Below are 57,671 nucleotides of genomic sequence, written 5' to 3' on the forward strand. Positions count from 1 at the left end.
GTCGTCGGTCCTCTTTTCGGCGAAGCACCATGGCCGACAATCGAGTGGGGGCTGATCAATCCTGACTTCGGCACCTTGTGGAGTGAATACACGGTTTTCGGGGTAGGCTTTCCATCCTTGATGCTTTTCCTTCAAGCCGTCCCTACTGTATTAGCTGCTTACATCGTGCTGTTTGGTGACGTCCTGCAGAGCAAAGCTTTGATTGCTGAAGCTGATGATGTCCGCCAAGATGAGAAAATCGACTATAACGAAAACCGTGCCCACTTAATCTTTGGTGGACGTAATTCCATCATGAGTATCCTCGGTCCTGACGTTACCATGGCCGGTCCCTTATGGGCAGCCATGCAGGTCGTTGTCATCGAGCGTTTCAAAGAAGGCAAAAAAGCCATGCACTCCCTCTTCGGGGGATCCGGATCCTTCCGCTGGGGAACGAATACCGGTTTAATCTTGATGCCGATCGTCACCCTGGTCCAACCGATCCTAGGCATTGCCCTTGCGCTGACTTTGCTGATACAAGGATACGTCAGTGTAAGGGTAGGGATATTAGAATCGCGCAGCCACAGGGACCTTGGAATCGCTGGGATCATCGGAGCTGTATTGGCAACCAAAGGCGCGACTTGGGCCTTCGCCGTTGGTGTCCTGCTTACATTATTAGTCTATGGCAAACAATTCTTCACTGGAGAAAACGATCAGATCTTCACGAAGGATTTAGAAAAACAAGATAGAAAAATCTCATAATCAACGAGGAGGACAAAGATGCAAACGTATTATATGAAAATAAACGGACAAGACTCCGGGCACGACCTTCCAACACTGGAAGTCAATAATCCGGCAAACATGGAAGTCATAGCGACTGTTCCAAAAGGCGGAAAAACAGAAGCCAAACAGGCCGTCGATGCAGCCTCTGACGCCTTCAAAAACTGGTCGCAATTCTCTGCCTATGAACGCAGCGAAGTCATCCGAACATGGTTTAACCTGATCCATGAACATAGAGAAGAACTCGCACAGACCATGACACTGGAACAAGGAAAACCTTTGAAAGAATCCCTTGGAGAAATGAATTATGCGAACGGATTCATCTCCTGGTATGCCGAGGAAGCCAAGCGTGTCTATGGCGAACAAATACCAGCAACCCAGCGCGACAAACGCTTGTTTGTCCATAAGCAACCGGTCGGAGTCGTAGCGGTCATCACTCCATGGAACTTCCCTGCAGCCATGATTACACGAAAGGTAGCCCCTGCATTGGCCTCCGGATGTACGGTTGTGATCAAACCAGCCGAACAAACACCGATCACCGCGATTAAATTGGCGGCTCTTGCTGAAGAAGCAGGTGTTCCAAAGGGCGTTATTAACGTGGTAACAGGAGACCCCAAAGCGATCGGTGAAGCATGGTTAGAAGATGATCGCGTTAGGAAACTGACGTTCACAGGATCAACAGAAGTCGGGAAGCTTTTAATGAAAGGATCCGCAGACACCGTCAAAAAAATATCTCTGGAGCTTGGCGGTCACGCTCCCGTCATCGTCATGGATGACGCCGACCTTGAGAAAGCGGTAGCGGGTGTCATCGATGCTAAATTCAGGAATGCAGGTCAGACTTGCGTATGTTCCAATCGTATTTACGTTCACGAATCGATTGTAGAATCATTTACGGACAGGCTCGTAGAAGAAGTGAAAAAACTAAAAGTCGGAGACGGTCTCACCGAAGGCACAGACCTCGGCCCGCTCATTGATGAAAAAGCTGTAGCCAAAGTACAAAGACACGTCGATGATGCAGCAGAGAAAGGAGGACAAATCGTCTACCAAGGCTCACAACAAGAAGGGCTCTTCTATGAACCCGTTGTGATCACGAACACGAACGATGAGATGATATGCATGAAAGAGGAAACCTTTGGTCCCGTTGTTCCTATTGCAACATTCAAGACAGAAGAAAAAGCCATTGAAAGAGCCAATGACTCGATTTATGGGCTAGCTGCTTACTGTTTCACAGAAAATCTAACCCGAGGCATTAAAATCATTGAGCAATTAGAATACGGAATTGTCGGGTTAAATGATGGACTCCCCTCCACCCCTCAAGCTCCTTTTGGTGGATTCAAACAAAGTGGGTTAGGACGTGAAGGTGGTCATCACGGAATGGATGAATATTTGGAGACGAAATATGTATCTGTTAGGCTATAGAAAATGCAAAGAAGGTCGATTTATTCGGCCTTCTTTTTGTCCTTCTTGTATGGAAGAAGAGTCCCCGGGAAATATAGGAGCAGTTCAAAACAATAACTATTTCTTTTTTATTATTTGTAATTCCTGAATTCAATAAACCGGTTTCTAATCAAAGAAGCTTACAAACGGGTTGGAGTGCTACTGTTACGGCACCCTTTAATACTGTAACTATGGGAGTAAAAAGCAACAAAGTGAGAGAGGGAGTTTAGGCTTCTTCTGTATTCTCCAACGAGGGATTCAAAACTTGTCCATTAGTAAATATCTCACTGCCCCCAGCACCCTTCAAGTACAGTTCGAACCTCTTGGGGTTCAGCGTCAACTCTTCTCTAAGAAAGTGTACCTTTCCTAAGACCTCCACCACTTCTAAAAGCAGCTCCGCGTTCGATTTCATCTCCGTCCTTAAACCCGCAATGCTATAAAACAGAAGGAAGTCCGCTCTATTCTTAGGTTTTTCGATTATTTTTCTGATTTGCAGCAATTCAGGACGTTGAAACGGTGCACCTAAATATCCTAAATCACTGAACCTTTTAAGGACATTGAAGTTATTGGATGAACAGTAATCAAACAACACTTGATCCTGGTGGATAATGCGCTCGACGGGAGTCCATGAGTTTCCAAAATTCATAGACTTCCTGTAATAGCAGAAAACATTTTTCATCATTTGCCCACATCCTATTAAGCATAATCGTTTTAAAATGAAAGACAAAAAAGCATATGCATCCAATCATCTGGATTCATATGCTAGTATGGCCTCATTCACCGATCACCTATTCACTACAAAATAGGTTCATGGGGCTTAGAAAAAGATTCTGGTCAGGCTTCCACTTCACCTAAGGAAGCCATTGTATGATATGTTTAACGGCATCCGTTAAGTCTTTTTGAGACCAGCTCGGAAGTTTCCCGTGCTGAACCGCCAAATCATGTGAAGCTGGAATATGGACAAAACCTGATGGAACTTCTAGATTGTTCTCATGAAAATGATAGAGCGCTTGATACATCACATGGTTACATAGGTAAGTCCCAGCCGTGTTGGACACCTCAGCCGGATACCCTCTCGCTTGTAAGTCTTCAACAAATCTCCTTATTGGCAGAGTAGAAAACAATCCATCCGGTCCCTCTTTCTGGATCCGATCCCCCTCAGGTGTATTCCCTTCGTTATCCTTTTCATTGCTTTCATTACAATTGATGGCAATACGCTCTGGTGTCATTTTGTAACGGCCGGCAGCAAGACCGAGCGAGATGACAGCATCTGGTTCGACATCTTGGATATGTTCTAAAATTTCTTGCCCTGACTTGTTGTAATCTACGGGAAGGATCCTTCCTTCTATCTGATATCCATTCATCTCTTTGCCTTTCAATTCCTCCACGATGTGGGTTGTTGGGTTGATCGGGAAGTCGAGGAATGGCTCAAAGCCTGTGAGTAAGAGTTTCTTCATTGATGTTTCTCCTTTCCATTATGTTTTCTCTTTCTATGGTTTATATTGTCATAATGCTTTACTGCTTAGTATTCACTATTACCGAATATAAGCATCGCCCTTTATTTACTTCAAACGGGTTTCATTGAGATCGATGATCTTCCTAAGACCCACCCTCGTATCAACCCGTTATTTCCTATATAGAACTCATAACATATAATGATATTCCAACTAAGTTTTTCCTAAAGTTAATACCGTGAAATTCTTATTTAACCATAGAAGCCTTTGTCGTAAGCATGAGGGGATCCCCACCCTTAGTATTCTTGATGTTTTATATATAACAAAGCGACCGTAAACGATGCTGTAATAATTTTTATTGTGTTCTTACTGATATGAACAACAAATTGCAAATGAATGTTAAACTTCTAAAAGACTAGTAGAAGAGGTGGAAAAATGAAAAAAATTATATTAGGTACCGTTTTAGTTATAGCTTTACTAGGTTTGTCATCCATTTTCTTCTTCAATGAAGGTGAGAGAGAAGGAAAATAGGAGGGAGTAGATCAGAAGTGGTTAGCGCCTGAAGGATTTAGCGGATGCGCGGTTATCCGCTATAATGTTGAGGGAGCGGAACCTCTCACGATTAACGAAAACAACGAATTCGTATATGAAGTTCCTAGAGATCGAGTTATTGAGATATCCTCACCTCAGGATTACGGATGGGTCAACGAAGACCACGCGGGACCCTTCCAAGTGTCTGCCTATTATGTGGATGAGGATGGCAAAATCATCGAGGAAATCCCAAAGGAAGACATCGGGCCAGGTTCCAACGGTACGTTTGTAGATTCCGAAGGGACTGAATATCACCATGCCACCCAATATTTTAATAATGATCAAGCTCTATGCACAAAGTGCCCAAAGATTGCACAGTAGAATGTAGCTATGTTAAATAAGCAGAGGTGATCACCTCTGCTTATTTAAATTATATACCCGATATCAATTTTTCAGCCAAATTAATAGAGTATAAAAAAAGCTCTTTTACTCTTCAATTGCTCAATATGTTCTACGTTCTCTAAGATGACTATAAGCCCGCTGCTTGATATGTTATGAAGGGCTGTTTCAAGAATAGGTTATTTTGACTTACTCGTTTTGTTCATAGCTTCAGTAAACCCGTCAACAACTTACTAAACGTAGACAAATGCTCCTGTACACGATCAGGATATTCGTCTTCAATAAAGGCAAGTGTATCCTAGAATTTTTGGTCCAACATGCCCCTTTTTGCTTTTTAACGAACTATATGTATTCCAATAAAGAACACTTCCTAATACGATTAGCTCTTTTTACATTAATTCCTGCAATCTTCTCAAGAATTATATTTTATGGATAGTTATGGGGTAAGTTATTTTGTCTAAAAAAGTAGAAAAAATAACCCAACATGTGTACGTACCTAATTTGATGAATTTATAAAAAAGTCCAGCATTCAAATACGAGGCTACGCTCCCCTATGATCATAAATCTTTATTTCAGATTCCACTTTATCCAAAATACTTCACCATATAATAATGAATTCTATGGTGAAGTATTTGCTTCTTTCTAGACTGACATTTATCCTCTGCTAATTCCTTTGCCCATAGTAACTCACAAAAATTGTGGTATCAATAGAAAATCTTTAATACCACGCCCCCCCAAAATCATGAACATATCAAATAGAGGGATCAATGCAAATGTAATTACTTTAGTAACTGTAATACTGCTTGAGGTTTACTATTGGCTTGAGCTAGCATTGCTTGTGATGCTTGACTCATAATTGAATGTTTCAATTGATTCATTATTTCTTTCGCCATATTTGCATCACGAATTTGTGATTCAGCATCAGTTAATTGAATCAAAGCATTCGAAACATTCTTCCCGGTGTGTTCCAATGCATTCTGATACGCGCCAAATTTGCTCCGATGTCCGGAAGCTAATTCAAGAGCGGAATCTACCTTTTGCAATGCCTTCATTGCTTCTTCGAAAGGATCAACTTTAACATCACTCAACCCAAGGTTTTCAGTTCTCGCATCAAACAGATTGATAGTAAAAATATCCTCGGTGTTTGCACCCACTTGTAAATGGATAGGTAGTACTTCATCCTCTTCAATTACTTCAGCATCCTCGACGACCGTATCCGCATAGGTGGACAGCTGTTCGGAAAATTCACCCCGTATATTAAAGTAGCTACCTCCTGTTGAATCCGATAACCTTCTTAACTGATCTTCTGCTTCTCCACTTGTAGTACCTACCACAGTCAGTTTTATATCCTTCTCAAATAACTCATTTGCTACCGAGTCTATATCATAGGATGACAACCCATCGCCACCATCCCCATCTGCATCATCATGAACGGGGGCATCTGTTACTAATACAAACTGCTTTGAGGAACTGTCTCTAAAGGGAAAGCTGAGTCCACCTTTAGTGGGATCACTTATTCCTTCTAATCCTGACTCAAAGTAGTCTCCTCCTCCCATCATATCACTGCGGAGTTGAACCAAATTATCTTTAAAATTCGATCCACTTTCAGTAAAGTCCCATTTTAATAACGGTTCTCCGTCGTTAACATCACTATAACCCACAAGTCCTAGATTATAGTCCAAATCATTGTCGTCCAACTTATTAACAAAATCATCAATGTTATCTCTTACGTTATCAATAGTGGTCCCCATACTTCCAGACACATCAACAATAAAAACTATGTCTGCCTTACCACTTGTAATTGTAGGTGGCTTCTCTACTAGTGGAGGCCTTAATACTTTAGTGGTGTTGAACTCTGTATTATTAGCAATATTATTAATGGAGTGAAGGACTTCATCCATTTCTCTTTGAATAACTTCTCGATCATGTACAGTTAACGTATCATTAGCGGCTTGTATGGATAATTCCCTCATTCTTTGTAAATTAGGATTAATGATTTCACCAAGGGCACCTTCGGCGGTTTGGAGTAAAGATATGCCATCTTGGATATTTCTTTGAGATTGTTCCAACCCCCGAATTTGAGCTCTCATTTTTTCAGAAATGCCTAAACCAGCAGCATCATCAGAAGCATTGTTAATCCTCAGCCCTGAAGTTAACTTTTCCATCGAACTATCTACTGCTTTGTTTCTCTCATTTAACTTGTTTAAACTATTTAATGAAGCGATATTATGTGCAACTCTCATATGAATAACATCCTTATCGATAAATTATGTGATTGAATTGAGTAGGATAGAACTTATATGTAAATGATTTAGTTTAAATCATAATAACCAATTCACGAACTATATATCGGTAGAAAAAGGAAAAATTTAAAGTGATAAATAACAAAATATGCAAATAATCATCAAAATTAAGTTTAGTAGTTAAAATCGAAAAGGCATAGCATCAATCTTCTTTTTTAGAACGCGCTTCCTTCAAAGCCCACATAGCCATACTATAATTGTACTCGACTTCTGATCCTGACTTTGCGGTCTGCATATTATTCACTTGGAACTTTAGGATGGCCTCGTCAAATTATTTATTTCCTGTCCTCTGAAAAGGAATCAAATCTTCCATATTGGCTTACCTTCTACAATACAAATGATTATGGAAACCATGTAAATGTAAGCAATTACTTACACTACTCCTGAAACTCCTACTAGTAACGATTTCCTTAATCACACTTTTCATTCACTAGCAGTTCAAGACAAAAAAATTGAAGAAGGTCAGTCCTAAATGATAGGGCTGACCTTCTTATAGTAAGAACGGGCATAAAAAAATCAGTACGATGCCCTTCACTTAAAAACTGAAGACCTAATGGTATTCCCTCGCATAGCGAGCTTCTTATAATGTTCCAACGACATAACAGGAGCACCAATATTTATTGAAAATGTGATATAAATCAAGCTTATGATACGTTCGAACTAAACCCATATAAATACGCGACCAACTTATTAAATTCTTCATCAGAGGAACACTCAATTTGTAGATCGATAAAGGTCATGACAATCTCTTCATCCTCAAACGGAAAATGGCTGTTATCTACATTCGTTAAAATCTCTCTTTTGGATAACCCCTTGTGTAATAATGCATCTACGGCCTGCTTCATTGAAGATACTTCTGCCATTTGTATGCCCCCTCAACTTATTAGTCTTTTGTAAATTCATCTAACAAAGCCTTCCAATCATTGAAACAGTGAAGACCTTAGGAAACCAAGAATTACATATTCTTGTATATACTATTTACTACGTCTTTCTCCCAAATTCCTGCTTCTCATGCCGAAAATCGAACGCTCTGGAGAGCATTAACAGAGATGATCCTAACTCATTATGCGACTCTTTAAATCTATGAAACGCATAAACCAACAAGTCGATATTTGTCATAAAAAATAGATAGCTTTACCTTGAGGACTGGTTTATAATCCTTTTAGTGAACTCGAATGGAGTGTGATGAACCCGTTAGAATCAGCGGTTGCACTGTTGCTAAAGTCCTAAGGAAGTTATAAGTAAAGGGGAAAATGAAACGAGTGAAAAAATTTGTCGGTTTTACAGTTGCTGCTCTATTAACGTCTACTTTATTCACCACTCCTGCTCTTGCCACAAGCGAAACACCTTTTAAGAGCTTGGAAGATTTCAAAAAACAAAAGCAGGTTCCTAATGCCCAGGAAGTTAAACTCCTCGGCTATAATGAATGGGGAGAATTTGAAGAGGAAGAGCCGAATAACACAATAGCTCAAGCCAATCAGATTACAACTGAGGATTACGCCATTGGCAAATTTACGAAGGATGATAAGGATTATTACAAGATTGAAATCAATGGAGATGAGGAAGTGGATCTGTCTGTATCCCTCTTCTCTATGGATGAAGATGATACAAACATGCAGTTGAATGTAAATGTTTATGACTCCACCGGTAAAGAAATGGATAGCTATTATGAAGATAGCGACGAGTATGGATATGGGGGCGGATTTTATTTGGACCCGGGTGTCTATTATTTTGAAGCTTCTGATTTAGCTAACTTGAATAATGGGGAAACGTATATGTTGAGTCCTCTTGTTCTCGATGATGAACCTTTCATTGACCGCATAGCCGGAGAAGACCGCTATCATACAGCAGCAGCGATCGCTGTACGTCGAAGTGGTGGGTATCCAAGTGATCACGTCATCCTGGCAACAGGAGCAGATTTTCCTGATGCGCTTGCAGGGGCACCACTCGCTTTCTACTATGATGCTCCCATTCTTTTGACGAGGAAAAACGCTCTTCCGCAGATTACGAAATCAACGATTGATGTGTTAGATGCGAAGTCTGTCACAATCCTTGGTGGCACGGGTGCTATTTCCAAAGACGTAGAAAACGCCCTTGTGAAATCAGGATTAGATGTTGAAAGAATTTCAGGATCTGACCGATACGAAACCGCAACGGCCATTGCTGAAGTGCTTCCACCTAGTGATGGAGCTGTAGTCGCATACGGAAGAAACTTCCCTGACGCCCTTTCCATCGCACCCATAGCGGCAAGCAACATGATGCCGATCCTTTTGACAGAAAAAAGTAAACTTCCGGAATCCACAAAACAGGCCGTCAACGATTACGACTTCACGTATGTCGTAGGTGGTGAAGGAGTTGTCGGTCAAAAGGTTTTCTCTCAACTTCCAGATCCCGAACGGATTTCAGGGAAAAACAGATACAGCACATCGGTTGCTATCGCTGAGCATTTTGAACTGGAACCAACGTTTGTGAATATAGCAACTGGAGCGGATTTTGCAGACGCCCTTGCTGGAGCAGCTTATACGTATGGCGAACCGCTATTGTTGACTCCTTCTGATTACCTTTCCGCTGAGGCGAAGGATTATTTCGTGAAGAATGAAACCTTCTACTTCACTATTTTTGGTGGCAAGGCAGCGGTCAGTGAAAATGTTGAGGATGAGATTCTCGAGTTATTTGAATAGATAACCCCTCCTCTACCGCAATAGTATCTTAAAAATGATTAGCCAAAAGGGCTCGTTGACTAAACCATACACCTTCAAGTAGTAAATCACACGTTTACATTTGGAGGTGTTTTTCTATGGGGAAATCCCTCTAATCCCGTACATTAATCAACACTTCTGCATCATTCAAATAAAATTAATTTTCAAACTTTTCACTAAAATGCATTGACACCTCCCCTTTCCCTTGCTAACATGGCACTTAACCAAATAACGAAAGAACATCTTATCCAGAGAGGTGGAGGGACTGGCCCTGTGAAACCCGGCAACCGCTATATTCATAGCATGGTGCCAAATCCTACTGAGTGAACGCTCAGGAAGATAAGAGATTACATAATCTCTAACCTCTCTATCATTGATAGAGAGGTTTTATATTTTCCAATTGAATACTTATTTCTTATCCAGAGAGGCAGAGGGACTGGCCCGTTGACGCCCGGCAACCATCAAGCAATCGCTTGAAAAGGTGCTAATTCCTGCAGGAGATGATCCTGGAAGATAAGAAGAGCTAAGAGCCCTCTTCTTATTTTCGTGAAGAGGGCTCTTTCTATTTTACAAAAAGGAGTGGCTACATAGATGAGTACCGTACTTTTAGATGGCATCCGTACACCGTTCGGCAAGTGGAAAGGAGCTTTGAAAAAGAAATCCGCAGCAGAACTTGGGGCCCACGCGCTACACGCTTTACTTGAGAGAAATCCGATAGCTAAACAGGCAGATGGTGTGCTGCTTGCCCAAGTGATTCAGGCTGGGGGCGGCCAAAACCCTGCCCGGCAAGTCGCTTATAAGGCGGGGGTGGATATCAGCACACCCGGCATAACATTGAACAATGTTTGTTTGGGTGGAATCGCTACGATCGCGGATGCTTCCCGAAGGCTGCAATTGAACGAGGGAGAATTATACATCGTCGGTGGATTCGACTCGATGACGAACGCTCCTCATACCGCTCCTGTACGGGCTTCTTCAGGACTCGGTCATAGTATTCTCCAAGACACGTTACTGAACGATGGTTTGTGGTGCGCTTTAACGGATGTATCGATGGGAGCTCTTACCGATGAGAAAAACCGCTCCTTCGAAATCAGTCGAGAAGAGCAGGATGAGTATGCTTCCCTTTCCCAGCAACGAGCAGCTCTGGCTCAAGAAAAAGGATGGTTGCAGACAGAGATCGCTCCCTTTTCAGATTTGCTTGAAGAAGATGAAGGCATCCGCAAAGGAACGACAGTCGAAAAGTTATCCAGCCTCTCCCCCGCCTTTTCCAACGAAGGCACGATTACGGCAGGCAATGCATCCCAGATGACGGACGGGGCGAGCGTTGGGATCGTTACCACGAAAGAGAAAGCTGAATCACTCGGTCAGAATCCCCTGGCGGATATCATCGATTGGTCAGAGATTGCCGGACCCGATCCGAGCTTACAAACGAAACCATCGCAAGCGATCCAAGAACTATTAGACAGACACCAGTTGACGACAGATGATATCGACCTATTTGAAATCAATGAAGCGTTTGCCAGTGTCGTGATTGCGAGCTGCCGCGACCTTGGCATCGATTATGACCGGGTCAATGTGAATGGAGGCGCGATTGCTCTTGGTCACCCTCTCGGTGGCACAGGCTTCCGACTCGTTTTGACCCTTGCCCACGAACTGAAAAGGCGTGGCGGTGGGAAAGGCATCGCTTCCCTTTGCGGCGGTGGCGGACAGGGAATGGCCCTGTTGATTGAAGTTCCACATTCATAACCAGAAAGGAGACAAATCTAATGAATACAACGATCACACCTCAGCGTTCCCCATATCTTTGGGATCCATCGAGCGAACGAATAGAACAATCGCACATCAAAGCTTTTGCTGAATATACCGGCCAGCCGCTTTTTCCATATGAACGGTTCCATCGCTGGTCCATTTCCCACATTTCAGAGTTTTGGTCAGCCGTATGGGATTATGCAGGAATTATCGGAGAAAAGGGAGACCGTGTGTTTATCCCTGGATCTTCGATGCCGGATAGTACATGGTTTCCGGAAGCACGATTGAATTTCGCCGAAAACCTGCTGCGCGGTTCTCTTGATCGAACCGTTGCCTATGAAGCGAATGAGACAGGGGTTCATCGAAGCTTCACTTTAGAAGAATTGAGACAATCCGTAGCTAAAGCCCAGGAAGGGTTGAAAAAGTTAGGTGTACAAAAAGGTGATTGTGTTGCCGGTGTCACCACGAACGATATCCAAGGGTTGGTCGCCTTGCTTGCTACCACATCATTAGGGGCAACATGGACATCATGCTCTCCTGACTTCGGCACGAAAGGAATCGTCGATCGCATCGGTCAGGTGAAACCGAAAGTATTAATCGCTACTCTCTCCTATCAATATAAGCAAAAACCATTCCAGATTGAAGATAAAATCAAGCAAACGACGGAACATCTGGAAGGACTATCTGCTCTTGTGACGTTCGGAGATGAAACAGATATTAAAGGGCTACAATCTCTTTCCTGGGACGAGCTTTGCAACAATAAAGCAGAGGAGCCTACGTTCCACCCTGTTCCTTTTAATCATCCTTTATACATTTTATATACGTCCGGAACAACAGGACTGCCAAAAGCGATCGTTCATTCGGTCGGCGGTACCCTCCTGCAACATGTGAAAGAGCACCAGCTCCATTGCGATGTCCAGCAAAATGATGTGTTGTTCTGGTACACCAATACCGCCTGGATGATGTATCCATGGCTCGTTTCAGGGTTAGCCAGTGAAGCGGCCATCCTGTTGTATGACGGCTCTCCCGCAAGGCAGGATTCCCTCACCCATTTGTGGGACATTGCGGATGAAGTCGGCATCACCCATTTCGGCACAAGTCCTAAGTATTTAGATACATTGATGAAAGCAGGCGTCGATTTGAAAAACAGTCATTCGCTCGACTCTCTGAAAAGTCTGCTCTCCTGCGGGGCTCCCTTAGCACCCGAACAATACAACTGGATCTATCAAACAATCAAAGATGATCTTTTCCTCGCTTCCATTTCCGGCGGCACAGAAATCATCGGCTGTTTTGTGATGGGATCACCCGTTCATCCATTGAAGCAAAGCGAAATCGCATGCAAAGCGTTAGGAATGGCGGTGGATGTTTTGGATGAGCGAGGAGCATCTGTCTACGAAGAAAAGGGCGACCTTGTTTGTACGAAACCATTCCCAAGCATGCCGCTCACCTTTTTCGGTGAAGGTGGAGAAGAACGCTACCGGAAGAGCTACTTTTCCAAACGACCAGGGATTTGGACACATGGGGACTTAGCGGAACAGACCATTGACCAATCGTTCATCATTTATGGCCGTGCCGATACGACATTGAATCCGGGCGGCGTCCGCATCGGGACGGCAGAAATTTACGGTGTCGTCGATCATATCAAAGAAGTCAAAGACAGCGTCGTATTCGGAGCACCCAAAGACCATGATGAAGAAATCGTCCTCTGTATCGTCACGGAACAACTGACGGAAGACTTGGCAAAAGAAATACGCTCGCAAATCAAGGTGAAAGCTTCTCCCCGTCATGTACCGAAGCGGATTTATCAAGTGGAAGAAATCCCTCATACCATCAATGGAAAAAGAGTCGAAGGAGCAGCGAAAACAGCCGCTTTAGGAGAAGAAGTAAAAAACGAAGCGTCCTTACGTAATCCATCCAGCTTACAAGCATTTAGTCAGCTTTCAGAAAGGGAGTTCGTGTAATGGCCAGCCAAATTCAAGGGGCGATCACCGGAATCGGTGAGCTGAAGCCCGTCCGTTATTCAGAAGGAAAAACCACCTTAAGTTTAATTGCCGAATCCGTCCGTCTCGCCATCCAAGATGCCGGCATATCCAAGGAAGACGTCGACGGTCTGCTCGTCGGACCACAAGTCGGGGAAACCCCGCAGCATGTGCCGGCGACGGTTTCTGAATATCTAGGAATCGATCCCACGATGTCCAACACGGTGGATCTCGGTGGAGCGACCGGACCGGGAATGATCTGGAGAGCTGCCGCAGCCATCCAGGCCGGCATGTGCGAAACCGTCGTCTGTGTTCTAGCCAACAAAAATGAAAAAGGGGAAACATTACGATCCCCGAATCGAAATCCGATCCGTGAATTTGATGTGCCTTTCGGGGCATCGGGAGCGAATACTTCCTATGCCCTCTTAAAGAGACAGCACATGGAAGAGCACGAATCCACCCAGGAGGATTTTGCAAGGATCGCTTATTGGGCCAGAAAGAATGCCCAGTTGAACCCGGACGCGATTTTTTATAATAAGCCTGTCGAAGTCGAAGAAATTCTCCTTTCTCCGATGATTGCCGATCCGCTTCACCTGCTGGAAATCGTCATGCCTGTTGCCGGTGGAGCAGCTGTCGTCGTCACATCTGCGGAAAAAGCTGCCGAAGGGAAGCATAAACCAGTCTATTTAAAAGGAGCTGGTGAAAAGATCACCCACCGGGCGGTCAGCCAGGCGCCAAGTATAGACGCTCTTCCATTCAACTATTCAATCCCGAGGGCGCTTGAACAAGCGCGGACAAACGTGGAAGACATTGACCTTTTCTCCCTGTATGACTGTTATACAAGTGTCGTTGCAACAACCCTTGAAAGTGCAGGTCTATGTAAGCCAGGTGAGTTCGGAGAGTTTGTCAAAAACCATAGCTTCGGTCATGACGGAGATTATCCATTGAACACGCATGGCGGCCAGCTAGGCTTTGGTCAAGCGGATTTGGCAGGCGGCATGTCGCATGTCGTAGAAGCTGTCCATCAATTAAGAGGCGAAGCTGGAAACCGACAAATCCCTAATGCAAAAAAAGCACTCGTGACAGGGAACGGAGCCACCTTAAGTGAAACAACGGCCCTTGTGTTAGGACGAGAACAATGAGCCAACACCCAAACATTTCTTTACCAAGTCCCACGATTACACCCGTTAGTCAGACTTTTTGGGAAGGCATCCAAGCAGGACACCTCAGCCTTCAACAATGTGACAGATGTGAGCAATGGGTCTTCTACCCTCGCGAACATTGTCCCCATTGTTTTCATGATTCATTAACATGGAAAAAAGCGTCCGGACGGGGCAGGCTGAAAACATGGAGTGTGATCCATCGAGCCGGACATCCGGCCTGGCAAGCACATACGCCCTATGTCGTTGGCGTGGTCGTCCTTGAGGAAGGACCTTCTCTATTGACGCATGTGTTGGTAGACGAAACAGACTTAACTTATAACATGAAAGTGGAAATGGAAATCAGTGAAATCGGACCACACCCATTACCATTCTTCAAAAAACAGGAGGAAACGATATGATCCTTACTTATTTCATCGCTGTTGCTTTATTCTGGCTGCTCGGACTAATCATATGGAAGAATTTTTACACGACAAAGAAAGGAGAACGATAAACGATGCTTACAAGTTCCAGTGTATTACTATGGACCGTCATCCTTTTATTAGCTATATACTTTGCCGCTGTGACGTGGGTGGGTAAAAAAGGGCGGGCTCACAGCCAGTCGATGTCCGGTTTTGCCACGGCCAGGGGAAAAGTGAGCCCCTGGCTTGTCGGTGCCAGTTTTGCCACCTCATATGCCAGTGCCAACCTATTCATCGGTGTCCCAGGCCTTGCCTACGAACACGGGACCGCCGTGCTTTGGTACACCCTTGGCTGCTTTGGCGTATCCTGGGTCGGACTTCTTCTGTTCGCCAAAACGTTTTGGCGTTACGGTAAAAAATTCGGTCATGTCTCGACACTTCCAGAGTGGCTTGGAAAACGTTACAACTCGAAAGCCCTGCAAGCGATCGTCTCTTTGCTGATCTTATTCAATGTTTATTACATCGTAGGGCAGAATGTCGGACTTGCGACCATTTTTGAAACGGTCATCGGTATTCCCTACTTCTGGGGCATCATCATCGGTGTGGCCATCACGATTCTATACATTGGTCTTGGCGGCGCCTTTGCACAAATCATCACGGACGGCATCCAGGGAATTCTTATGGCGATCACCTCGATCTTCATCGTCGTCTCCTTTTTCTGGACCATTGGTGGAGGGTGGAACGTCTTCGGTGTGCTGACTGATCGCCTGCATAGCATCGATCCGAACCTGACCGCTGCAATTGCCGATGGCGGTCCGTATAACAGTGCGCTTGCCATCATGGCCGTCCAGTTCCTTCTATTCAGTTTCGTATTAATGCCACACCTGTTGAACAAAGTGTTATCGATTGAAAAAGAGGAAGACCTGGCTCCATTCACATTATCCGCAGGGCTCGTGCTATGCATTATTTCAACGCTGATGGTCCTAGGTGGACTCGCCGCCCGCGTACTCTTCCCAACCTTGCAAAGTGCCGATGCGGCGATTCCGACCTATGTCATTGAGGCCTTCCCGAGTGTCATCGCAGCCATCATGATCGTCGGAATTATCTCTGCAATTTTATCCAGCACGGACAGCCTGTACTTAGGTATCACCACTAGTATCGGTAACGACTTGTACCGCGTCGTTGCACCGTTCCTGACTTCAAGGAAAATTTCCGCACAAGTACTGGACAACAAATCGTTGAAAGTGGCAAAAGGCTCACTGATTGTCGTCGGACTACTGTCTCTCTACTTCTCACTAGAACGACCAGAGTCGCTGGCCTTCTTGATTCAATTCAGCTTTTCTGCGATCATATCTGGGATCATCGCACCGATTACTCTCGGGTACTTCTGGAACCGGGCAAATCACTACGGTGCCATCGCCGCTGTGGTTACGGGTGCTTCCTTGTATGTCACTTTTACGTCTCTTAGCTTAATCGGAAATATCTTTATTGCGATGTTCCTTAGTGCAGCTGCGGCCTTTGTGATCATGGGGATTGTGAGTGTGCTGACTGCTAAAGCGAAGGAAGAGAAGTTAGTGTTGTGGAAATCCGGTTAACTAAAAGCTTTAACTTCTTACTACATTTAAAATTTTTAAAAGGTAACCCATAAGTGGCTAACACCAGAAGTCAAACCTCTGGTGTTAGCCACTCCTCTTACAATCTAATGCACTGAGTAGTAGAACTTATATTAACCTCATTCTAGAGTGAACCCGCAAGTCGCCTATTGATATACCCCCTGTGAGCACCGACAAAGAATTAAGCATTAGGTAACAACATAATAGAAGCAACCGGTATTCCACTGAGAAAAACCAGGGGAATAAAAACAACATTTTCATCGGCTACGAAAGAGGGGTTTCTTGTCCTTTTACGTACAGTTTACTCAGGCTGAGCCAAAAAACTATGATGATAAACAATAGATACATACAAATGAATCTCTATGACCACTACAGCAACAAGGTTCGCATAGGTTGCTGCATTAATAAAGATTGGAATTAGATCCCCTGCATATTAGGTAGCAACTCTACTATTTATCAATTTCATTATCAATTAAATCGTTCAGTAAATTATAATTATTCGATAAAAAACTTGCAATAAAAGCATCTATACTGCTTGCACTTACAATTAAATCATTCATCATTCTGATAGTTATCTTTTGTTTATTTTCCATTAGAGTAAGTGCAAAGATGTCAGCTTTATTCTCATCATCAATAATTACGCTGTCAACATTTAAACCTAGTTTTTTCAATATGTTATGAGATACTGAGAAATGATATTCTCCCCTTTCATTATCATAACTCTTAAAAACAGAATGACCGAATTCATGTAAAAGAACAAAGTTATAAATCGAGTCCATTATAAAACCATCACTAAAAATCTCCTTGTTCATTTTACTAGCAATACTACCCTCAGGTTTTCTATCATTATTAATTAATTTATAAGCCGCCCCAGCAAACTCTTCTATGTTGAGAGGGCATAAAAGAATCCATTCTCCTTCTGATACAGGGAGCATAAATTTCTTCTTTATGGATTCAGCTTGGTCTCTTGTTAAACTAATGTGCATTCCAAGTTTCTTATATAAATCTTTAATTATATTTATTTCTTGATTTTCTTTTTTATTGCTTTTTTTTATCCCTCTCACTCTGTTTTTATATTGTTTAGGACTTATAGACTCCATTATTAAAGGAGGGACTAATATAACACCTTTTACTTGTGTCACTTTCTTTAAAATATATAATGTAGAATTTATACTAATATGAGGGTTCATAAGAAGGGTCACGCCTACATCATTTTGTTGATTGCTTTTTATTATATTAAGCAACCGTACTTTATAAATTAGTGTTCTAATTGCGTCTTCTTTTGTCTTATGTTGTTCCATAATCTTTTCTGAAATAGAATCTCTGTAGTACTTATGCAAAAACCGCAAGTGCTCTTCTTTCAATGGAAGATTTTTTATATCATACTTTAAAATTGAATACAAATCACTAAAAAGGGTTTGCATGAAACTATAAGAGGAAAGTTTTTTAACCCTCCTTTCATATTCTTCGTTATGTGTGCGATTATATATATTTATCCTAAGGTTACTCTTTTCATATATATCATTACCTACTAAACTTTTTAAGATTTCATCCACTTTAGATTCTCCTTAAATATATGAGTCATACAATTATTTTATGGAGTACTCCCTATAGAGTAAGTCAAAGCAATTCCGCCATTTATTATGATAGTCTTCCAAATCGTCAAGGTGTCTATCACTAAACTGTGTTTCATAGCTCATATTATACTTTTCCAATACCTTTATATTGGCCTTTAAATAGTTGTAATGAAAAATGTTGAAATCTAAATAAAATAGTTCCTCATCTATGTCATTTTCTTCTAAGAAACTTTCCATCTCTTTCTTTTGATTTGTAAGTTTTTCTAAAATTTCTTTATAGAAAAACTTGTCATTTAAGTATTCTTTTAACTCTTTTTCATACATTTTAAAATCTGTAAACATTTGTCTTATGATATTTTTCACTACTATACTTTTCTCCAATGAATTAATTTTATCTATACTTAACCTGTTTTTCATTATGCTTACATAATGAAGAAGGACTTGGAAATAAAAACTGTCTGGTTTTACAGTTAATTGACCCCACTTATGTTCATCATACATCCTTTTAGTAAGTTGATATTGTTTTAATAAATATATGGCTATTTTTCTATACCGCTCATTTTCGCTTTTACTTTTTGTGAAATGCAGTGACTTATATGAAATAATGTCCTTGAGTCCTACAATTAGATCCTCCTTGCTAGGAAAATCAGGAATATCATGTATTGGCTTCTTCAGCCATTTAAATCCATTGTCCTTAGTTTCATTGAACACATTGGATTTTATCATATGAGTACAAGTAACCCCTAAGTAATTACTTTCACATATTGTAAAGGGATTGTTTATCTTTCCTAATTTTATTCTTGGTCTAAACGCTGTTCTCACTCTATCTCGTTTGTTCCAATCTTCTCTTATAACAACGAACACCCCTTCTAATTGACCACTCCCGATATATATTTTAGATTCTTTATTTTTATCATTAATATATGAATAGGCTAAAAATTGATGATATTCTCTTAAAATTTCTTTAGTTGATATATCTTTATATACCATTTCAAGTTTTACGTATTCGTTCTCCTTTCCAAGTTTGGTTTTTTTATAAAGAGCTTCTTTTATTTCATTGTAATCATTGTAATATTCCTTTATATATGGAATTAAATCCCATCTTTCGTTCTCAATATGGACTAAATGCTTGCATATATGTTGTTGTACAGTACCTCCTTGACATATATATTGTTTATTTTTATGACTGATCTTCCTATCACGACATTCATAAGCAACTGATTTTTCAGGTAGACAACTTTTTTTCTTACTCTCACAACATCCTACCTCCATCTTTAAAGGCATCCATTCAAGGTCTTGTCTTTCCACTATATTCCCTCCTTATAGAAATATTGGAATATAAACAATTCACTAAAATAAATTAATACAATTATTTTATTTACTTATTTGAATGAGAGGAAATCTCTTCTAGAAAGTAAATATTGCATTCTTAAAGAGACTAAAATTTCATGGGCTCTCTTGACATCCTTTTCCTTGGATTCCTTCGGTAGTTTAAATCTCATTGTTGATATATAGTCTTGAATAGTATTGATCTCGTCAAATGCTTTTTGGACGTTTGGACTAGGGGAACCATTTCTCTTTGATTTTAATAAGTTCTTTAAATTAGAATTTGAATATAAAGGATAAATATCTTTAACCCTAGTATTAAAAACACTTGATTTCAGTAAGAGATCTGCAGTCATTGCACTTCGCAAAGAGTATATTAAAAATTTAATATTGTCCGTCCTTTGAAATTCCCTCTTCATTTCTTCAATATAATTCATATAGCTTTCAATTAATCTTTGAGTAAAAAACCTTTTTGATAAGCTCCGAATATGTTTATAGGCATCCATCTTCATAATTGCTTCAGGAGAGAAAATCCGTTCAAAAGTTTTCATATTCCCTTGTATTAATTTTTGAAATACCAGCTGTACTTCCTCCCCCTTAACACTAACTGTACGGTTATACAGTTTTATCTCGGGAGTCATTATTTCATTGTCTGGTTCGTATAAACCTAGCAATTGATTGCTAGGATGAATAAAAACAGCATACACATCCCAGTCACTTTCTTCATCATGAAAACCGTACATTCTAGAGCCTGTTAGCACGATAAATAGTGGGTTTTCAATATGTTTTAACGTAAGATTAACAAATGATTTAGTATCTCTTCTCACCCACAAACAAACCACCTTCCTTTCGCATGAATTTTTTCGTGCTATATAAAGAACAACACCATTATACATGGAAGCAATTTGAAATTCCATAAAATTATCTGAATATTTAAAATAAAAATGACGATTGAGAACCAATAAGATAATAATCTAAAAAAGCAAAGCGATTGGCTTTGCTTTTTCCTTTTAATAGGCTTTTCGAATATAATTTTCCTCTGCCCACAATTTAATTTCCTCGATTTTATCTTTCATCGAAATAGATAACGGACTAGTACGATTAAGTTCATCTTTAATTAAATTCGTAGAAAGTTCTATATCTTGATAAGCCGCTTCAAAAAGAGCTTCGTTAACAGCACTTTCGATTTCAGCACCGGAAAAACCAAGAGATAGCTTGGCCAAAGATGCAGTATCAAAATGATCGGGATTTTGTCTTTTCTTTTTAAGCTTTAGCGTGAATATATCTGCGCGGCTTTTCTCATCTGGTAAGTCAATGAAGAAGATTTCATCAAAACGTCCCTTCCGTAGCAACTCCGGTGGAAGTTTATCAATGTTATTTGAAGTTGCGACAACGAAGACAGGAGCTGTTTTTTCTTGAAGCCAGGTTAGGAGGGTAGATAGTATACGGTTGGATACCTCATGACTATTGCCACTTGAAGGATCTGCGATGCCTTTCTCTATTTCATCAATAAAAAGAACAGATGGAGCTATGGATTCTGCTACACTAAGTGCATTACGGATGTTGGATTCACTTTCCCCCACCCATTTGTTCATCAGACTTCCCATATCCATCTTTAAAAAAGGTACTTGAAAATAAGAAGCGATGGCTTTAGCCGTAAAGCTTTTTCCGCACCCCTGAATCCCAGTCATTAATAGTCCCTTAGGGTAATCTAGTTTATATTTCTCTCTACGTTGCTCATCGTAAGCAATTTTGCGTTTTTTAATCCAGTTAAGGAGGTTATTTAGGCCCCCTACATCTTCCAAACTCATTGATGGTTCTTCGTATTCCAATAATCCACTTTTTTCGATTATCTGCTTTTTTTGACGTTTAACAACAGGCGGGTCGATTTTTTTGTTAGAGATAATGCTGTAGGAATAGGCATTGATAATCTCCGTTTCAGTCAGGCCTAGAGAGGCTTGCAGGATTTGAGTATGGTTCTCTTCATCATAAAAATCCTCCTCTTTTGCAAATTCCTTAAGTATGGTTTCGATTTCAAGAAGGCCCGGACGCTCAAAGTGGATGATATGCATCAATTTATTTAATTCTGGGGGTACTGTTGCATTTGGGGCTGTTATGATAATCGTTTTATTGTGTGGCTTGTAATCTTTTTCATATCGAGCCACCTTGAACATTGGCGAAATCGGTTGTTTAATTTTCATCAAACATTCTTTCAAATTTTGAACCGATCTCTTATCGTTTTTTATAAAATTATGAAAATCATGAAGAACAACAATACTGTCAGAGTCTAATGCATTTAAATATCTCAATGATTCTTCGGAATTCAAATGTTTTACTTCTTTCTTCTGTTCATCATACAAACCGGATACCTCATTCCAGGTGTATAGGCTAAAACCCGCACTCGTACAACTTTTCACAACTTCATGAATTGTTTGCATAACAGGGCGTTGGTCATCAGTAACAATATAGATAAGGGGATACCCGGCAAGAATCAATTTTTTCAGTTCATTCTGTGTATGAAAATACTGCATAAGTCCTCCTCTTAAAGTTAAATATTGTAATTTAATCCATTATACCACCTAATCAAACCAATGGTATGAAAGTCTCACAGAAAGAATTATTTAATGGAATTCCGCTTAATGTAACGAAATTATTTACACGTTTATTACTTCATAATATTCACATAAGTATGTAAATTAACTTTATAATAGAAATGCGAAACAGGTTGTCTTTTCATTGCACTTGCTTATCTATCAAAAAGAAAAGGAGGAAGTATATTGAGAATTCTGCTCCGCTTTTACACTTTTTATGCCTTCTTGTTTTTTCTATCCTTGGGTTACATGGGCATTATGAGCAATTGGGGGGAATCGTCCTGGTACTTAAAAGATGCAGCAATATGGACTGCTTGTATAACCGCTGTTGTCTGGGGAATGAAGAAGAATTACGAGGGTTTTCATAAACAATGGTTATGGGTTTCATATGGAGCGATGGGCTACTTATACGGATCCTGGCTTATATATGACACTTTTGGTCTGGAGAACTTGTGGATTCCCTTAATACTTAGCGTTTTAATTATTCTTTTCGTCCATAAGACAAATACAGGGTTACATTATATGACATTTTTATTCGGTATTTTTTGTTTATCTACTCTTATTGTATTCTGGCAGTCTGAAGGGAATTTCTTATACAAACTAGTTTATTCGTTCGGAAGTGGGGGTGGGCATGAAGCCTTAAGAAAAATATGGTTTATCCCTCCGATTATTCTACTGTTGGCATGGATAAAAAATGTATTCTTACATCGCACTTATCGTAAACCAAACGATGAACGGAGTACGAGAGTTCAAGAGATGCTTCAACATACGGGAACAGAACAGGCAACAGAAAAACATACACCAGCTATTCCCGAAAGAATAACAGAAGCAGATACAATAAAAGCTATAGAAAGACCGAATCGTGCACCTAATCATGTGCTAAGTAAAGGAAAGAAAACAGAACCTGCAGCAGATAGAGAAAACCATCAATCTATATCAGGAGCAAGCCGACTTAAGAAACATGCCGATGCTATGCATAAAAAGAGGAAATGATTCTGATAGATAATTTGCTATAAGAACAAAATGAATACTGGGAGAAGTTTTCCACTCCCTTGAAACTGAATTACTTACTACTAGAGAAACCCAGTCGAGACACTCTAAACACTCAAGTTTCCGTCTTCTTCTAACTATATTAAACCTTCATGATACCTTTTATCCTTGTGTTCTAAGTTTGATTCTGTTTAATACTATCATGTCGATTTAACAGCTTTCTGCCAGCTCAATAAAGCTGTTGCCTCTTATCCTGCAAGAGCTAAAAACAAAGACAGCCCACTACCCATGGTATTTGACTCTGGCCCAGATGCCCCAGCAAGAGGCACTCTTACAGATAACGCTTCGTGAAATTCAATGATTTCATCAATGTAGATCTAGCTTAATGTGTCCCATCCAAAAAAAGCCCAGCACCAAAAAACATCGATGCTGAGCCAGCCTATCCTGATCAATCTTCTCTTTTAGATCTTGCTTCCTCTAGAACCCATATCGCCATATTATAGTGATATCCCATTTCCGCCCTTGATTTTGCATTTGTCATTTTTTCTCTGTGCATTAAGAATTTTAGAATCACATCATCAAGTTCTTTTTTCCTGTCGGGTTAAAAGGTATCAAATCCCCCATATAGTTCTCCCCCATTCATATTGCCATACCTTTTAGAATACGAACGGATATGGAAAACGTGTGGATGTTGGCGGTATCAATACTGGGGGCTAATGACGTTGCTGTATGTATGAGAGAAGAACAGCTACATGAAAGCAACATGAACCAGACCCCCAGTATCGAAAACCTTGAATTTCATGAACATTCGCTAATACAGTTGCCACATTCTTTGGCATGGTATCCTTAGCGCCCTAACGTACCGGTGAAGGCACGAAGATAAGAGTTGTTTGTTAGAAGTTTCGCTTTATATATTCACGTTCTTCTTCTTCGCTCATAAGCCCCGTCGCCCTTCCAATCGTTCCGTTTTGCCATTCCCAAATGGTATTGTGAACAGTGACGGCGTTGGAGAAGTCACCCTTGTCCCATGCTTCCAACGACTTCTTATAAAAATCAAAATGTTCGTAATGGTCTTCGGTTCCTTCCACTGATTTCAATATTCCAAGCATACGGTCAATATGCTCTGCCGTCATTTGTTGACTTCCGCGCTTTTCGTTTGCTCGAACCTTCTGGTGCGTCATTTCGTGTAGTTCCTGCCTAAAAGAACGTTCAGAAGGAATACCATCTTTTTCAACTGCTTTTATTTCTTTTTGTTCCGTGGGTTCGTTGACTTCCTTCATGATCTGTTCTTGTTCTTTCGTCATGGAATTACCTTCTGCTTGAAATCCAGAAATACCCCCCCAAATAATTGCCCCAATTACAATAAGAGATAATGCACCCAACGAATACAATAACCATTTTAGAATTCTTTCTAACATATAGTTCCCCGTCTCCTTTAATTGTCTATTTTCAGTGTAAAAACGCAAATAAGTCGTTCGACAATGCGTCTTTGTTCACATTAAAATTAGCTAAATTATGCTTGTCGAATGATTGCTCATCATTCAACTAGCACATGCAACCAGCTTCTTCGTTTCCTTTTATATTAAGTTTTTTCAACTAGAAATTCTTCACAGTCACTTACACGAAGCAGCCCTTTCCTTTAAGCGTTTCTTCTTTCCAGTTTTACTTGTTGGCACAGGATCATTACAAACTACCAACAAACGACGATAATCTCCTCATTGTAAGTACATTCTATGATTTCGTACTTATTTACCCAACCTTATGTACTGTATTGCTCCAATGTACTTCATTAATTTAATAAAACAGCCTTTCCCCGCTAACAATTAGACGATACTATTAGAAGAAAAGACGGCACCGAAAGAAAAAATAATAAAGAATAGTCTAACAGATATAGATACCATTCCAATCAAGTATGTTTACATGTATAAATACACATATATAAATAATGTAATATTACTTATAAACCTTTGATCCCACGCTATTCTTTAAAGCTCTAACTCACTGAGAGGGCAGGCCCCGACGATGTTTGTCGAAAGAATCCTATTGATAAAAGTTATCAATTTGGTTAGAATTTTAAAATAAAGGAGGTGGTAAATAATGGGTGTAATAAGAATGAGAGATTGCGAAAATTGTGGTCGTGGTGGTTGCTCAGATAAGTATCCGTGGTGCGATGAACGGTGTGAAGTATCTTACTACTCAAACAAGGGATAAATACTTAGATAGAAAGGTTAGTGATTATATCACTAGCCTTTTTTGAATGTTGCCCGGCGTGAGCATAGACTTTAGGGTTCAAGTCCCGAATGGTGAAGGTCAATGTTGTCAACAACGGTTTAAAATTCTCTGTTTTCAACTTAAACAAATTCCCTATATAAGCGATTTTGGCTGGCTGAATGCCAGCCTTTTTCTGTTTAACAGGTTTTCTAAAAGAACGAGCACAAGTTGTATGGTTCTTATGCTCATTCTTCAAAGCTTCAAGACAAGAATTTTACTGGCTGTTTGTCAATCATTAAACTATTATCGTTTTTCCCTCGGCTGGTTCTCTTCTTTACGATCATGAATCTTTGCATTTTTATTTGAAAGCTTTTTGTTTCCTTGCGCCATGTTTATCCCTCCCTTCGCTCTTATTATTTCGAAAATTTTACGTTTTATAATGATGCGCGACATTTCACTGGCTTCATTCCAACATAAATTAAAATCGCTCCAAAGCTAAGATGCTTTGAAGCGATTCTTTATCTGGAAAGTAGATTTTTTCTATAGAGTTATTTATTAGAAATTACGCTGGATATATTCACGTTCTTCCTCTTCGCTCATAAGCCCCGTAGCCCATCCGATCGATCCGTTCTGCCATTCCCAAATGGTATTGTGAACAGTTACGGCGTTGGAGAAGTCACCTTTATCCCATGCTTCCAATGACTTCTTGTAAAAGTCAAAATGTTCGTAATGGTCTTCGGTTTCTTCAACTGATTTCAATATTCCAAGCATACGGTCAATTTGTTCCGACGTCATTTGTTGGCTTCCGCGCTTGTCGTTTGCCCGAACCTTTTGGTGCGTCATTTCGTGCAGTTCCTGCATAAAAGACCGTTCGGAAGGAATACCGTTTTCTTCCACTGCTTTTATTTCTTTTTGTTCTGTTGGTTCGTTGACTTCCTTCATGATCTGTTCTTGTTCTTTCGTTATGGAATTACCTTCTGCTTGAAATCCTGAAACCACATCCCAAACGATTGCCACAATTACAATAAGAGATACTGCTCCTAACGAATACAATGACCACTTCAGAATTTTTTCCGCCATATAGTTCCCCGCCTCCTTTAATTGTTTAAATGCGGCAATTATGCGTGACGTATGATCCAACTTTCTTGTTTCCATTTCCCTGGAAGTCATTCCAACAACAAATTTTCACAGTCGCTTACAAAAAAACAGTCCTTTCCTTCGTTACTTCTTACCAATTCCACTTGTTGCGGCAGAATCATCTTTATATACCAACAAAATCGTTGACGCTAATACCATCCTAGGAAGAACCTTCTTAGATTTCGTACTTATTTCCCCAACCTTTTGTAATGTATAGCACCAATGTACTGAATTATGTGAAATAAAAGAGCCTTCCCCCATAACAATTAAACGATTGTATTAGAAAAAAAGACGGAAATTGAATGAAAAATTTTGACTTTTTTGGGAAGCATCGGTTCACACCTCGTTTTGATAAGAAGAAGATGCAGGATTCCATGGTGCTTAACTAAAAAGCAGGAGGCCGAATAATCGGCTTCCTGCTATTCAGTGTTCATTATTCGTCCTTTGATAATTCTTTAGCGCGGATGACAAAGGACACCGCTAGCATTTCTAAATTCTCTTCAATTCGATCTGCAATTTTATTTAAGATTACCGCACGTTCAGCAACAGAAGTTTTACCCCAAGTCTCTTTCGCTGCATGTGCTGCATCAAGTGCCGCTTCAACATCCTCAGATGAAGAACGTGGTACAGCTGTAAACACTTTACCACTAACTGGAGAGATTACATCTAAGTATTGACCATTCTTTGGTGCAACCCATTCTCCGCCAATGAAATTCTGATACTGTTCTTTGTAGTTAACTAGTGCATCTTTTGTGTTTGGATTTGCAAAAATCATTATGTAATTCCCCCGAAGCTATATGTCTTTTTATTATGCAGGCCATTCTGTAACCAACAAGTAATCCTTTTGTCATACTTTGTAACATTTTGCCGCACGGTTACTTAGTGTATAGGAACTAGATATTTTTCGTTAAGTTTTTATCATATAATATTCCATAATCTTTTTATTTGTTAGAAGAATCCATACTTTTCTGTTTGTAAATGCATTCGTCATATTATATAAAGAAACTCACAATGTACACTTACCAAACAGACTCAAACACTGAGCAGCCCGCTACCCATAGTGTCTGACGCTGGCGCAGATGCCCTCACTGTAGTCACTCTTATAGTTAACGCAGCTGCAATGCAATGGTCTAAACAAGGTGGGTCTGACTCCATTGTATCCAATGCGGAAAAACGCTTTCTTTCCACCATTACAATAGCGATAGACAATTACACGAAAAACAAAGACTCTTCGCATCCAAACAAAGGTAACCGCCATTTTTTAAAAACAAACACAGTATCAAAGGGAAATCTTTAAAACTTTGATACTATGCTCTAATTATCAACCTTCCCCTTTAGACCTCCCTTCTAATAAAACCCATGGTGCGTTAGATTGAGACCATGCTACTATGTCCTCGATATTTAACCGCTTCTGACAGAGCTTCTTTAGTGATTTCCCTTTCCCCATCCAAATCGGCGATTGTTCTCGCTGTCCGGATGATATTGACTTGAACCCGGTTACTGAAATGATAAGCAATACTGATCTCTTTCAAATATCTATGTAATGTGGAATCTATGGGCGAAAGTTGGATAAGCGTTTCGTAGGGGATGATGCTGTTGGTCAGCTCTGCCCCATATCTCGCATACTGCCGCTCCCTCGCCGTAATGACCTTTTTCTGCATTTCAGCTGAACTCATCCTCTGCCTACCGGATTCAATCGTAACGGGCTCCAGTTTTAGCAGAATATCCATTCTGTCCATGATGGGTCCCGACACTCGCAGCTGGTAACTGTTGATTTGTGTCGGTGTGCATGTACAATACTTATTTTTCGCGCCCTGGTACCCGCATGGACAGGGGTTGGTGGTCCGATCAGAACAAAGCGCGATGGATAAGTAACCGTTCCGCTGACACGGCTGATGGTCACTTTTCCGGACTCAAGAGGCTGTCGCAGCATGTCTAACGTCTTTTTCGGGAACTCGGCCATTTCATCTAGAAAAAGAACACCCCCGTGAGCAAGGGAAACTTCTCCTGGTCGGGGGGTGGTACCGCCGCCTATTAGGGATACAGCTGAAGCATAATGGATGGAAATGCTGATGCAAGGAGACTTTTCCCACATCCAGGTGGACCACTCATGAGAACGTGATGACTACCAGCCGCTGCGACCATTAACGCACGTTTAGGAACCTCATGACCAATCACCTCACAGAAATCGGTGGTCCACTCAGAGCCTGCCGTTTCCCGAACCCTCGTCTTGTGAGGCATAGAAAAAGATAGCTGATGCATGCCATTCAAATGATCGACCACTTCTTTTAAATGAGAAATTGGTAAAAGGAGGAGGTCGTTATCTCCCAATTGTTCGATACCTCCCATTTGGGCAGGGACATAGATGCGATTGAAGCCAAGCTCCCTTGCCTGCATCACCGCTGCAAGCATTCCTTCGGTTTCATGTACAGATCCATCGAGGGAAAGCGTGCCAAGAAAGGCTGTATGATTGGGTATATTCCCAACAAGTTGATGCGTTTCTTTGAGCATAGCAATAGCCATCGCAAGATCTGCCATCGGCCCGTTCTTTTTCTGTTCCGTCGGAGAGAGAAGTATGATCATATGCCTTCCTGACACATCCGCATCCACCGAATGCAAGGCACCCTTCAACCGATCTTTGGATTCTTTTATGGAGGCATCCGGCAGACCGATGACAGAAATCTGCTCCTGTCCACTTAGAGACTGCGCCTCCACACCAACGACGTATCCTTCAAGACCCTTGAGGCCGATACTCTTTACAATAGTCGACAAACGCTTCCCCTCCTCCCTGCATGATATAGGCTCTGTACCGTAACCTTTTTGGTTCTTGAAAACAATTCAAAAGTGCTTTTGTGGTTAAGATTGGACTTTCTTTATTTGATAGATAACATGGATAACTGCTCCACATATAGGAATGAGGTTTAGAACAGATTCCCGCTTCTACGGGGTTTAGGTTTAGGTGTATGTATTTACTTGCTGCAAGGAAATATGCTCTTGTATCGATGAGCTTGGAGTAATACCGCCCTTGGAACAAATGACCATACACTTTATGACGGCTATTGAAGTACTTTGCGTAACGGAACTGGATAAACTTCATAATCTCTCCCGGGGAATGACTTTTTACTTCAAGTAGAAAGTGGATGTGGTTTGTCATTAAGCAGTAGGCGTGGAGGATGAATGGCATGTCCTCTTGGCACCAGCGGATGAACTGAATGTACTCTTCAAAATCTGCATCATCATAAAACAAATCACTTCCCCGGTTTCCTCTTGCCGTAATATGAAATCTTGCCCCTTTGTACCATTGTCGTGGCTTTCTTGACACACCTTCACCTCCTTAATTTGAAACTGCCTTCATTATAAAGGAGGTTACTCTGGAGCACGAATCCACAAAGTTGAGAATTCAAAGGATCATAAGTTTGATAAGGTAACTTCTTCTATTGGAAAATTGTATTTCCTAGTCTCTCTTGCACCCGAAAAACGAATTTTATATTTTTCTAACAATAAATCCCTCCCTATCATCCTTCCTAACATACGGCTGATCGAATTTATTATGGATCCTTATCAAGCAAGTCCTCAACACACAGACAGCCCGCTCCCCATGGTGTCTGACGCTGGCCCACATGCCCCAGCGAGAGGCACTCTTATCGGTAACGCTTCGTGAAATCCAATGATCCCATCCATGTGGGTCTGACTCCATGTGTCCGATCCACTTCAACCATTCCTCTTCCATAAGGTACAAACAACGTTCTGTAACAATACACAATTGCTACATATCCCTGATCTGCCATATCAAGGAGCCTCATCGATGCAAGATCTCAACACCATGTCTTCCATGCACAAAAAAACCCCAGCACCAAAAAACGATGCTGAGCCAGACTATCCTGATCAATCTTCTTTTTTAGATCTTGCTTCCTCTAGAACCCACAACGCCATATTATAGTGATATTCCATTTCCGCCCTTGATTTTGCATTTGACATTTTTTCTCTGTGCATTAGGAATTCTAGAATCACATCATCAAGTTCTTTTCTTCCTGTCGGGTTAAAAGGTATCAAATCTCCCATATCATTCTCTCCTATCCGTTTTAGCTTACCTTTTAGAATACGAACGGATAGGAGAAACGTGTGAATGTAGGAGGGAGCACTAATGGTGAGTAATGACGGATTTGTGCATAAGAAAAACACTTCCTCAATTCTATAATCGAAGGAAGTGTAGGGCAGGCGTCTATGAAATGGTAATTACTTTTTTTATAATCTTTGATCATACTATACTTCTCATGATGAGGGATGGTGTGTCATTTATATACATAGGAAGCGCTAGAATCGTCCCCGCGCTTCAAGAATTAATTTCCACCTCCAAAATCGCATTAGCCTGTTCTAATTTTTTCATTACTTTTTCCCACTTCGTTATGGTATTTTCAGCCTCCATTGAGAGATAATTTTCAAGATATGCTGACTCCTCAGGATCAACTGATTCTGTAAGTTTGTCTACTTGGTTTATATATTTTCTCATGTTTATGATACTTTGCTCAATTATCTTATAAGCCACAGAAAAATTCTCATAAATTACTTCTGGATTTTCAATATAAGTATATCCATCTTCATCTTCAAAAATATCCGCTAAGATACTTTTAGTAAATAAGGATTGTTCAAAAACATCTTGAATGTTTGCTTCGCTTTGAGTAGATTGATTATTTGTGTCTCTTATAGGGGTAAGATTTCCTTTTTTTAGGGATACCATGATAAATTCATTACAAATTTCGAAAATGGTATCATTCGTTTCCTTAATCATGTAGAGTAGTTTTTTTGTTACTCTTAAATAATTTCCTTGCCATTCTTCCGGATAATCCATAAGCTAAAAAATTCTCCTTTTTCTTGTATTATACTAAGAGGCTTGAGTAGTCTATGACATTAACTATGAGCCTGACTATGACCGCATTTACTACCGCTTTATTATTTGGAGTATCGCAAGCGAAAGCGGTCTATTGTATATGCAATGGCCACTAGTCAGAATTCATTAATTTAACTACCCATCAGGTGGATTTATTCTCCTCTTTCTAATATTATTGCCTGTAGTTAATTTAAGCATTTCCTACCATCTCTCCTTCAAGATACATTGTTAACACAACGGCTCTTTCATGGTCAGTTGTATCCACCACAAAGACTAATCCGTTGTTCCTGATGTAAGTAACAATCCCTTTACCTCTGTCCTTATTAGGAGCAGAATAAAGAATAACACCTGACCAAATTTCCCGGCGAATAAACCTAACAGAGTCCCAATAAGACTCTGTTGTAATTCTTTGTCCAAACCGATCTACCGCGTGTTTTGAAACATTTACAATTTGAATCTTATTCAAATTGTCTCCTCCTATTTTCCCCCTTTCACAATAGCAATACTCCATATACAAATAATATCATAATTTTCAAAAAATTCAATAAAGTGGTTTATTTTGAATCACGGGGACGGTTCGGGACCATTGAAATAGTAAGGTTTTTTGAAAGAAAGGTAGAGTGGGAAAGTTCAACTTTATATAAATATTTTTATTTTGTGATGGAACACCAAAATAGAGAGGATTTTGGAAGATAGTAGGACTGCTATCCTCTTGAAATTAAAAGCAATGGCGGTTAATTTCGCCTGATTAGCCATGCTGAAGAGGCCATATCCACTGCCTAGGGATAGACCGTGAAATCGCTTGAGCTCTGCGTGCTGGAAGTGCGGGACGGTTCAGAGCATGGCGCCAAGAGCTTAAAGCCTTGGTGCAACGCCAACCTTTAACTCTCTAACGCGGTGGTGACAGGCTTGAAAATCACTTATATGCTTAGAAAGCGCTAGAACCGTCCCCATGCTTCTTCAATCTCATACAAAAAAAGCACCCCATTTTTAAGATAACCTCGCAACTTGACTCATCGTCTATGGTTGTTCATGCCGATCCATACGGTGATTTTCTTATGAAACATATACCTCAGAAACTCATTCGAAAAACTGTCGGAAAACAATTAAGAACTCTACGGTTGGAAAAAGGACTTTCCCAAGAAGAACTTGCTTACCGCGCAGGAATGCATCATACTTATATAAGCGGAATAGAAAGAGGGCGAAGGAACCCGTCCATCACGAACTTCTACTATTTAGCTCATGCCCTGGAAGTTCACCCTAAGCAATTAATCCCTTCCATTGAATTGACAATCCCAGGGGAGGAATTCGATGACTAATTCCTTAAAGAAAGAGTATCTAATCCTCCCCACTTCAAATTCTTCTCTTTATATCGAACTCCTCGGCCAAAATCCTACTATGGCTATGACCACCTGGAAGCACACACATTTTAAAACAGAAGCTCCTACCAAATCCGAAGCCGCTCAAAAGATGTTAGCTATGATTGAAAAAGGTCCTTAACACTTCTAAAAAATTAGCTAATACAATGTTTATATGAGCATATAAACATATTTAATCTATAAAACAGCGCAGTATCTAGTGTGAAAGGTTGATACTACGCTACCCTTTAGCGCTCTAACGCACTGGGGGTCAGGCACCGATATTCATCTCTGAGGTTGGGACCTACCGCTTCTATAAAAAAGATGGAAAATGGAAGATTTACGACATGAAATCCCAAAAGGAAGATGGTTTGCTGCTTTATTAAAGTTGAAAACCGCTCCAAAGCCACAATGCTTTGGAGCGGTTTTTTATCAGGAAATCAGATTTTTCAAGAGTTGTTTATTAGAAGTTCCGCTGGATATATTCTTGTTCTTCTTCTTCGCTCATAAGGCCAGTCGCCCATCCAATCGTTCCGTTTTGCCATTCCCAAATGGTGTTGTGAACAGTCACGGCGTTAGAGAAGTCACCTTGATCCCATGCTTCCAACGACTTCTTGTAAAAATCGAAATGTTCGTAATGGTCTTCGGTTTCTTCAACTGACTTCAATATACCAAGCATACGGTCAATTTGTTCCGACGTCATTTGCTGGCTTCCGTGCTTTTCATTTGCTCGAACCTTTTGATGCGTCATTTCGTGTAGTTCCTTCATAAAAGACCGTTCGGAGGGAATACCGTCTTCATCAACTGCTTTTATTTCTTTTTGTTCCGTTGGTTCGTTGACTTCCATCATAACCTGTTCTTGTTCTTTGGTCATGGAATTACCTTCTGCTCGAAACCCTGAAATAACAACCCAAACAATTGCCCCAATTACAATAAGAGATACTGCTCCTAACGAATACAACGACCACTTCAGAATTTTTTCCGCCATATAGTTCCCCTTCTCCTTTAATTGTTTATTTCCAGTGTAAAAAAACAATTAAGTCGTTTGACAATGCGTCTTTGTTCATTTTGAAATTTAATAATTTGCTTGTCGTATGATCGTTCATCCTTCAACTAGCACGTGCAACCAACTTCTTCGTTTCCTTTTCTATGAAGTTTTTTCAATTACGAATTCTTCACAGTCACTTGCACGAAGCAGTCCTTTCCATCAAGTTTCTTCTTTCCATTTTTTATTTGTTGAGATAAAATCATTACGAATTGACAGCTTATTTCCCCAACCTAATGTAGTGTATTGCTCCAATGTACCCCATTAAATAAAAGAGCCTTCACTTGCTACTAATTAGACGATCCTATTAGAAGAAAAGACGGGCTTCGAATGAAAAAAATAATAAGAAAGTCTAACTATACAGATACATATACCATTTCAAATTAAATGTGTTTATATGAGCAAACAGACATATATAACCTATAAAAAAGAGCGTAGTATCCTGCACGACCACCTGATACTACGCCATCCTTTAACACTCTAACGCACCGGGGGTCAGGCACCGACAAATACCCCTTCATTTAACTAAAAAATAGTAAGAGAACCCCTCAAATAATATTATTTGGAGGGGTTCTTGTTTATTGGTAAAGAGGATTTACACTTGTTGGTAAACACCGTGGCATTTAATGGTAAAAAAGATGGCAAGGGTGGTAAGATCCAGTGGATGTAATCACTTCTTTAAAAAGTACCGATTAAACGTTCTTGACTCTACAATGATCACCTTCTCTCACCCGGAAAACCGATGGGCGCGGTATTCCAGTCCTCGTTTCGCCATTCGTCTTCATACTTCATTCAATGTTGATGACCTACAGCCTCTTCAAGTGATTGAAACCACAGAGAGATCAGGACATCATGGTTGCCCCTTATCTTCTGACCACCCACCAAAAACCTCCTATTTTCACGGCAGATCAAGGGGGTGCCAACTCAAAGTTCTTCGACCACCTCCACGAAGAGAAGCATTTCTTCGTTATACGAGTGTCTGATTTCTTTTCGACATCCAAGGTCAGGACATTGAACCGTCATAAGACTTGGGGAACCCCAAATCCGCTGACATCGATCCTTAAAGACGAGTCTGCATATATAAGGAAAGGACAAAATCGAACCAAAAATCGATATAAACTGGTTACATTTCTGGACTCAAAACAAAATCATATCCGTATAGCCACCAACGTGAGAGACGTTCCACCAGAAATCATTGCCCACGTGTACAAACTGCGTTGGCAGATCGAACTTTTCTTCCGATGGATCAAACAGAACCTTGAGATTGACCATCTGTTTGGTCGGTCTGAAAACGCAGTTTATGGACAAGTATTTGGTACTTTAATTGCCTATGTCCTTCTTCGGTGGCTCTATAACGATACGGAAACTAAGTGGCGCCTGTTTGCTTCCCCGAACTTTTTAGCATTCACACGGAAATTCGTCTATCAAACGCTTCCGGTAGAAGTGCGCTCTGAAATTCAGTGGTTCTTTTTACAAGGGATAGGTCTGTCATCAAAAGAAGAAATTAATAAATTGGTAAATAATGTATAATTAACACTCCTGCAGGCATCGACAGATTGGGGAATTTGAAACCGTTGTTATTAGGGATTTTATCACCGTTGCTTACACTGTCCCCGTGCTTCTCGTGCTTCACTCTCTGGTGATCGTAGAAGGCGTTGATGGCTTTGATATAGTTCATTTGGATTCTCCTAATCTTATGGAAAGATGGAGGATTTGTGCATAGAAAAACACTTCCTCGATTTACAATCGAAGGAAGTGTGAGTCAGGTGTCTATGAAATGGTAAACTTCTCATCTGAGCAACAACACACCATTCACATATATAGGAAGCGCTAGAACCGTCCCCGTGCTTCCCAAAATCATAGCCTCATTTATATGTGTTAATATAATCATATACTAATATATTACTGTTAATAATGCGTAACACCAAGAGCTTGCACTCTTGGTATTACGCTATACTTTAATATTCTAACCTAGTGGTGGAAGGCATGAGAAATTAATCTCTACTAAATAGATCTCTTGTATAAACCTTATCCTCTACATCTTCCAGGTCATTAGATAATCGATTCGCAATAATTACATTTGATACTCTCTTGAATTCTTCGAAATCATTAATCACTCTTGAATTAAAGAATGTTTCCTCTTGAAGTGCTGGTTCATATAGAACAACTTCAATTCCCTTTGCCTTGATGCGCTTCATAACACCTTGAATGGCTGATTGCCTAAAGTTATCAGAATCCATTTTCATAGTAAGGCGATAAATCCCCACAACTTCAGGTTTTCTCTTTATTATCATATCTGAGATATGATCTTTTCTTGTTCTATTCGCATCTACGATTGCTGCCATGATATTATTAGGTACGTCCTCATAGTTAGCTAATAACTGTTTCGTATCTTTAGGAAGACAGTAACCTCCGTAACCAAATGAAGGATTATTGTAATGACTACCTATTCGTGGATCCAGACCTACACCATCAATAATCTGTTTAGTATTTAAGCCTCGAATTTCTGCGTAAGAGTCTAACTCATTAAAGAAAGCAACCCTCATTGCTAGATAAGTATTTGCAAATAGTTTAATAGCTTCTGCTTCTGTTGAATTTGTAAAAAGGACATTAATATTTTCTTTACAAGCCCCTTCCACTAGCAAGTCAGCAAAGATTTTAGCCCTATCCGACTGCTCACCAACAACTACTCTAGAAGGATACAAGTTATCGTATAAGGCCTTACCTTCTCGTAAAAATTCAGGTGAAAAAATAATATTCTCCGTTTCAAACTTCTCACGTACTTCCTCTGTATAACCTACAGGGACAGTAGACTTTATCACCATAACTGCATCTGGGTTAATAGATAAGACGTTAGCAATAACAGCTTCAACAGATCGCGTATTAAAGTAATTCTTTTCTGGATCATAATTGGTAGGGGTAGATATGATTACATATTCCGCATTCTTAAACGCTTTATAATTGTCTGTTGTTGCCGTTAAGTTCAATTCCTTCGTAGCCAGGAAGTCTTCAATCTCATTATCTATAATCGGAGACCTTTTATTATTTATCATATCTGCTTTTTCTTGAATAATATCTAAAGCAATTACTTCGTTGTGTTGAGCTAGTAATATAGCATTTGATAACCCCACATAACCTGTTCCAGCGATTGTAATTTTCATTTGGACATTACCTCTCCCTTAATTTCAATAACTTAAACTCATTATTATATTATTAATAATACTTTATTTGTTAATGTTGTATTGCTCGTCAAAATACTTATGCTATTCTCCACTAATAATTTCCTGCCACCAATCTTTGTTATCAAGATACCATAGAATAGTTGGAGCAATCCATGTAATGAAGGTATAGGTTGGGGTCCAGCCTAATTGTTTAAGTTTTGTTGGAGTCAATACCATAACGTTTTCAAGGAAGCGCTAGAACCGTCCCCGCGCTTCTTCATGTAGGAAAGATCAGCTGAACCATCAAGTTTTTCAGGAGTTCCAACTCCTATAAAGATAGCGTCTGCATTTTGATATGCTGCCTTATAATCAGTTGTATAATGAAGTCGGCTTTTAGAGTAATTTTTCTGCATAAGTTCCTCTAAGCCTTCTTCATATATTGGGGAAACCCCTGACTTCATTAATTTTACTTTTTCTTCATCAATATCTACACAAGTTACTTGGTGCCCCATTTCAGCAAAACAAACTCCTGCAACTGCTAAATTATACATTGTGCTACCTCTAGATGTAAGATATCAGTATATTTCTTTATGAATATACACACCATAAAATTAATACTACACAAGTTTTAAAGAACATTACAACATTATCTATAACCTCAATTTATCAAGCATCTACTCCTATTTAATTTAACCCGTTCTGAATTTTATTTTAGCTTATACTTTTGATTTTCCTAGGTAGCTTTTTTTCTATCATAGCGTATAAAATCAGCCCTACTTCTTTTGTAATTTGATTGTTTACAATTAAATTTATCATCAAAATTATTAAACCATTAATAGTAAACAATAGCATACCAAAAAGGAAGAATGTAACGTATCCATTAATATTAGGGATAAGAAGTAATTCTATCCCTACCAAGAAAACAGAAGCTCCAAAAGTAGTCATCAGTATTTTCATAAATACATAAATATTGCTATTAAAATAATATAAATGGACATATCCAACCTCAAATATTGCAAGTAAGACAGCTGTTATAAACACTGCTAATAAAACTCCATAAAAACCTATCAGCAGATTCCCAATAACCATCATTATTACTAAAGTAACCATTGAAAACGTTTGAATTTTTCGTGCTATTTTGAAATTCCCAGACATGTTTATTAAATTACCACTTGGTATATGAATAATTTCAAACAATGTAATTAATACAAGTATTGCAGCTAACTTTACGTTTATATAATCCACATCACTAAATCCATCTGTATAAAGGCTAATAAATGGCATAATTAAAACTGAAGTAGAGGTAAGAAAAGTAAACATTACATTTATTACGATAAACTGATACTGATAAAAGACCTTAAGAACTACATCTTTACTATTGGTAGAAATTAAATTTCCTAGCCCCATCCTAGGTGCATTTACAATTGCATTGATAAAGCTTTTCAACAATGTGAATATACTATTATATACTGCATATACACTTGCAAATATAGTACCTGCAGTTGTAGATATAGCAATTATAGGTAGTGTGGTATATATTATCCCTGTAAGTTTTTGTATAAACACGTCTTTTGTACCTTTAATCGCTTTATAATTAGGTTGTATATCAAAATTCATGTAACTGTAATTCTTTTTACACACGTAAACAATCATTAAACTATTTATAATAGAACCTAGCATTGTTGAAAGGCGTATAAACAACATATGCCCCTCAACAGATATCACTACAATAATTAGCAACTGTGAAATCACCAAAGTAAATAGACTTATAAAATGTAAAATATACTCCCTATGTTCGGTCTGTATTAGAATTCTATACTTTGTTGCATACATAAGTTTAAAGCAAGTTGATATTACCGTCATAAATAAAGTTAAAGATACAATATACCATGATAAACTACTCTCAACGACAACTGTAAAAACAACTGTAGCTAAAATGCCTATACCTAAAAAGAATAGTCCTATTTTATTAAAAATATTTTTTGTTGCAGATAAGATTGAATTTATTTTTTTGTAATTTTGATCTGTTAGAGGTTTAAATAAGGCAACATTAGTTGCTAAAGTAAAACCTCCCTCTACAATCATTAGCATAGCAATAAACTGGTTTGCAGTAGAATTTAAACCATTAAAATCTGATCCATAATTCAAAATTATCTGCCTAGTAATAATTAATCCAAGAAGACCATTTAACACTGTTAATGCAACAGAACTTAAAGCAGTATATATACTTTTTTTCTTTTTATTCATAACTCACTCACAGTTGCAACAAACCTAGCTGAAACATTATCCCCTTCTATTTCCTTAAAGATTGTTGCAACGTCAAGGTAATCCAACTTTGAATCCTTAAATTCTTCACAAAAGTTTCTAATTGAATTTTCATCTTCTTCATAATTCTGTAGCCATTCCTTTATGATTAATACAAATGGATATTTCTTCAAATACTTTAATGATGGGTCTTCTGGTGTTTTGGAAAAGTGTATTATAGGTTTACCTGTACTCATATATTCAAATATTTTTCCAGGTACTTGAAAACTTACAGTGTTACCTATGTTAATTAATATATCTGCTGTAAGTAAAGCATTTTTTGATATATCATGGTCTTGGAGCGGGTGTACTGAAAATTTATTAGAGACGTCTAACACTAAACTCCGTATTGTTTCTTCCTTATAGTTGGTTAAAAAAGTAAAGTGTATATTGTTATCCACTTGGTTAAGGATATTTAAAGCATATTCTGGGTTCCTTATATCTTTATAGAATCTGCCTGTAAATATACAATTAATCTTATTTTTATTAAAAGAAATTTTTCTATCAACAGATTCTTTATATGATATGGGACTTAAATTAGCAAAAGGAAACACTTTAAATTTCTCTTTATATACTTTATAAGGTTTCTTAATATAGAAGTCATACAGTTCTGGAGTTAAAAAGATCTGATCACAAGCATCAAGGACTTGATCTTCATTCCTGTAAGCCCTTTTCTTCTTTCTTCTACTAATATATTTAGTAACCTGGTTATTATAAGTGAATGGATCAAATTGAAATACGATCCACTTTATTTTTCCATTAATAAGTTTATAAAATTTAGAAGCTATATGATGAGATATAAAAGGTTGAGAAATAGAAATTACCGTATCATATTTCTTTTGATTGTATAGTTCAAGACATTTCGCTACTACTTTCTTTTCACTCCAGCCAATACTTTGTCGCTCAATAAAGTTAAATCTATATTTCAATAACACAAGACCCCTTGCTAACTTTAACGGTAAATTAAATATTGGCTTTAAAACTTTCCACTTATTTATGACCGCATTAAAATTATCTAAATAGGAATTAATTACTCTATAGTTATTCTTAACTCTATAAACGTTTACATTATTGATAATTTCTTCATCAAGAGTTTTTATGTCTTTTTTGTCTGTTATAACGTCCACATAATGGCCTTGATTAACCAATTTAATTATTAAGGGATCTACACAATTAGCCACCGACGATGGGTTAGGAGAGTGATTTCCCATTACAATTAATATTTTTTTCATCTATATACCCTCATTTTAAGATATTCATAAAATTATATTTGCCTTTGCTTCAAAAATAAGATATCCTTCTCATTTTCTACTATCTCTTCCCAATAAAAGCCATTACCGGTTTTTTTTGTGTTTTCACTAATTACCTTGACAACTTTTTTAGTGAAGTTTTCACAAATATAAGTGTCTGTGTTAGGAACTAGATTATCTTCTGTTGAAATAATCTCGGGTATGCCACCTGTATTAGTAGCAACTACAGGCGTCCCACAGGCTTGCGACTCTAATATTACATTTCCTAAGCCTTCATTTACACTTGGCAAGACTAAACAGTCAAAAATATTATAGTACTTAGCCAATGTTTCTTGATTTAGATTTGAATTTAGTCTCACGTCGATATTACTCTTACTAACCTCTTCATCTATAATTGTTTTTAAAGGACCATCTCCAATAATAAAAAATGTTATCCGGTCTTTCATACTCTCCTGAATTCTATCAAATATTTCAATTAAATATTCTGCTCTTTTTATTTTGGTTAGGCTACCAACAAAACCAACTACATATTTACCTGTGTTAGTATCACTTTTTATTTTTTCGATAAGTTTCTTTGGATATTGATAATATATTTTAGGATTAACAGCGTTATAAGTGATGTGAAATTCCTGGTTATCACTATCCCAACCAAGCTTCTCAGCTTCTAATTTAAGTTGGTTACTAACAAAAAAGGGAGCATCTGAATGATTTATATTCCGTAAAAGATATTTTTTGTATATATTATCCCTGCGAGGAAGAGTATGTACATCACTTCCGTGGACAGTTAATGTGTAAGGAAGGTTCTTATATTTTTTTAGATAATATGCAAAACTTCCTTGTGCTCCTCCCCAATGTGCAATAGTAATGTTATATTTTTGTGTATTCAATGTCTTTATAGCATTTTTGTATAGCGGGAAGTCTATACCAACTTTACTTAAAAAATTTGTTAGTAGAGTATTTCTTATATATAAATTATTATATCTCACCCCATCAACTAAGAAATAATCTTTCTTACGTTGATTTATGTTTTTTTTAAACAACTTCTTAATCATAACTAAAATGGCACTATCATAAAATTTAAGAGAATATACATCACCATTTACTTGGGGGTCTTCAAGCAATCTTTTAACTCTGTTGTGTGTAGCTACAAATAAGCCAGCTCTATTGTATTCATCCATTCTTACTATAAAAAGTATATTCAATATATTTCCTCCGCAAATAAAACTTTTAATTATATTTACACAGCAATACCTACATTTATTTTTGGTGATTTGTATTTTTATATATGAGTTGAGTAGCAGCTATTAGTACACCTAGAAAGAACCACAATAAATTAAAATGAAATATAGAACTAGGCACTGTACTTGCTGGGATAAATAGTATAGTACACCATAAAATAGGCCACAATACTTCATTTAATTGATTATTTCTATTCTTTATCAATAAAACTAATGAATGTATAAATAAAAATATTAAACCGAAGAATACAAGTAACCCATAATTTGATGATATTTCCAACCAAAAATTATGAATTTTCCATCCTGTATCTGGCATGTAAGCTTCAATGTTACCTGGGCCAACTCCAAGTGGATTCTTAGTTGTTATTTCAAAAGCACTGGCTGTTAATTTTCCCCTCCCTCCCCCAATCTCATTATTTAAAGTCAGAACAGTGTTTATAGCCTTATGGATTACATCGTTAAAAAATGCAAATAGAACTATGGCAAATATTATTGAAAAGAACAAAAATTTAGTTTGTTTTAAATACAATTCTCTCATAAAAAAAGTAATTGAAGTAATAAGAAAAATCCCGATTAATGATCGAGTTGAATTTAAGTAGATTATATAAAAAATGCTTATATACATGAATAACCCGAGTAGCTTGAATATATAGTTCGATTTAATCCAATATAGAACTATAGGAAGGCTCATTATTAAAAAAAAGCTATAATCGTTTGGGTTATAAAATCGGAATGTAGCGATATCATTTAAACCATAGTGGAAAGCTCCTGAGCTGGGTAGATGGTTACCAGTTAATATTTCCCACCAAGCAATTGATAGAGAAACTAGGACTAATGCTCCCCACACCTTATATAACAATTTAAAACGACAGTATGAATTAAAAATTCTAATCACATAAATTATTATAAGGATCCCAATAAGTAGCAATTGATAATGATGCATAGTTTGCGTGGAGTTTTGAACCCATAAAAGTTGGATAGAAGCATATAAAAACCAAAAAAAGAAAAAAATGAACGGATACAAGTTCTTTTTATAATAGATTGTATTATCCCTTATATCTATTAAAATGTGTACAAAGAATAATATACTAAATATAATAAGACCAAATTTACCGTGTAGCATCTGAAAACATACCAATGAAACTAACAAGATCACTGATATATATTGCAGTTGAATGCTTTTTATATTATAGATTGAGATCATCTTATTACTTACCTCTCCTGAAGTATCAAGTTTAGATTACATAGTTTTATTATATTTGCTATTCCTTCTCCTACTTTTAATGATTTTTATTCTTGAAACCAACCATGAAAATTTGAAAATTTCCTTGTTAAATATCGGAATTTTATTTTTCTTTAAAGTTAAGTACACAGGTAATATTTCTTTTATCCCTAAACTCTTAGCCATTAATACGAAACCTCTTCCGCTTAATTTTAGTGATGTAAATTCACTATCATCCAATATCCCTTTCAAGTAATTGAAGTATTTAACAAAAACTTCCAACCTTGTCAAAATGATTTTACGACTTAAAGTAGTAGTCAAACTACCTTTACTTTTAGTTACACAATAAATCGTTCCATTATCTATTTTGAAGTTTTCCATATAATAACCCACTTGAGTCGAAAACATGATATCGTTCGACACAAGAACCTCGTCGAAGTAGATATTATGTTTTCTTAAAAAAGATCTCTTATATAACTTAGACCAAGGTACTACGAAGGAGTATCTTAAATCAAGAGTCGATTTATTATCTCTTTTACTTTGATAATTTGATAATATCTTTTCATAAGGTACATGTCTGTCTGAAATATCACCGGTATCTGACTCTATACTAGTAGGCTTAAAAAATACTACTTCGTAACCAGTATCATTGTATTCTTCAACCTTATCCCAACACTCATCTAAAAAGTAGTCGTCATCATCTGCAAAAAGAATCCACTTGCCATTCGATTTATCCAAACCTATATTTCTACACACCCCTGCCCCAGGCAGTTTTGTAGTATTCTCATAGAAGGATACATTTTCTTTCTTTTTATCTTTAACATAAGAAAGTTCGTTTTCAAATTCACTACTACTGTTATCATCTATTACCAAAACTTCAATCTGTTTTTTGTTAGGTATTGAGTCCAGTAATGTAGATAATGTTTTAGGCGAATTATAGTGTGGAATTATCACAGAGATATTTATCATTACTTACTCCTTTTATTTATATTTCAAATAATGTTTCGTATTGTAGTTTATTCCGATAATTGCTAGCCTCTTTTTTAGCAAATAAAAATGCCCGTTTAGATATATCATCATATTCTTTCTGATCCATCTCTAAGCATGTTTTTATAACATTATTAAATTGGCGGTATTTATTTAGAGGAATATCCCATCCAACAGATTTCTCTTCTAATTCTCTCCATGGAGTTTGATCACTAATTATTACTGGACAACCACCAATTAAAGCCTCTGAAATAACATGCCCAAAATTCTCCCCATAAGTTGGGAAAAGAAATACATGATTGTTATTAAAGATATTGAAAACATCTTTATGTTCTGATATACCATTATAATTAACATTTATGTTAGAAGGTAACGTGTTTATAATTTTCTTACATTCAAGCCAATACTTTTGATCTTCAATAGGGCCATAAATATTGAAGTCTATATCTCCTTGTATATCGTTTAGGATACTTAGCGCAAATTTTAAGTTTTTCTTAGGGTGAATCCTTGAAATAAAAACAACCTTTAATTTGTTTTTATACTTTTTAATTTGCTTATTGAAGTTTAATGATTCGTAGTCAGATGTTAAGTTATTTGCTATAGTAACATCTATGTCCTTATTAAGATTTCTCTTTATATCCTCACTTTCTGTAACAGCAGTTGCATGCCAATTAACATTTTTATATAAATTGAAGAATTTTGATGTGTTAATAAAAATCTTTTTCTTGAAACTTTTTAAATTTAAGGCTCCTGGAGAAAACTCTCCTCTTGGAGCTATTACCAAAGGAGAATTTCTCTTAATTATATTCAAATTTTTTAACACAACTGGTAATATGCTAAATTTAAAAGAAAAAAAGCTATTTAAATAGATTATATCGAAATTGATAGAATTAATTATTTTTGTCATTTTTTTTATACTTAATCTAGAAATATCAGTATAGAACACCTTGGCATTCCCTACTTTTTCCCACTTGTCAACTTCGATCTTTTCAAAAGGTTTATTTTCTCCAATGTCCCTATCTGACGTAAGGACATGAAAATCATATTTATCAGAAAGGTTGTCAACTAAATTTTTTATAGACTGAACAGGACCTCCAGCTTTAAAACTTGGTATATAATATCTAGTCAATATTAAAATCTTCTTTTTCATGCTACTATTTCACCCAAACTAATCTATTCACGTAATCAGTGTAAGACAGCATGATTCGTAATACTTTATCTGAAACATTTGGCATACTATAATCATCAACATTTCTTAGCGTGTCTGTTTTTTGCAACTCTAAGACTCTCAGTCCTTGTAATATTCTTTCTTTCTTCAATCCAACCATCATAACAGAAGCTTCCTCCATTGCTTCTGGTCTTTCATGAGCTTGTCTTATATTGAGTGCTTTAAATTTTAAAATAGAAGATTCTTCGCTTATTGTTCCACTATCACTTAGAACAGCTCTCGCATTGACTTGAAGCTTCACATAATCATTAAACCCTAAAGGCTTGATAGTTCTCACTAATGGGTGGAACCCTATCCCCTTAGTATCAATCATTTTTCTAGTTCTAGGGTGTGTACTGACAATTACTGGCATTTTATATTTTTCAGCTATCGCATTTAAACTTTCAGCTAAATCTAGGAAGTTAATTTCCGAATTGATATTTTCTTCCCTATGAGCAGACACAACAAAATAATTATTTTCATTTAGATCAAATCTTCTTATTACGTCTGAATTCTCAATGTCATCCTTCCTCAATTTAAGAACCTCAAACATAGGGGAGCCTGTTTTAATAATTCTATCAGATGGGAATCCTTCTTTAAGAAGATATTCTCTTGCAATATCACTGTAAGTAAGATTAATATCAGCTGTATGATCAACTATCTTTCTGTTCGTTTCTTCTGGCACCCTTTGATCGAAACATCTATTCCCTGCTTCCATATGAAAGATTGGAATTTGCCGCCTTTTTGCAGCAATTGCACTTAAACAACTATTAGTATCACCAAGGACTAAAAAAGCATCTGGTCTTATCTTTTCCATAATTGGATCAATACTAACTAATATATTTCCTATCGTTTCTACCGCTGATCCAGTGGCAGCATTAAGGAAATAGTCAGGTTTACTCAGGTTAAAATCATTGAAAAACACTTCATTTAATTCATAATCGTAATTTTGTCCTGTATGAACAAGTGTATGTTCAACCGCATCAGAATTTTCTAATTTATTTATGACAGCCGATAACCTTATTATTTCAGGTCTAGTCCCAACTACTGTCATGACTTTCAATTTTTCCATTAACTATACCTCCAACAAATAAGTGTCTGGTGAATCAGGGTTAAAGCATTCATTTGCCCACATTAATGTGACTAAGTCGCTCCCACCTACATTTACAATGGAATGTGTATAACCTGTTGGAATATCAACAACCTGTAGCTTTTCTCCACTGACTCTATATTCAATAATTTCTTTGGTATCTATCTTTCTGAAACGAATTAACCCTTCTCCACTAACAACTAAAAATTTCTCATTTTTCGTATGGTGCCAATGGTTCCCTTTTGTAATTCCAGGCTTTGAAACGTTTACAGAAACTTGCCCTCTTTCAGGTGTTCTCATAAACTCTGTAAAGGAACCTCTTCGGTCGCAGTTCATACTTAAATCATATGAAAACTGATCTTCTGGTAAAAAGCTTAAGTAAGTACTATATAGCTTTTTAGTCAGCGGATCCTCCATATTAGGTATATTTAAACTATTTCTACTTTCTTTAAAGCTCTTTATAAGGTTCGCTAATTCTAAAAGTCTAACATTATGAGATACAGGTACATTACAAAAATCACCTTGAACAGTTGGACTCCCTTTTAAAGCTCTAATAAACTCTTCTAATACATCGTCTATATAACAAAGTGTCAGGTTGGCGGTGGGATTATCTACTTGGATATCTAAGCCTCTCGAGATATTATGACAATATGTAGCTACTACTGTATTATAGTTGGGTTTACTCCACTTACCAAATAAATTTGGTAGTCGATATATATATACATTAGCACCAGTATCATATTGATATTTTAATAATAAATCTTCTCCAGCTTTCTTGCTCCTTCCATATGGATTGTCCTTTTCTGCTTGAGTAGAAGAAGTAAGAAGCACAGGAGCTTTATTATTATATTTTTTCAATAAGTCTATAATATGTGAAATTAAATCAAAATTGCCTTTCATAAATTCTTTTTCATCTTTCGGTCTATTTACACCAGCTAAGTGAAAGACAAAATCACATTTTTGCACATAATCGCCAAGCAGTGAAAAGTCATCTTCCCTAGTGAACTCAAACACTTTATTATACCCCTTGTTTTTAAGCTCCGCAATGAGGTTCTTTCCTACAAATCCACTTGCTCCTGTAACAAGAATATTCATTTTAAAACCACCCTTTATTTAGTAACGTGAAATTTTTCATTCCATTCTTGTAATTCTTTTCTTACAAATTCTAGCTGAAGTAATTTTTCTTTAATTTCTTCTATAGTAAGGGTTTGTGTGTTATTTGAATTATACTCTTCTACAGTCGTAAGTTTTCGATCTCCCTCCGCAAAATATTTGTCATAGTTAAGATCCCGTTGATCTGCAGGGACTCTGTAAAAACCTGGCAAATCTTCCGCCTTTACATATTCCTCCTTCGTTAATAATGTTTCATAACGTTTCTCTCCATGGCGTGTTCCTATAACTTTTATTTCAACTTCTGAATCAAATAATTCTTTGACTGCTTGAGCAAGATCTCCAATTGTGCTGGCGGGAGACTTTTGAACCATTATATCTCCCGCTTTTGCATTTTGAAATGCAAAAACTACTAATTCTACTGCTTCTTCTAAACTCATTAAAAACCTTGTCATGTTAGGGTCAGTTACTGTTAATGATTGATTATTTTTAATTTGTTCAATAAATAACGGTATAACAGAACCGCGTGAAGCCATCACATTCCCGTACCTTGTGCCACAAATTAAGGTCCTTTCTGGAGAAACTGTTTTTGATTTTGCAACAAAAACTTTTTCCATCATTGCCTTGGAGATCCCCATAGCATTAATAGGGTATGCTGCTTTATCTGTTGAAAGACAGATCACCTTTTCAACTCCGTATTCTATAGCTGCTGTCAATACATTATCCGTACCATTTATATTAGTTTTCACTGCATCTAAAGGAAAGAATTCACAAGATGGTACTTGCTTTAAAGCGGCAGCATGGAAAATATAATCAACCCCATGCATGGCATTTTTCACGCTTGATATGTCTCTCACATCACCTAAATAAAATTTTATTTTTTCATCTTTATATTTCTTCCTCATATCATCTTGTTTTTTCTCATCCCTAGAGAAGATACGAATTTCTTTAATATCACTATTCAAAAATCTCTCCATAACTGCATTACCAAAAGAACCCGTCCCACCTGTTATTAATAAAACCTTATCTTTAAACATCCTCTTACCTCTTTTCTTTATATTTAAAATGACTCATTATGATTTCGTACGAATGTCTGCTAGTGTAGTTTTTTTCTAAATAGCTTCTAGCATTAATACCCATTTGTTCTCTTAATTTATTGTCACATAACTGTTTCAATTTCTTATTGAACTGTTTAGTATTATTACTCTCACACCAGTATCCGAATTCACCTTCTACAATAACTTTTCCAATATCAGTATTCACATCAGTAGCTGCTAATACAGGCATAGAGGCTTGCATATAAGTTAGAAGCCTGGAGGGGAAGTTTGGTATTGTAAATCGATTGTCTAGAAAAATAAGCCCTACATCACATGAATTTGCTAAAGCTTCATAATCATCTTTTTTCATTTGAGATAATAATAGTGCATTTTTAGGTTTTTCACGATTAAAAAAAGCACTAAGCTTATTAAACTCTGTACCAGATCCAGCAATAACAAAATATACATCATCATTATCCTTATTGGTCTTTAGACAATTTATTAAGAAGTCAATGCCCTGGGGTTTCCCTAGATTGCCTCCATATATAAATACTGTTTTATCTAAAGGTATATTATATTTTGACCTTATGTTTCTAATTTTAGTTTCAGCCCTATCTACCTTTACAGGGGTTATACTATTCGGACACACTTCAACTGTATTAGGAAGAACTTCGGTATTATTATTAATAACAAAATCAACATTTCCCTGAGACATACACCCAATATGATTCGACAAGGCATACAACTGCTTTTCTTTCATTTTAAAATACTTATGAAGCAAGCTATTCTTACTAAACATATTCAAATCAACTGCATTTTGAGGGAAAATATCTTTTAGTAATAGATAAGTTCTTGCATTATCCCTTTTTTTCACATAACGTACAACCTTACCAAAAGTTATTGGTGGAGTTGAGTAGATTACTAAATCAAAGTTTATATTCTCCATATATTTTTTAATCGCTTTTAAAAACAAGCTCTCTATCATTATAGTAGATATACCTTTTTTAATAAGGTTAGTATTTCTTATGTTACCAATTTTAACCCTAAGAAATTGTACTCCATTTTCATTTACATATTCAGTAGGTTTATGCAATCTTTTTTCTATAGAACTAACAACATAGACATTATGCCCCTTGTCCCTAAATTGCCTTAACAAATCTGTATAGAGCCCTCTATCTTCTATATTATTTAACCGCCCTATTGATAAAAACAAAATATTCATAATTTCACCCTTATTTTTTCTACTTTAAGTGGAGGCGATTTCTTTAGGATCTAATATTTTTACCTCATTAAATTTCATCATACTAACTCCTTCTTCATAATGACCAATGACATTATCATTAACATTTTCATATATATTATTTATTATCAATTCTGGCACATTCACCCCACTCTCATATGCATGGGGGTAGCCTCCTCCAAAGCGCGGATTTACTTCAGAGATATAATATTCACCATTGACTTTAAAAATATCAACATCAATAATCCCTTTTAATCCAGTTCCTTTAATAAACTTCTTTATTAACTCCACAAGCTCTTCATCCTTAAATGAAATCGATTTGTCAGTTTCGCCAGCCCTCATTTTAACCTTTTCTTTTATAAATATCGCGACTGGTTCACTAGAGATCATATCAATATAAACATCCGCGCCATACTCAATACCATCCATAAATTCTTGTATCATTAAATTATCAAATCTACTAAATAGGAATTCAACTTCTTCTTTAGTAGATACTTTATTTATATTATTACTTGAACTCCCTTTTATAGGTTTAACAAAAACTGGATAATCAATAACACCCGCTTCTACATCACTGAAAAACTGCTCTTTATCTATATAACTATTTACAGTCGGTAGCCCATTTTGAACTAGGAATTCAAACATCTTGTATTTATCAAAACATATTTCAATTACATCAAGCTCTGAAACAATTGGAACCGTACCAATGTCAATAAAGCTTTGTTTATGTTTTGCAAGAAGACTAAGTTCTGGATCTATCAAAGAAAAAACTGCTTTAATATTATTATTTTTGCAGATAGAAAGAATTTCATCTAGATATCCTTCATCATTCATTTTCGGGACAATGTATTGCTCATCAGCTTCATAGAGTGCTGGAGCTAAATAACTACAGTCTGTTGCTATGACAAGGCCTCTACCATTTAACTCTTTTTTAAAATACTGTACAATCTTATTTCTCGTTCCACAACTTAATATTAGTATGTTTAAGTCATCGCTCATTTTTCAAATCCTCCAAATTATCAAAAAACAACGGCGTTCCACCTGTATGAATAAATAAAATATTTTTTCGTGTAATATCATTTTTATAAATATACTCTTTCATGCCCCAAAAAGCTTTACCGGTATATGTCGCATCCATTGGAATACCATCATTAATTAGAATACTTCTGATAGTTTGTTTTATTTCATCATTATGAGAACCATAACCATCAAGAATATAGTTGTCTATAAAAGATACAGCTTCAGACCCTAGTGGTACTTCATTTTTATTTAATAAGTAACTATTAACACTATCTAAAACAACTTGACTACCGTAAGGATTTTTTCTTGCATTGCTAATCCCTATAATTTCTCTCTCATCACCATGTAGAGTTTTCCCACATACTAGTCCAGCTTGTGTCGTACCTGTTCCAGTCGTAAGGAATATATAATCAAAGTACATGCCTGTTACCTTCTCATAATCTCTGATCTCTTCATATGCATTCACATAAGATTGTGTACCAATTTCACCGTGGCCTCCACCCTGAATGAAATACGGTTTATAGCCTTTTTCTTTTAATTCTTTCATTTTGCTATCAATCGTAATACTAACTTTTGAGACGGGACACAACGTAACAAAAGCTCCAAACAATTCAATCATAGTGCTATTTGAGGTTGGGTCACTTGATTCAGATGGGGATATGATATAACATGACATACCCTTGGAAGCCGCAATATTAGCAATAACCCTGCAGTGATTTGAGCGAGAGCTACCATAAGTAACTACACAATCTGATTTTTCTGAGGTTAAATCCTCAAAAAAAAGAAGTGCTTTCCTAGCCTTGTTACCACCAAAGGAAACCGGAAAAAGGTCATCTCTTTTAATAAAAAATGTATTGTTATTTTGATTTTCACTCATTTTTTGAATTGGTGTTGCTTGATAATTAATTAAGTCCAACTTTCAGACCGCCTATTATTTAAAATATAGTTTTCAACATCCAAATTATAAATATATCTATTTATAGATTTTCCATTATAAAAGAGATCATCTTTGAGTAGTACTCCTTTTACGAACCCACTTTTTTCAAAAAGCTTTTGAGCTTGTATATTGTCTACTTCTGTATAAAGATATACTTTTATTAGACCAAACTCATTAGAAGCCTTCTTAATTAAAAGGTTTGTTGCTGCTTTAGCTATGCCTTTACCTTTGTATTTATCTTCACCTAGACAAATGTAGTATTCAGCCTCTTTACTTTTTGAATCAATATTTAGTAAACCAATTAATCCAGCAGGTTCATTATTAAACGTAATGGTATAATCAACCCTATCGTATCTTTCCTCAAGAGATTTATACCATTGTATAGTTTTATCTTCTCTTAGGGGTAAATCATAATGAAGGTATTTGTTATTTTTTTTATCATTTATCCACTTTACTTTGAATGGAATATCCTCTTCTTGAAATCTTCTAATAGCTGTCGTCATACCTTACCTCCTTGAATACTAATTAAGAGTACATCAAATCTTTTCATTTTTTGTATTGCTATGTGTATAGATACTCTCCCTTTTGAACAGCTTTTCCATTGTCTTAAGTAGGATCTTAAAGTCTACAAAAATGTTAAACTTCTCAACGTACTCAACATCAATGGGAATTCTTTCATCCCACGTTACAGAATTCCTAACAGTTACCTGAGTTAACCCCGTCATGCCTGGTTTCATAATGAAACGTTTCCTTTGTAATTCACTGTATTCCTCATAATTATATGGATGATGTGGTACTGGAGGTCTCGGACCAACCAAACTCATCTCTCCAGTCACAACATTCAAAAGTTGAGGAAGTTCGTCCAGACTTGTAGCGCGTAGTATTTTTCCAATTTTAGTTATTCGGTTATCGCTATCCGTTTTCACGAACAAACCTGATCCGGTTTTTTCTGCATCCATTACCATTGTTCTAAACTTAAAAATTTTAAAGATTTTTCCGTTCCTACCTAGTCGTTCTTGTTTGAATAAGATCGGGCCCTTTGAAGTAACTTTAATTAATATTGCTATAATGATTAGAATAGGAGAAATAACTATTAAACCAATTAAACTCCCGAATAAATCCATTATACGTTTTAAGAAAAAGTTAAATTTATTCATCCTTAACTCCACAACCCTTTAACAATCTTGACTACTCTCTTTAAATCCTCATCCGTTATCTTCGTATCGGAAGGCAAACAAACACCATTTTCAAATAGCTGCTTCGAAATCCCTGTACCAACAAAATCATATTTTTTAAAGTATGGTTGCATATGCATAGGCTTCCATATTGGTCTCGATTCTATATTCTCTTCTTCAAGAGCCCTCATTACATCTATCGGTCTCACTTCACCATTCAGAGTCAAAGAACTCAACCAATAATTCGGTTCATCCCACTCATTTACTGGCATGAACTCAACACCTTCGAGTTCTCCAAGTTCTCTCTTATAAAAATCAAAAATATATTTCTTCTTTTCAACTCTTTCCTTAAGTACCTTAAGCTGACCTCTTCCAATCCCAGCAACCACATTGCTCATACGGTAGTTAAACCCTAATTCACTATGCTGATAATGCCTAGCCTGATCACGAGATTGAGTAGCCCAAAATCGTGTCTTTTTTATCATTTTTTCATTGTTAGAAACAAGCATCCCCCCGCCGGATGTGGTAATTATCTTGTTTCCATTAAATGAAAAGATTCCATAGTCTCCCAAAGTTCCTGTATGTTGTCCTTTATAATAACCACCCAATGATTCTGCTGAATCTTCAATGACGATTACATTATATTTTTTACAGAGATTCATTATAGGATCCATATCCGCCGAAAGCCCGTATAAGTGTACTACAATCACAGCTTTCACTTGAGGGTATTTTTGAAAAGCTTCTTCAAGAGCATGTGGGCACATATTCCAAGTTTCATAGTTACTATCTATAAATACGGGTGTAGCGTTTTGATAAATAATTGGATTCGATGTTGCAGAAAAAGTTAATGTTGGGCAGAAGACAATGTCTCCCTCACATACACCGGCTGCCTTTAAAGCTAAATGAATAGCAGCTGTTCCTGAGGACAAGGCTGCAGCTGACTTCGACCCAACTTTAGCTGCCAATTCTTTTTCAAATTCATTTACGTTCGTACCTAATGGCGCAATCCAATTGGTATCAAACGCTTCTTGGACGTATTGTTGTTCATAACCTTCATCACTCATATGAGGGGATGAAAGAAAAATCCGTTCTCCCATACTTTCAAACTTCCTTCCAATTCGTTTCTTTTTTTGGTTTGCTTGGAGTTCTATGTAAGTTACGTACATAGAACTCCAAGCAAACCAGCTTATACTTCTTCATTATTAGAAGGTTGCCGTAAGGCAACCTCTAATAATTTCAATTAATTCGTAGATGCTTTGCTTTCCTCCAAAATCTTTTCCATATAACTTATCACATTATCTCTCAATTCACGACGCTCAAGCGCAAGCTCTAGTGTCGTCCTTACAAACCCAAGCTTTTCTCCAACATCATACCGCGTACCTTCAAAGTCATAAGCAAACACACGCTGGATCTCATTCAGCTTCTGAATCGCATCCGTCAACTGAACCTCACCACCAGCACCTTTCTCCTGCTTATCCAAAAACATAAAGATCTCAGGATTCAGTATGTAACGTCCCATAATCGCAAGGTTCGAAGGGGCAGTGCCTTGTTCAGGTTTCTCAACAAACGTCTTCACCTGATAACGGCGACCATCTTGATCAAGCGGATCAATGATTCCATAACGATGGGTTTCTTCATCTGAAACCGTTTGGACACCAATAACGGAAGATAACGTTTCTTCCTGCTGGTCCATCAACTGACGCAGACAAGGCTTTTCCGCACGAACAATATCATCTCCAAGAAGAACAGCGAAGGACTCATCCCCGATAAATTTACGCGCACACCAAACAGCGTGCCCAAGTCCTTTAGGCTCTTTCTGGCGAATAAAGTGAATCTCTACGTTGGAAGTCGCATTCACTTTTTCAAGAAGATCATACTTCTCTTTCTGCATCAAATTATCTTCAAGCTCAAAGTTCTTATCAAAGTGGTCCTCAATCGCTCGCTTCCCTTTACCCGTCACAATAATAATGTCTTCAATTCCAGACTCAATAGCCTCTTCAACGATATACTGAATTGTTGGTTTATCAACAATCGGTAACATCTCTTTAGGCATCGCCTTGGTCGCTGGAAGGAAACGAGTTCCTAATCCAGCTGCTGGAATAATCGCTTTTTTTACCTTTTTCATAACAAGCTCCCCCTTACAAACCTATAACACTTGCTCCAAAACTTTTTTGCTAACTGGTAGTCTATTATTAGCCAAGTCAATCGCATACTTTCTTAGGTCTTCAACACTACTCTCCGCATGATGTTCGACCAAATACTCCACTAACTGATAGTCAAACTCCACCGTCTTCCCAATAAAAATCTTCGGAAACACCGGCTTCTTATTCACTTCCTTATCACTCAGAAGCTCCTCATACATTTTCTCACCAGGACGAATACCATTGAACTGAATCGGAATCTGCTCTTCCGTAAACCCGGAAAGATGAATTAAGTTCTTCGCAAGATCGACTATCTTCACCGGTTCACCCATATCAAGCACAAACACCTCTCCACCACGAGCAAGAGCCCCAGCTTGTAGAACCAACCTGGAAGCTTCTGGAATAGTCATAAAGTAACGGGTCATATCCGGGTGAGTTACGGTAACCGGCCCACCTGCAGCAATCTGCTTCTTGAATAGTGGAATAACACTACCACGGCTACCGAGTACATTACCGAATCGCACAGCTACGAACTTTGTCTGACTTTGACGACCAAGGTTCTGCACGACCATTTCTGCAATACGTTTTGTAGATCCCATCACGTTAGGTGGGTTCACCGCTTTGTCTGTGGAAACGAGCACAAAGGCTTTCACCCCTGCATGGTGTGCAGCTTCGGCGACGTTTTTCGTTCCGATGACGTTATTCTTCACCGCTTCTTTCGGATTTGCTTCCATCAATGGAACATGCTTGTGTGCAGCTGCGTGGTAAATGTAGGACGGTGCATAGTCTTGTACGACTTGGAAAATGCGCTCTCTGTCCTGAACATCCGCAATAACGGTCACAAATTCTGTATCAATATCGAATTGTTTTAACTCCATATGAATGGTGTAAATGCTGTTCTCTCCATGTCCGAGTAAAATAAGACGTTTTGGACCGAACTTGACGAGCTGGCGGCATATTTCCGAACCGATACTTCCACCGGCGCCCGTGACCATGACTGTGCGTCCTTTGACTTCGGATTCTATGGAATCAATATCGAGTTCAACAGGCTCGCGTCCGAGAAGGTCTTCGATTTGAACGTCACGGATTTGATTGACAGATACATTCCCTAACGCAATATCTTCAATCATTGGCAAGGTTTGTACATTTTTGACGGCTTTTTTCGACATTTGAATCAGATTTTTTATCGTTTCCTGTTTTACCGAAGGCATCGCCATGACAATGTGATTTATGTGGTGCTTCTTCGCCAGATGCTCAATTTCCGTTGTACTACCCAGCACAGGTAAACCGGCAATCGTCAGATGGTGCATGGTGAAATCGTCATCGACAAAACCAATGACATCTCCATTGAATTCTTTCGAGTTGTTCATCTGTCTTGCAAGCATGCGGCCGGCGGCACCTGCACCGACAATCAATGTGCGTTGGCGGTTTGGGTCATTGATCAATTTCGCTTTCTTCAGCTTAGGGTTAAGTGTAAGGCCGTAGTTTTTATAATATTGCCAGGCGAAGCGGACTCCACCGATAAGTAAAATATGTAACATCCAAGTGATGGTCAGTGCGCGTTCATACACGCCACCAAACGTCACCCATTGAACGAGAACAGCCGTCAGTATGGATAACGTCACTATACCTATGATTCCAATCAATTCTTCTGTGCTGGCATAACGCCATTTTTTCTTATACATACCTGTAATGCTTGAAAATAAATGATGGCTGATGAGTAAAGTAGCTGAAAGAACAATCATGACATTGTCAAAAACAGCGACGTACGGGTTTAAGAAAAAGTGCGACATGTAAACGGAGAAGAATACAATGATGGAATCAACCAAAATAAGTAATAGAAGTCTTTTTTTATAAGCCGTTGTCAACACATTCCCTCCTTGTCTAAGTAAGATGATTTTCGTTGTTTCATAGCTTTAGCCAATTCCTTTTCTAAAAGTGCAAGCTTTTCATCTGGCGCTTCATATTTGATATAACGAATTGTTTTAATCGCAGACTTTGGTAACTTTCTGTTTTTCAAGATCTATTCACAACCTTTTCCCGCATCTGTTGGATATAATTAACAATTCATTGTAACTATTTTGTAACATTAATTATTGTATCAATATAGTTGTACCCTTAAAAGGGAATTTTGTGGTTATTTACATATTTTTTATATATTTTGCAAAAAAACGCTTTCATATATTATTGGTAGATATAAGAAAAGTGATTCTAGCATTTATAAGCCAAAATCACTTTCTACTCATCTACTAAAACAATCCAAGAACCTTTTTCTTTTTATTTATATGATGAGGCGGCTCTGCCTGCAGCACTCGTCCTGCAATAAGATCCTCCGCATTCTCAGAAAGCAGGTACACTAGATCAAGGCCATAGTTTTTCCTGATTTCACTATACGCTTCTGATAGGCAGAACCCTCGGGAAGTCGTATTGTGTGCATCGGTAGCAACTAAGTGTACTAGGTTCGCTTCAATCAATTGTTCAGAAAACTTCTTGACCTTCTTGCCGAACTTCCCGCAGACACTTGCGGCTGTCAGTTGGGCATACGTTCCTTTTTTCACGAACGAATAAAGAAGGTCAGGGTTTTCAATAATCGCTTTGTTTCTCTCTGGATGCACAATAACGGGCTGATACCCAGCTACCTGCATATCAAAGAATAACTGAGAAGCATATCGTGGTACAGAGCTTGACGGAAATTCGACAAACACATAATTCGTGTCATCATTGATTGGAAGCACTTCGTTCACTCTCAATCCCTCAATCATTTCCCCAAACACTCGCGTTTCCTGACCGGGCAGGACTTGTAGATTAATGCCTCGTTCTTGGAAGGTACGATTCAACTCTGCCACTTGAATCTTGATGTTGTTTTTATAATTGTTAAATGCTCCGTTATTGTGATGGGGGGTGGCAACAATATGCGTAATACCATCTTTTACTGCTGCTTCCGCCAT

At 37.9% G+C, this 57,671-nt stretch carries 49 protein-coding genes, 4 pseudogenes and 2 riboswitches (2 of these 55 cut by a window edge); of the genes and pseudogenes, 13 read left to right on the forward strand and 40 right to left on the reverse strand.

What is annotated here, in order from left to right; translation table 11 throughout:
- Together HFA01_RS13960 and HFA01_RS13965 are read left to right on the forward strand one after the other, a co-directional pair.
- Window positions 1–738, forward strand: partial view of a hypothetical protein gene (locus HFA01_RS13960; protein ID WP_146817275.1) — the 3' portion only. 648 nt of this gene lie to the left of the window's left edge; only the last 738 of its 1,386 coding nucleotides appear in the window; its start codon lies off the left edge, out of view; it ends in the stop codon at window positions 736–738.
- An 18-nt stretch (window positions 739–756) separates the two neighbouring features.
- On the forward strand, window positions 757–2,175 hold the full coding sequence (locus HFA01_RS13965; protein ID WP_146817277.1) for an NAD-dependent succinate-semialdehyde dehydrogenase: 1,419 nt from the start codon (window positions 757–759) through the stop codon (window positions 2,173–2,175).
- A gap of 244 nt (window positions 2,176–2,419) precedes the next feature.
- Here the strand turns inward: HFA01_RS13965 and HFA01_RS13970 are convergent, their stop codons facing one another.
- Both HFA01_RS13970 and HFA01_RS13975 read right to left on the reverse strand, forming a co-directional pair.
- Window positions 2,420–2,875: a recombinase family protein gene (locus HFA01_RS13970; protein ID WP_146817279.1), complete on the reverse strand. Its 456-nt coding sequence runs from the start codon at window positions 2,873–2,875 to the stop codon at window positions 2,420–2,422.
- Between the two features lie 169 nt (window positions 2,876–3,044).
- Window positions 3,045–3,650 carry a pyroglutamyl-peptidase I gene (locus HFA01_RS13975; RefSeq protein WP_146817281.1) on the reverse strand — a complete coding sequence of 202 codons (606 nt, stop codon included), beginning with the start codon at window positions 3,648–3,650 and terminating at the stop codon, window positions 3,045–3,047.
- Window positions 3,651–4,199: 549 nt separating this feature from the next.
- Between HFA01_RS13975 and HFA01_RS19245 the strand changes: the two are divergent.
- Window positions 4,200–4,559 (forward strand): annotated as a pseudogene (locus HFA01_RS19245) (DUF6843 domain-containing protein); the annotation flags it as partial.
- 797 nt (window positions 4,560–5,356) lie between these two features.
- Here the strand turns inward: HFA01_RS19245 and HFA01_RS13980 are convergent.
- Together HFA01_RS13980 and HFA01_RS13985 are read right to left on the reverse strand one after the other, a co-directional pair.
- A complete protein-coding gene (locus tag HFA01_RS13980; protein WP_146817283.1) occupies window positions 5,357–6,820 on the reverse strand; it encodes a flagellin N-terminal helical domain-containing protein in 1,464 nt (487 codons plus the stop codon).
- A gap of 704 nt (window positions 6,821–7,524) precedes the next feature.
- Complete coding sequence (locus HFA01_RS13985; RefSeq protein WP_146817286.1) at window positions 7,525–7,743, reverse strand: hypothetical protein; 219 nt, start codon at window positions 7,741–7,743, stop codon at window positions 7,525–7,527.
- Window positions 7,744–8,142: 399 nt separating this feature from the next.
- Between HFA01_RS13985 and HFA01_RS13990 the strand changes: the two genes are divergently transcribed.
- The 6 genes from HFA01_RS13990 (at window position 8,143) to HFA01_RS14015 (ending at window position 16,463) form a co-directional block, all read left to right on the forward strand.
- Window positions 8,143–9,561 (forward strand): cell wall-binding repeat-containing protein, encoded by a 1,419-nt coding sequence (locus HFA01_RS13990; protein ID WP_167506248.1) that lies wholly within the window; start codon window positions 8,143–8,145, stop codon window positions 9,559–9,561.
- Between the two features lie 259 nt (window positions 9,562–9,820).
- Window positions 9,821–9,925: riboswitch (SAM riboswitch) on the forward strand.
- Window positions 9,926–9,991: 66 nt separating this feature from the next.
- Window positions 9,992–10,099: riboswitch (SAM riboswitch) on the forward strand.
- Between the two features lie 71 nt (window positions 10,100–10,170).
- Entirely contained in the window at window positions 10,171–11,325 is a 1,155-nt protein-coding gene (locus HFA01_RS13995) for an acetyl-CoA C-acyltransferase (RefSeq protein ID WP_146817290.1), read from the forward strand.
- A gap of 20 nt (window positions 11,326–11,345) precedes the next feature.
- Window positions 11,346–13,289 (forward strand): acetoacetate--CoA ligase, encoded by a 1,944-nt coding sequence (locus tag HFA01_RS14000; protein WP_146817292.1) that lies wholly within the window; start codon window positions 11,346–11,348, stop codon window positions 13,287–13,289.
- Entirely contained in the window at window positions 13,289–14,449 is a 1,161-nt protein-coding gene (locus HFA01_RS14005; protein ID WP_146817294.1) for a thiolase family protein, read from the forward strand. The genes HFA01_RS14000 and HFA01_RS14005 overlap by 1 nt, the downstream gene beginning before the upstream one ends.
- Window positions 14,446–14,868: a Zn-ribbon domain-containing OB-fold protein gene (locus tag HFA01_RS14010; protein ID WP_146817296.1), complete on the forward strand. Its 423-nt coding sequence runs from the start codon at window positions 14,446–14,448 to the stop codon at window positions 14,866–14,868. Before HFA01_RS14005 ends, HFA01_RS14010 begins: the two co-directional genes overlap by 4 nt.
- Before the next feature lie 95 nt (window positions 14,869–14,963).
- Window positions 14,964–16,463 (forward strand): sodium:solute symporter family protein, encoded by a 1,500-nt coding sequence (locus HFA01_RS14015; protein ID WP_146817298.1) that lies wholly within the window; start codon window positions 14,964–14,966, stop codon window positions 16,461–16,463.
- Between the two features lie 467 nt (window positions 16,464–16,930).
- On the opposite strand, the gene HFA01_RS14025 is transcribed toward HFA01_RS14015, so the two are convergent.
- From HFA01_RS14025 to HFA01_RS14040, 4 genes are all read right to left on the reverse strand, one after another.
- Window positions 16,931–18,037, reverse strand: a complete 1,107-nt coding sequence (locus tag HFA01_RS14025) for a hypothetical protein (protein ID WP_146817302.1) — start codon at window positions 18,035–18,037, stop codon at window positions 16,931–16,933.
- Window positions 18,038–18,070: 33 nt separating this feature from the next.
- The gene (locus tag HFA01_RS14030; protein WP_146817304.1) at window positions 18,071–19,366 is read right to left on the reverse strand and encodes a hypothetical protein; all 1,296 of its coding nucleotides are present in this window, start codon (window positions 19,364–19,366) and stop codon (window positions 18,071–18,073) included.
- A gap of 74 nt (window positions 19,367–19,440) precedes the next feature.
- Entirely contained in the window at window positions 19,441–20,211 is a 771-nt protein-coding gene (locus HFA01_RS14035; RefSeq protein ID WP_167506249.1) for a DNA polymerase beta superfamily protein, read from the reverse strand.
- 183 nt (window positions 20,212–20,394) lie between these two features.
- Window positions 20,395–21,915, reverse strand: coding sequence for an AAA family ATPase (locus HFA01_RS14040; RefSeq protein ID WP_146817308.1), 1,521 nt, complete (start codon window positions 21,913–21,915; stop codon window positions 20,395–20,397).
- Window positions 21,916–22,497: 582 nt separating this feature from the next.
- Between HFA01_RS14040 and HFA01_RS14045 the strand changes: the two genes are divergently transcribed.
- Window positions 22,498–22,968 carry a hypothetical protein gene (locus HFA01_RS14045; protein WP_146817310.1) on the forward strand — a complete coding sequence of 157 codons (471 nt, stop codon included), beginning with the start codon at window positions 22,498–22,500 and terminating at the stop codon, window positions 22,966–22,968.
- An 890-nt stretch (window positions 22,969–23,858) separates the two neighbouring features.
- Here HFA01_RS14045 and HFA01_RS14050 read toward each other — a convergent pair.
- The 10 genes and pseudogenes from HFA01_RS14050 to HFA01_RS14080 form a co-directional block, all read right to left on the reverse strand.
- Entirely contained in the window at window positions 23,859–24,269 is a 411-nt protein-coding gene (locus HFA01_RS14050) for a DUF6241 domain-containing protein (protein WP_146817312.1), read from the reverse strand.
- Between the two features lie 1,462 nt (window positions 24,270–25,731).
- On the reverse strand, window positions 25,732–26,256 hold the full coding sequence (locus tag HFA01_RS14055) for a DUF6241 domain-containing protein (RefSeq protein ID WP_146817314.1): 525 nt from the start codon (window positions 26,254–26,256) through the stop codon (window positions 25,732–25,734).
- Window positions 26,257–26,785: 529 nt separating this feature from the next.
- A pseudogene (locus HFA01_RS14060) lies at window positions 26,786–27,088 on the reverse strand (aldehyde dehydrogenase family protein); the annotation flags it as partial.
- Between the two features lie 592 nt (window positions 27,089–27,680).
- Window positions 27,681–27,989, reverse strand: a complete 309-nt coding sequence (locus HFA01_RS19200; protein ID WP_307725374.1) for a magnesium chelatase subunit ChlI family protein — start codon at window positions 27,987–27,989, stop codon at window positions 27,681–27,683.
- A gap of 81 nt (window positions 27,990–28,070) precedes the next feature.
- Window positions 28,071–29,028, reverse strand: a pseudogene (locus HFA01_RS19210) (ATP-binding protein); the annotation flags it as partial.
- A gap of 16 nt (window positions 29,029–29,044) precedes the next feature.
- Window positions 29,045–29,635 carry a transposase gene (locus HFA01_RS14070; protein WP_146817318.1) on the reverse strand — a complete coding sequence of 197 codons (591 nt, stop codon included), beginning with the start codon at window positions 29,633–29,635 and terminating at the stop codon, window positions 29,045–29,047.
- 319 nt (window positions 29,636–29,954) lie between these two features.
- Window positions 29,955–30,101, reverse strand: coding sequence for a hypothetical protein (locus HFA01_RS18945; RefSeq protein ID WP_167506250.1), 147 nt, complete (start codon window positions 30,099–30,101; stop codon window positions 29,955–29,957).
- 97 nt (window positions 30,102–30,198) lie between these two features.
- Window positions 30,199–30,375 (reverse strand): hypothetical protein, encoded by a 177-nt coding sequence (locus HFA01_RS18950; protein ID WP_167506251.1) that lies wholly within the window; start codon window positions 30,373–30,375, stop codon window positions 30,199–30,201.
- 271 nt (window positions 30,376–30,646) lie between these two features.
- Window positions 30,647–31,162, reverse strand: coding sequence for a hypothetical protein (locus HFA01_RS14075; protein WP_146817320.1), 516 nt, complete (start codon window positions 31,160–31,162; stop codon window positions 30,647–30,649).
- A 229-nt stretch (window positions 31,163–31,391) separates the two neighbouring features.
- On the reverse strand, window positions 31,392–31,667 hold the full coding sequence (locus HFA01_RS14080; RefSeq protein ID WP_146817322.1) for a hypothetical protein: 276 nt from the start codon (window positions 31,665–31,667) through the stop codon (window positions 31,392–31,394).
- A gap of 592 nt (window positions 31,668–32,259) precedes the next feature.
- Here HFA01_RS14080 and HFA01_RS14085 point away from each other — a divergent pair.
- Both HFA01_RS14085 and HFA01_RS14090 read left to right on the forward strand, forming a co-directional pair.
- Window positions 32,260–32,520: a helix-turn-helix domain-containing protein gene (locus HFA01_RS14085; protein WP_146817324.1), complete on the forward strand. Its 261-nt coding sequence runs from the start codon at window positions 32,260–32,262 to the stop codon at window positions 32,518–32,520.
- Window positions 32,513–32,701, forward strand: coding sequence for a hypothetical protein (locus tag HFA01_RS14090; protein ID WP_146817326.1), 189 nt, complete (start codon window positions 32,513–32,515; stop codon window positions 32,699–32,701). The genes HFA01_RS14085 and HFA01_RS14090 overlap by 8 nt, the downstream gene beginning before the upstream one ends.
- A 321-nt stretch (window positions 32,702–33,022) precedes the next feature.
- On the opposite strand, the gene HFA01_RS14095 is transcribed toward HFA01_RS14090, so the two are convergent.
- Complete coding sequence (locus tag HFA01_RS14095) at window positions 33,023–33,547, reverse strand: DUF6241 domain-containing protein (RefSeq protein ID WP_146817328.1); 525 nt, start codon at window positions 33,545–33,547, stop codon at window positions 33,023–33,025.
- Window positions 33,548–34,429: 882 nt separating this feature from the next.
- Between HFA01_RS14095 and HFA01_RS14100 the strand changes: the two genes are divergently transcribed.
- Window positions 34,430–35,134, forward strand: coding sequence for an IS4 family transposase (locus HFA01_RS14100; RefSeq protein ID WP_281290512.1), 705 nt, complete (start codon window positions 34,430–34,432; stop codon window positions 35,132–35,134).
- On the opposite strand, the gene HFA01_RS18955 is transcribed toward HFA01_RS14100, so the two are convergent.
- The 21 genes and pseudogenes from HFA01_RS18955 to HFA01_RS14205 all read right to left on the reverse strand — a co-directional run.
- Window positions 35,109–35,282 (reverse strand): hypothetical protein, encoded by a 174-nt coding sequence (locus HFA01_RS18955; RefSeq protein WP_167506252.1) that lies wholly within the window; start codon window positions 35,280–35,282, stop codon window positions 35,109–35,111. The genes HFA01_RS14100 and HFA01_RS18955 overlap by 26 nt on opposite strands.
- 316 nt (window positions 35,283–35,598) lie before the next feature.
- Entirely contained in the window at window positions 35,599–36,765 is a 1,167-nt protein-coding gene (locus HFA01_RS14105; RefSeq protein ID WP_146817332.1) for a nucleotide sugar dehydrogenase, read from the reverse strand.
- 278 nt (window positions 36,766–37,043) lie between these two features.
- Window positions 37,044–37,316, reverse strand: a pseudogene (locus HFA01_RS14115) (UDP-glucose 6-dehydrogenase); the annotation flags it as partial.
- Window positions 37,317–37,476: 160 nt separating this feature from the next.
- Window positions 37,477–39,012 carry a hypothetical protein gene (locus HFA01_RS14120; protein WP_146817334.1) on the reverse strand — a complete coding sequence of 512 codons (1,536 nt, stop codon included), beginning with the start codon at window positions 39,010–39,012 and terminating at the stop codon, window positions 37,477–37,479.
- Entirely contained in the window at window positions 39,009–40,301 is a 1,293-nt protein-coding gene (locus HFA01_RS14125; protein ID WP_146817336.1) for a glycosyltransferase family protein, read from the reverse strand. Before HFA01_RS14125 ends, HFA01_RS14120 begins: the two co-directional genes overlap by 4 nt.
- Before the next feature lie 32 nt (window positions 40,302–40,333).
- Window positions 40,334–41,521: a glycosyltransferase gene (locus tag HFA01_RS14130; RefSeq protein WP_146817338.1), complete on the reverse strand. Its 1,188-nt coding sequence runs from the start codon at window positions 41,519–41,521 to the stop codon at window positions 40,334–40,336.
- Window positions 41,522–41,576: 55 nt separating this feature from the next.
- Window positions 41,577–42,086 (reverse strand): O-antigen ligase family protein, encoded by a 510-nt coding sequence (locus HFA01_RS19250; RefSeq protein ID WP_371860344.1) that lies wholly within the window; start codon window positions 42,084–42,086, stop codon window positions 41,577–41,579.
- Between the two features lie 711 nt (window positions 42,087–42,797).
- The gene (locus tag HFA01_RS14140; RefSeq protein WP_146817342.1) at window positions 42,798–43,748 is read right to left on the reverse strand and encodes a glycosyltransferase family 2 protein; all 951 of its coding nucleotides are present in this window, start codon (window positions 43,746–43,748) and stop codon (window positions 42,798–42,800) included.
- Between the two features lie 16 nt (window positions 43,749–43,764).
- Window positions 43,765–44,916: a glycosyltransferase gene (locus HFA01_RS14145; protein ID WP_146817344.1), complete on the reverse strand. Its 1,152-nt coding sequence runs from the start codon at window positions 44,914–44,916 to the stop codon at window positions 43,765–43,767.
- A gap of 4 nt (window positions 44,917–44,920) precedes the next feature.
- Entirely contained in the window at window positions 44,921–46,045 is a 1,125-nt protein-coding gene (wecB, locus tag HFA01_RS14150; protein ID WP_146817346.1) for a non-hydrolyzing UDP-N-acetylglucosamine 2-epimerase, read from the reverse strand.
- Window positions 46,046–46,048: 3 nt separating this feature from the next.
- Window positions 46,049–47,158: a capsular polysaccharide biosynthesis protein CapF gene (locus tag HFA01_RS14155; RefSeq protein ID WP_146817348.1), complete on the reverse strand. Its 1,110-nt coding sequence runs from the start codon at window positions 47,156–47,158 to the stop codon at window positions 46,049–46,051.
- Between the two features lie 14 nt (window positions 47,159–47,172).
- On the reverse strand, window positions 47,173–48,210 hold the full coding sequence (locus HFA01_RS14160) for a polysaccharide biosynthesis protein (protein ID WP_146817350.1): 1,038 nt from the start codon (window positions 48,208–48,210) through the stop codon (window positions 47,173–47,175).
- Window positions 48,211–48,214: 4 nt separating this feature from the next.
- Window positions 48,215–49,432, reverse strand: coding sequence for a glycosyltransferase family 4 protein (locus tag HFA01_RS14165; RefSeq protein WP_146817352.1), 1,218 nt, complete (start codon window positions 49,430–49,432; stop codon window positions 48,215–48,217).
- 24 nt (window positions 49,433–49,456) lie between these two features.
- Window positions 49,457–50,449: an ATP-grasp domain-containing protein gene (locus tag HFA01_RS14170; RefSeq protein ID WP_146817354.1), complete on the reverse strand. Its 993-nt coding sequence runs from the start codon at window positions 50,447–50,449 to the stop codon at window positions 49,457–49,459.
- Entirely contained in the window at window positions 50,439–51,386 is a 948-nt protein-coding gene (locus tag HFA01_RS14175; RefSeq protein ID WP_246139337.1) for a 1-aminocyclopropane-1-carboxylate deaminase/D-cysteine desulfhydrase, read from the reverse strand. The genes HFA01_RS14170 and HFA01_RS14175 overlap by 11 nt, the downstream gene beginning before the upstream one ends.
- Window positions 51,377–51,910 (reverse strand): GNAT family N-acetyltransferase, encoded by a 534-nt coding sequence (locus HFA01_RS14180; protein WP_146817356.1) that lies wholly within the window; start codon window positions 51,908–51,910, stop codon window positions 51,377–51,379. The genes HFA01_RS14175 and HFA01_RS14180 overlap by 10 nt, the downstream gene beginning before the upstream one ends.
- A gap of 33 nt (window positions 51,911–51,943) precedes the next feature.
- Window positions 51,944–52,564, reverse strand: coding sequence for a sugar transferase (locus HFA01_RS14185; RefSeq protein ID WP_146817358.1), 621 nt, complete (start codon window positions 52,562–52,564; stop codon window positions 51,944–51,946).
- 2 nt (window positions 52,565–52,566) lie between these two features.
- Window positions 52,567–53,679, reverse strand: coding sequence for a DegT/DnrJ/EryC1/StrS family aminotransferase (locus HFA01_RS14190; RefSeq protein WP_146817360.1), 1,113 nt, complete (start codon window positions 53,677–53,679; stop codon window positions 52,567–52,569).
- 143 nt (window positions 53,680–53,822) lie between these two features.
- Window positions 53,823–54,707: a UTP--glucose-1-phosphate uridylyltransferase GalU gene (gene galU, locus HFA01_RS14195; protein ID WP_146817362.1), complete on the reverse strand. Its 885-nt coding sequence runs from the start codon at window positions 54,705–54,707 to the stop codon at window positions 53,823–53,825.
- A gap of 21 nt (window positions 54,708–54,728) precedes the next feature.
- A complete protein-coding gene (locus HFA01_RS14200) occupies window positions 54,729–56,594 on the reverse strand; it encodes a polysaccharide biosynthesis protein (protein WP_246139338.1) in 1,866 nt (621 codons plus the stop codon).
- Between the two features lie 378 nt (window positions 56,595–56,972).
- Window positions 56,973–57,671 carry the 3' portion of a tyrosine-protein phosphatase gene (locus HFA01_RS14205; RefSeq protein WP_146817364.1) on the reverse strand. It continues 72 nt past the right edge of the window, so 699 of the gene's 771 nt are visible here — the last part of the coding sequence; its start codon lies beyond the right edge, outside the window — the gene reads right to left on this strand; it ends in the stop codon at window positions 56,973–56,975.

This window comes from Halobacillus faecis, from assembly GCF_007991335.1.
Classification (GTDB): Bacteria; Bacillota; Bacilli; order Bacillales; family Halobacillaceae; genus Halobacillus; species Halobacillus faecis.

What these genes read in the sequence shown, in the direction of transcription:
- HFA01_RS14165 (WP_146817352.1), bottom strand. Translation starts at nt 49,432, where the DNA reads ATGAATATTTTGTTTTTATCAATAGGGCGGTTAAATAATATAGAAGAT.
- HFA01_RS14000 (WP_146817292.1), top strand. Translation starts at nt 11,346, where the DNA reads ATGAATACAACGATCACACCTCAGCGTTCCCCATATCTTTGGGATCCA.
- HFA01_RS14085 (WP_146817324.1), top strand. Translation starts at nt 32,260, where the DNA reads ATGAAACATATACCTCAGAAACTCATTCGAAAAACTGTCGGAAAACAA.
- HFA01_RS14045 (WP_146817310.1), top strand. Translation starts at nt 22,498, where the DNA reads ATGACATTTTTATTCGGTATTTTTTGTTTATCTACTCTTATTGTATTC.
- HFA01_RS19200 (WP_307725374.1), bottom strand. Translation starts at nt 27,989, where the DNA reads ATGAGTTCAGCTGAAATGCAGAAAAAGGTCATTACGGCGAGGGAGCGG.
- HFA01_RS14145 (WP_146817344.1), bottom strand. Translation starts at nt 44,916, where the DNA reads ATGAAAAAGAAGATTTTAATATTGACTAGATATTATATACCAAGTTTT.
- HFA01_RS14015 (WP_146817298.1), top strand. Translation starts at nt 14,964, where the DNA reads ATGCTTACAAGTTCCAGTGTATTACTATGGACCGTCATCCTTTTATTA.
- HFA01_RS14005 (WP_146817294.1), top strand. Translation starts at nt 13,289, where the DNA reads ATGGCCAGCCAAATTCAAGGGGCGATCACCGGAATCGGTGAGCTGAAG.
- HFA01_RS14095 (WP_146817328.1), bottom strand. Translation starts at nt 33,547, where the DNA reads ATGGCGGAAAAAATTCTGAAGTGGTCGTTGTATTCGTTAGGAGCAGTA.
- HFA01_RS13995 (WP_146817290.1), top strand. Translation starts at nt 10,171, where the DNA reads ATGAGTACCGTACTTTTAGATGGCATCCGTACACCGTTCGGCAAGTGG.
- HFA01_RS18945 (WP_167506250.1), bottom strand. Translation starts at nt 30,101, where the DNA reads ATGGCAGATCAGGGATATGTAGCAATTGTGTATTGTTACAGAACGTTG.
- HFA01_RS14075 (WP_146817320.1), bottom strand. Translation starts at nt 31,162, where the DNA reads ATGGATTATCCGGAAGAATGGCAAGGAAATTATTTAAGAGTAACAAAA.
- galU (WP_146817362.1), bottom strand. Translation starts at nt 54,707, where the DNA reads ATGAAAAAGGTAAAAAAAGCGATTATTCCAGCAGCTGGATTAGGAACT.
- HFA01_RS14050 (WP_146817312.1), bottom strand. Translation starts at nt 24,269, where the DNA reads ATGACGAAAGAACAAGAACAGATCATGAAGGAAGTCAACGAACCCACG.
- wecB (WP_146817346.1), bottom strand. Translation starts at nt 46,045, where the DNA reads ATGGAAAAATTGAAAGTCATGACAGTAGTTGGGACTAGACCTGAAATA.
- HFA01_RS14105 (WP_146817332.1), bottom strand. Translation starts at nt 36,765, where the DNA reads ATGAAAATTACAATCGCTGGAACAGGTTATGTGGGGTTATCAAATGCT.
- HFA01_RS14170 (WP_146817354.1), bottom strand. Translation starts at nt 50,449, where the DNA reads ATGAGCGATGACTTAAACATACTAATATTAAGTTGTGGAACGAGAAAT.
- HFA01_RS13980 (WP_146817283.1), bottom strand. Translation starts at nt 6,820, where the DNA reads ATGAGAGTTGCACATAATATCGCTTCATTAAATAGTTTAAACAAGTTA.
- HFA01_RS14140 (WP_146817342.1), bottom strand. Translation starts at nt 43,748, where the DNA reads ATGATAAATATCTCTGTGATAATTCCACACTATAATTCGCCTAAAACA.
- HFA01_RS14010 (WP_146817296.1), top strand. Translation starts at nt 14,446, where the DNA reads ATGAGCCAACACCCAAACATTTCTTTACCAAGTCCCACGATTACACCC.
- HFA01_RS14040 (WP_146817308.1), bottom strand. Translation starts at nt 21,915, where the DNA reads ATGCAGTATTTTCATACACAGAATGAACTGAAAAAATTGATTCTTGCC.
- HFA01_RS14090 (WP_146817326.1), top strand. Translation starts at nt 32,513, where the DNA reads ATGACTAATTCCTTAAAGAAAGAGTATCTAATCCTCCCCACTTCAAAT.
- HFA01_RS14180 (WP_146817356.1), bottom strand. Translation starts at nt 51,910, where the DNA reads ATGACGACAGCTATTAGAAGATTTCAAGAAGAGGATATTCCATTCAAA.
- HFA01_RS18950 (WP_167506251.1), bottom strand. Translation starts at nt 30,375, where the DNA reads ATGGGAGATTTGATACCTTTTAACCCGACAGGAAGAAAAGAACTTGAT.
- HFA01_RS14190 (WP_146817360.1), bottom strand. Translation starts at nt 53,679, where the DNA reads ATGGGAGAACGGATTTTTCTTTCATCCCCTCATATGAGTGATGAAGGT.
- HFA01_RS14185 (WP_146817358.1), bottom strand. Translation starts at nt 52,564, where the DNA reads ATGAATAAATTTAACTTTTTCTTAAAACGTATAATGGATTTATTCGGG.
- HFA01_RS13970 (WP_146817279.1), bottom strand. Translation starts at nt 2,875, where the DNA reads ATGATGAAAAATGTTTTCTGCTATTACAGGAAGTCTATGAATTTTGGA.
- HFA01_RS14120 (WP_146817334.1), bottom strand. Translation starts at nt 39,012, where the DNA reads ATGAATAAAAAGAAAAAAAGTATATATACTGCTTTAAGTTCTGTTGCA.
- HFA01_RS18955 (WP_167506252.1), bottom strand. Translation starts at nt 35,282, where the DNA reads ATGAACTATATCAAAGCCATCAACGCCTTCTACGATCACCAGAGAGTG.
- HFA01_RS14160 (WP_146817350.1), bottom strand. Translation starts at nt 48,210, where the DNA reads ATGTTTAAAGATAAGGTTTTATTAATAACAGGTGGGACGGGTTCTTTT.
- HFA01_RS13985 (WP_146817286.1), bottom strand. Translation starts at nt 7,743, where the DNA reads ATGGCAGAAGTATCTTCAATGAAGCAGGCCGTAGATGCATTATTACAC.
- HFA01_RS14155 (WP_146817348.1), bottom strand. Translation starts at nt 47,158, where the DNA reads ATGAATATTCTTGTTACAGGAGCAAGTGGATTTGTAGGAAAGAACCTC.
- HFA01_RS14055 (WP_146817314.1), bottom strand. Translation starts at nt 26,256, where the DNA reads ATGGCGGAAAAAATTCTGAAGTGGTCATTGTATTCGTTAGGAGCAGTA.
- HFA01_RS13975 (WP_146817281.1), bottom strand. Translation starts at nt 3,650, where the DNA reads ATGAAGAAACTCTTACTCACAGGCTTTGAGCCATTCCTCGACTTCCCG.
- HFA01_RS14125 (WP_146817336.1), bottom strand. Translation starts at nt 40,301, where the DNA reads ATGAAAAAAATATTAATTGTAATGGGAAATCACTCTCCTAACCCATCG.
- HFA01_RS13965 (WP_146817277.1), top strand. Translation starts at nt 757, where the DNA reads ATGCAAACGTATTATATGAAAATAAACGGACAAGACTCCGGGCACGAC.